The organism is Maritimimonas sp. 2205BS37-2 (genome assembly GCF_056591755.1).
In genome coordinates this window covers 1,268,770-1,326,440 of sequence record NZ_JBWQOI010000001.1, presented here as the reverse complement: position 1 = coordinate 1,326,440, position 57,671 = coordinate 1,268,770, and the positions used below count along the sequence as shown (strand labels likewise).

Here is a 57,671-nt window from a genome sequence, read left to right as displayed (position 1 = left end):
GGCGAGAATGTATTATCTACTACCAATTTTAAATTGTACTTTTTAGCTAGTTTAGCTAAACCAGGAATATCTGCTACTTCTAATAAAGGGTTGCTTACGGTTTCACAGTAGATCACTTTCGTGTTTTTATTGATGGCGGCTTCAACCTTTTCTAAATTCGTAATATCTACAAATGTGTTTTCAATATTGAATTTTGGCACAAAATTTTTAAGAAATGCATAGGTTCCCCCATATATAGTGCGAGCAGAAACAATATGATCACCTGCGTTACAAAGCTGTAATAGTACTGGAGTGATGGCTCCCATGCCAGAAGCCGATACATTTGCAGTTTCAGTACCTTCCATAGCTGCCAAAGCTTCACCTAGATACAAATTACTAGGGCTGCTATGTCTTGAGTATAAATAGCAACCTTCTGAATTGCCTTCAAATGTGTCTGACATTGATTTGGCAGCCATAAAGGTGTAGGTTGATGAGTCAGATATTGAAGGGTTTACACCTCCAAATTCTCCAAAGTATTGTAGATCTTGAATTTTGTCAGCTGGTTTAAATTTCATTGGTGTTATTTTTCTACAAATAACTTAAAATTTAGTTTTTTTGTCAATGATAGGTGTAATATTTAGATTATTTATCTATATTGTTGTGATTTTATGTAAATTGTATCTGATATTACTTACTTAATTAGAAAAAAATAGAAAATATTTCGGTTATGCAGTTTGACGAAATAGATAGAAAGCTACTTTTATTGTTACAAACGAATAGTAAAGCCACTACTAAGAAGCTGTCAATGGACTTAAGTTTATCTGTAACAGCGGTCTATGAACGAATTAAGAAGCTAGAGAAAGCTGGTGTTATAGAGAAGTATGTTGCGGTATTAAATAAAGAAAAGGTTGGTAAGGCTTTTGTTGTTTTTTGCCACTTGAAGTTGGTTCAACATAGCAATGAGTATTTAACGAAATTTGAATCAGATGTAGTGCAATTAGATGAGGTGTTGGAGTGCTATAATGTAAGTGGCGAATATGATTATATATTAAAAATAGTAGTTAAGAATATGAAGGCCTACCGTGAGTTCATGAATACTAAACTTACCAAGTTGAATCATATAGGCAGTACGCATAGTATTTTTATAATTAGCGAGCTCAAGAACAGTACAGAAATTTTAATGTAAAAAATCCGGCAGAAAGCCGGATTTAGTTTAGTTACTTTTTTACGCTTATTTTTTTGCTTTTACCCCAACAGTGATTATAATATCATCATAGATTAATTTATTTTTCAAATTGTCAAAAAATTTACCAGATCTAAATTTAATATCCCACTTTGTTCTATCTATTTTGAATTCTCCTGTTTTAAGCAATATTTCATTGCCGTTATTAGATATATCGGCTAAAAAATTTACATCATTTGTTATTCCTTTTATAGTTAGCTGTCCTTTAACAAGTGTCTTGCCATTTTTGGCTTCGCTGCCAGTTATATTGTAGCTGCCGGTAGCGTAATTTGCTACGTCAAAAAAATCTTTTGAACTTAAGTGATCTACTAATTTTTTATTGTTCTTACCGGGCTTAATATCTAATACTTTAATGGTATTCATATCTATAGTGAAGTTTCCGCCTATTAGTTCGTTACCTTCAAAGACAAAATTTCCTTTTGAAAGAGATAAAGTACCATCATGTGTTTTACCGGGTCTTGATGCTGCCCAAGTAATAGTCGATTCTTCTACAACGGCATCGAAAGTTTCTGATTCTATTGCTTTAAAAGACATAAGAATTATGCTTGCTGCTAAAAGTGGAATTATTATTTTTTTCATCTCGAATATGTTTAGTTGTTTAGATAGTTAATCAGTCGTATTTTTTTTGATTGATTACATTTTAAAATAAGAGCATAAAAAAAACATCCTAATCATTGATCAGGATGTTTTTAAATTATTAAACTTTTAAAAGTTAATTCTTTAGCTCTTGTTTAACGCTATCAAATTCAGACTGCCCTTCTTCTTTTGGCCAGCTATTATTCGACATATCTATATCTGCGGTTTCAAGATCTGGGTCAACCACAATATTTTTAATACGTTTTGCAGTAGCATAGGTTTTTTTAACTTCTTTGTCGCTTTTGTTCCATAACTGAGCTGGATACTTTTTGCGCTCTTTGGTTCCATCTTCATATGTAATGTCAACAATTAGAGGTAATACTAAGCCACCTGGTTTTTCATAGGTAACCTCATAAAAATAATTAGGAGCTTCTTTTAACTGAGCTTTTTCCTCTTCAGATAAGGATGCTAAATAGTCATTTAACATGTTAAAATCACCCACTTTCTTGGCGTTTTTATCTTTAGACGGATCACCTTCAGCGAAATAAACTAATTTATCTTTATATTCATCTAAGTTCATATTATAGCGTTTCGCTATATCTTTTGCTTTTTCTGTTGGTTGATCGGTTAAATAATAAGATTTTACAGATTTAACGCCCATGTCGTTGTAATCAGTAGTGTAGAACCATCCTCTCCAAAACCAATCAAGATCCATCGCTGAGGCATCCTCCATGGTTCTAAAGAAATCAGCAGGAGTGGGGTGTTTAAACATCCATCTTTTTGAGTATGTTCTAAAAGCGTAATCAAATAATTCTGGACCCATGATAGTTTGTCTAAGCATCCATAAACCAGCTGCTGGCTTAGTATAAGCATTAGGGCCAAAATTATATACATTATCTCCTTGAGACATAATTGGAGATAATTGATCTTGATCAAGGCTCATATAGCGAATGATATCTCTAGGAAGATTACCAGTATTAAAATTTGGATCATAGTCATATTCAGCAATCATTTCAACGAATGAATTAATTCCTTCATCCATCCAAGTCCATTGACGCTCATCAGAATTTACAATCATAGGGAAGAAATTATGACCAATTTCATGCGTAATTACCCCAATCATTCCATTTTTTACCCTGTCAGAATATGTTCCATCAGGATTTGGTCTACCATAGTTAAAGCAAATCATAGGATATTCCATTCCTTGTCGTTTTGCATGTACAGAGATCGCTTTGCTATAAGGATAATCAAAGGTCATTTTAGAATATTCTTCTAAAGTATTTGCAACAACGCGAGTTGAATGTTCTTCCCACAATGGATTTCCTTCTTTAGGATATAATGAAACGGCCATAACGTTTTTTCCATTAATATTTACAGCCATTGCATCCCAAATATACTTGCGTGATGATGCGAATGCGAAATCACGTACATTCTTAGCATTGAAATGCCAGGTTTTTGTTTTATCGGTACTACCTTTTTCAGCTTTTTCGGCTTCTTCTTGAGTTACTATAAATACAGGCTTATCATAGGTTTTTCTTGCTACATCGAAACGCTTACGTTGTTCTCTGGTCAATACATCTTTTTCATTTTGAAGTTCACCAGTTGCATCAACAACATGATCAGCAGGTACGGTTAATTTCACATCGTAATCACCGAACTCTAAAGCCCATTCACTGCGACCCCAGAATTGCATGTTTTGCCACCCTTCAACATTATCATAAACAGCTAAGCGAGGAAAGAATTGAGCAATTGTGTAATTGTTATTCCCATCAGGAAATGCTTCATAACCAGAACGCCCGCCAATTTCCACATAAGGAGGAATATTATACCACCACTTTATCTTAAAGACAAATTTCTCTCCAGATGCTAACGGCTTTGGTAAATTGATACGCATCATGGTTCTGTTAACAGTATGTGATAACGGAGACCCGTCAGCATTTTGTACATAATCTATTTTAAACCCTCCTTCAAAAGGTTTCTTTAAATTATTCTTGGTAAAAGTTATTGGGCCATTAAATGCATTGTCGCCCATACTACTTGGCCTAGCATCTGGTGTCTTTGAGTCGGGAGCTCTCATATTTTGATCTAATTGTACCCATAAATACTCTAGATTATCTTTTGAATTATTATGGTATGTAATAACTTCATCACCATAAATACGGCTCTTTTTTTCATCTAATGCAATATTCATTACATAGTCAACCTTTTGCTGGGTATATTCATGACCAGGAGCCCCAGAAGCAGTTCTTTGAGAGTTTGGAGTAGGTAACTCTTGTTTTAACTGTCTAAATTTATTGATGTTAATATGCCCTGGTTTTCTCTCTTTTTTTTCTTCTTGTTCTTGGGCAAAAGCAACAGAAGTTACGAGTAGAAAGGATAGTACTAAATAGCCTAATTTTCTCATTCTTAATATTTATTTATTAGTTGAGCGAAAATACTTATTTAAGAGGGATTTGATAAAAAACAGCTAAAATTTTAACATATCTTTATCATTTCTAATGGTGAAAATAAATGACTTCTTCTTATTATTAATGTTTAATTTGATAATATTTTGCTGGTCCTCAAATAACTCCATCAGTACTTTATTTTGAATTTCAATGGATTCAATAGTGGCAATATTTTCAATTTCTATATAGATTTTTGTTTCATCGGCATCGTATTTTTTACCCAAATATTTATAAGGCTTCAGCTCATTATTTATTGTTATTAAGAACTTGTCTTTCAGGTAGTTTGAAATAAATTGATCTGCATTTGATAGTTCTTTGTCGGTATCTAATTCTGCTTTTATTGAAAATTGTTTATCAAGTCCGTTCTGCAAATCATCCGTAAAAACACGCATAATAATTTGTAGCGACTTTGACTTTTCTGAATATTCAATCTTTGTGAAGCTAATGTAATATTTATGTGCCGCAAATGCGAATAAAGGAATCGTTAGAAATAAAAGAAAATGTTTTCTAGTTACATTCATTAGTAATTTTTAGAATTGTAAACATAAAGCATTTTGCAAATAGTATTCCAAAAAAATTAATTTTTAATTAGTTTAAGATAAGGGTCACGTTCTCGAAAGAAGATTTCTATAAGTTCTAAATGTCTATCTTCATTATAGAGAATAACAATATCATTTTTTAAACAATAATCAATAAACCCATTAATTTCTTTAGAAGGGATGCCAATGGTGTAAATGAAGAAATCGTCTTTAAAATGCAAACGTATGTTTTTTGCTGTTTTTAAATTTAAAGCATTGATTTTATCTTCTTGCAAGAGCTTTTTAAGTTTTCGATCTTTTTTCCGTTCACCAGATAGTACGTAATACAAATTATCAATTCCACCGGCTCCGCCAATTAAGGTTGTTAAAATTACTATCGGTACGCTAGCTTTTGAATGACCATCTAATCTGGCATCTAATATTGTTTTTGGTTTTTTATCGGCGTTTGGCAAGTTTAATCTTTTTGCAACGCTTATTGGTTTTATAACTACTTCTTCAAGTTGATTAATTCTTGGTTCTAACTTAATAATTACTTGAAGTTTTTGAATATCAATTTCTGAAACAATTCTTCGGTAAATTTCAAATTGTACCGCTGAGAAAATCAATGTATCATTTACCTTAATCGGAATAGCGAAGTCTCCGTATTGATTAGAAATTGTTCCTTTTTGAGTTGTTTTATTAACAATATGAATTCTATTTACCGATAAAGAATCGCTTACTATTTTACCATGCATGATTCTTCGATTACCTTGAGCTGCGGCAGCTAATGATGCCAGTAATAAAAGAAGGAATAGATTGTTTTTCATTTTAATGACTTGGTTAATTTTGACTTCTTATAAAGATGATAGTTTTACCACATCTTTCTTGCCAAACTCGTTGAGTTCCACATTTTTTTGCTCTAGTTATTCCTTTATTAATTCTAGATATTGATCTCGTTCTTGAATAAATATTTCAATTATTTCTAAAAACCTATTTTCAGTAAAAAGAATTGCAATATTATTTTTGAGACAATAGTCTATGAAATCATCTATTTTTTCTGAAGGAATATCAATAGTGTCGATAAAAAAGTCGTCTTTAAAATGTGATTTGATCTTTCGTACAACTTTAACATCTTGTTCTTTGATCTTATCTTCAAGCATTATTTTTTGAAGTTTTCTATCTCTTTTTCTTTTACCTGAAAATAAATAATAGAGATTGTCAATGCCTCCGCGTTGATTTAATAAAGCAGCAAGAACAACTACTGGCACTTTAGATTTATTATGAGCATTAATCCTATTTTCTATTCTGTTTAATGGCTTTTTATTTGCATTGGGTAGATTAATGGCTTTGGTAATATTCACCGATTTTACAATTACTTCTTCCAGTTCATTTATTAATGGATTTAATTTAAAGGCTAACTGCAGCTTTTGTAAATCAGCTTTCGAAATAATGTATTCAAAAGTTTCAAATTGTATACCCGAAAAAAGCAATGTGTCGTTAATCATGACAGGTATTGCAAAATCACCATGCTTATTTGTATAGGTGCCTTTTTGAGAAGTTTTATTTACAACATGAATCTTATTTATTGATAAGGAATCGTTTATAATTTTGCCGTGTAAAACTTTTCTGTCTTTTTGAGAAGAACATAAAAAACCTACAAAGAGAAAAAAGAAGAGAAGTAATTTTCTAATCATAGGCAATTGATTTCTTACAAATTACGCATTAACGATCACAAATAATCATTAAAATTACCCTAAACTTTTGTTAAAGGTTTACCTTTGAATTTTTCTTAAAAGTGATATGAAGAATTTAATACTTGCAAGCACTTCTACGGTTTATGGAAGCGATTATTTAGAATACTTATCAAATGAATTAAGTGAGCTCTATAATAGTGTGAAAGAAATTGTGTTTATTCCTTATGCAAGACCAAGCGGAATCACTTGGGCTGAATATACCAAGATCGTTACCAAAGCATTTTCTAAGATGCATATTTCGGTTAAAGGAATTCATGAATTTGATGATGCTGATATGGCCATTAAAAATGCAAAGGGGCTTTTTGTTGGAGGTGGAAATACCTTTGTATTGGTGAACGAATTATATAAAAGAAATTTAATTAACGTTCTTAAAAATGCCATTGAAAATGGCACTCCCTATCTAGGCACAAGTGCCGGAAGCAATATTTGCGGGGTAACAATGAAAACAACGAATGATATGCCAATCGTAAAGCCTTCAAGTTTTGAAACAATGGGGATTATTCCTTATAATATAAATGCACATTATCTAGATCCAGATCCAAATTCTAAGCATAAAGGAGAAACGAGAGAAATTAGAATCAAGGAGTTTCATTGTTACAACGATACTCCGGTAATAGGCTTGAGGGAAGGAAGCTGGTTAGAAGTTAAAAATAACGAAATTACACTACGAGGTAATTTAACGGCGAGATTCTTTAGAAAAGGCCATGATCCTATAGAGCTATCTCCAGAAACTGAATTAATGAAGTTAACGCATTGAGTCTTTCTCTATAGAAAGCATCTCTAATTCGAGCGAAATCTCTTTTGAGAACTCACTTTTTTTAACTTCATTTGAAAGAAGAGAATATAATTGAGCGACGGTATCTTTAGGGAAATCTTGATTTTTAAGTAAAGAATGCAAAACCATTGATGCTACAAATGATTTTGGATTATTTTTTATGAAATCAACGCTAAAATCGTTTTTTTCATCGTTTATAATTTTCATTTGCATATTAATTTCGGCGAGCTTTTCACTATTGTTTTCGGCCCGGGCTTTTTGAAATTGAAAAAACAATTCATTCATCTTTAAAGAAATATCCCTTGACTTCTTCTTGTAGCCATTAAGTTGCTCATTTAACATAGTGCCAATCACTCTTGCATATGTAAGATTTTTAAGATCAGAACTAATGTTTATCGTCCCTTTCTCAATAATTGGAAATATACCTTGTTTATATCCGTCAATGAAGATTCCGTAAACGGCAGGAGAATTAATAGTTCCCGAAAATGTAGCTTTTTGATTTTTTATGAATGTTGAGTCTAAACCAATTGTTAAATAACCTTCTTGTTTCCTTAAAACAACTTTTTGACCATCTTCAGTTTTGGTAATATTTAAGTTTACAACAAAATTGTTTTTATTTTGAGCAATTTCTGACCTTTTTGCACATGACAAAGCTAGTAATATCAAAAAAATATAGATTAGTTTTTTCTTCATATAAAACATTGAGTAAAAGTAATTAAATGTTTAAAAAGAAATATCTTGCTATGATCATGTTTTAATGAGCTCTAGGATTAAAAAAGGCTGCTTGTTATTAACAAAAAATGCAGTTTATTAACAAAAGTCAACCGTTTATTAAAAATATAAAGAAACTTCAGATTTCCTTAAGATTTCCAAAATACTTTCGCAGCGTTTTTCATAGACAAATTAGGTGTAATAATCAATAGAACAATTTATTATATATTTTTTCGTTTTAAGAAGAACGTCGCTAAGAAAAGAAAATCCGTTCATTTATTAATTGTATCCCCTTGATACCTATAAAGCCTTGCGTTTTATTGTTGTTGAGCGTGGTATATATTGCTAAATGATAAACTATTAATAACGAACAAATAATTATTAATTATTTATCAAGGGTTTACTATGAGTAAAAAATTATTTTCAATTGTATTTCTCCTCCTTACTATAAATATTGTATTTGCTAATACGACACCAGTTCTATCTAATTTTAGGGTTGAAGATTCTGAAAAAAGTAGAGTTTATTTTGATAGTAGCTTACCACTTTCTGGTACATCAGCTACAGCAAATGGTTTTATAATAACTGGTAAGACAGTGAGTTCTATCACATTGAGTGATGGCCAAACTACAGGGCATTATCTTACTGTGTCGTCTGCATTTGATTACTGGGATAATAATACTGTCAGGTATGAAGGAGGAAGTAACATAGGTATTCATAATTTTACGTTACAGTACATAGAGAATAACATAGTTGAGCCCAGTTCTTCAGTGATTCGTTATGCATCGGTTAATGGTTCAGGGAATCACGATGGAACTAGTGAATCAAATGCATGGACATTAAAAGAAGCACAGTCAAATTCTGCTCCTGGTATGACAATTTATGTAAAGGCCGGTGATTATGGAAATGAACAATTGTTGTTAAGTGGAAAAGGAGCCACTGCTTCGACACCTATTAAATTTATTGGTTATAAATCAACGCCTGGTGATATCACAGATTATTACTATAAGTATGGAGTAAATACTGCACTAGATGTTACAGAGATGCCAACACTTGATAATACCGTAAGAAATGGGTTACAAGGTATGGTTAGAATAAGAACCAATTATGTTATTATAAGAAATTTTCAAGCTACTGAGGGTAGATTTAATTTTATGATTAATGGCCCGAGAGAAGGAGTAATATTTGACAATTGTATTTCAAAGAACACAATTAGTACAACTTCTGGTTTTGATTTTACGTCTGTTGGTACTAGACGAGGAAGAGTTACTAATTCATTAAGTATAAATGCTGAAATGGCAGGGATTCATATTGCTGGAGACTATAATTTAGTCTCAGATTGTGAAGTATATAGTGATGAATTATCTGGTGGGCCGGCTTCTGATTATTATATTTTTGCTGATGGAGATTATAATATTTTTAGGAACTCTTATACCGAAAGAGTTGTTGAAGATACTCATGGTGGACATGGTATAGGTTTAAAAAGTGATAATCAAACAACTTTAAATAGCGTTACTTATAATTTAATTGAAAACTGTACTTCTGTAGGATCTGATGCAGGAATGGAATTAAGACATGCGGAGGTTGCCTATAATGTGGTGCGATCTTGTAAGTTTTTACAAGGAAATATATCATGGAACGCTACATATTCCGTTTCTGGGCCAGTAATTAGAGATGGTGCTCATCATAATATAATTGAAAATTGTTATATAGAGGGGGCTAAAAACGGAGTGAGATTTAGAGATAATGTAGAACAAGGTGCTCAACCTTCAGGAGAGCATAATAAAATCATAAATACAGTCTTTAATAACTGTAAGATTGGAATTTTTGCGACAAGACAGGGTGGAGGTAATGGAACCCTTAATAATAACGAGTTCATAAACTGTACATTTAATAATATGAGTGATGCATTATATAGTGATGCACTTCACTTGATGGGTAATAACACAAACCGTCTAATTAATTGTATAATCAATGGGGCGCCAAAAAGAATGGATCAAGGTAATACCAGAGGATTTCCTACAGGATTTGTTGAAATCAATAATAATTACTGGAATTTTTGGGATACAAATGGAAGCGTGCCAACACCTGGCAATATAAATATGCCATCCAGCTCCTCAAACAATGTTTCACATGACCCTGAATTTATAAATCCTTCAGGTAAAGATTTTCATTTGCAACCTACTTCGGCAATTAAAGATTTGGGTACAACAAATAATAGTGTATTATATGATGCTGATGGAATTGAAAGGTATGATGGTAAATATTCTATTGGGGCTTATGAAGATACTGCTCCCAGAGTAGGATCTGTTTCACCTACCTCTGCAACAATTTGTGAAGGTGAAAGTATTACACTAGTTGCATCTGGTGGTACTTCTTATACTTGGAATACAGGGGATACAACAGAGACTATAACGGTTAATCCTACAAATACAACAACGTACAACGTAACTATTTCTGATGGCACAAACTCAGATTCTCATGATATTGAAGTAACTGTTAATTCGGCTCCAACGGTAGATGCTGGTATCGATGAAACAATTTGTGAGGGTGAGACTGTAACCCTAACAGCATCGGGAAACGGAGATTTTCTTTGGAGCACTGGAGATACAACGGCTAGTATTACGGTAAACCCCACAAGTACTACAACTTATTCGGTTACTGCAAGTAATTCATGTAGCACAACCGCAACAGATGATGTAATAGTAACTGTAAATCCTAGCGTAACAGCTGATGCCGGTGCAGATCAAACTATTTGCGATGGTGAGAATGTTACGCTTACGGCAACAGGTACAGGTCCATTTACTTGGAATACCGGTGAAACTACAGCAAGCATTACTGTAAATCCTACAACAACAACAACATATACAGTTAGTGCAACTAATGGAAATTGCTCTGCGTCAGACGATGTAATAGTAACAGTCAACACGGTCCCAACGGTGAATGCAGGATCAGATGAGACTATTTGTGAAGGTGAAACGGTTACTTTAACTGCAACGGGAAACGGAGATTTTCTATGGAATACTGGTGAAACTACAGCTAGTATTACCGTAAGCCCGACTACCACGACAACCTATTCGGTTACTGCGAGTAATTCATGTAGTACAACTGCAACAGATGATGTGATAGTAACCGTAAATCCAGGAGTAACAGCGGATGCCGGATCTGATGTTTCAATCTGTCAAGGAGAAAGTGTTACTTTAACGGCTACCGGTACAGGTCCATTTACTTGGAATACTGGCGAAACTACAGCTAGTATTACTGTAAATCCATCAAATACAACAACGTATACGGTAAATGCATCAAACGGAAATTGTTCAGCTTCAGATGACGTAACAGTAACGGTAAATACACCTCCAACAGTAAATGCTGGTTCAGATCAGACTATTTGTGAAGGTGAAACAGTTACCTTAACTGCAACTGGAAATGGAAACTTCTTATGGAGCACAGGAGATACAACGGCTAGTATTACAGTAAATCCAACTACTACTACAACATATACGGTTACAACAAGTAATTCGTGTAGTACTACTGCAACAGATGATGTTATAGTAACCGTAAATCCTGGAGTAACGGCAGATGCTGGATCAGATGTTTCTATTTGCGAAGGAGAAAGTGTTACTTTAACAGCAACGGGTTCAGGTCCATTTACTTGGAATACAGGTGAAACTACAGCGAGTATTACTGTAAATCCGGCAAATACCACTGTTTATACGGTGAGTGCAACAAACGGAAACTGCTCGGCTTCCGATGATGTGACTGTAACTGTTACCACTTCACCAACAGTAAATGCAGGTGCCGATCAAACGATTTGTGAAGGCGATAGTATTATGCTTACTGCAACTGGTAGTGGAGATTTTCTATGGAGTACAGGTGAAACTACAGCAAGTATTACGGTAAGTCCTGCTACTACTACTACATATTCAGTTACGGCAACTTCTCAAGGATGTCAAAGTACGGCTGTAGATTATGTAGATGTGATTGTTGGAGAGAGCCCTAACTTATCTGCAACAGATAATGTAACTATTCAAGAAGGAGAAACAGTTACGCTAAATGCAACAGGGAACGGTGCTTTTAAATGGAATACTGGTGAAGATACGGCAAGTATTACTGTAAACCCTTCCGTAACTACTAATTATACAGTTACTTTAACGGCAAATGGCGGGTGTTCAGAGAAAAAGACGATAACAGTAACAGTTATTGAATCTTCAGATGGAGGTCAGATTGTTGCATATGCCGGAGAAGATATTTCTATTTGTTCTGGAGATGAAATTGTTTTAACGGCTTCGGGAGGAGATAATTACCTATGGAGTACAGGTGAAACAGAGCAAAGTATAAAAGTAAATCCTAACGAATCAACGGTTTATTCAGTTTTGGTCTCGAAAGAAGGTTATTCAGATACGGCTTATGTAAAAGTAACGGTAGATGGCTCATGTACATCATTAGAAAAGGAAATGGTGGTGTATCCAAATCCCACGGAAGGACTTGTCAATATCGATCTAGTTGGTTATGAAAAAAATACAGAAATTCAAATATATAATCTGAATGGAGTAATGGTTTATTCTTACGATTTAAAGAATGATCAATCAGTAACTCAGATTAAACATAAAATTAATCTTTCAAATTTCACTAAGGGAATATATCTTTTAAGGCTATTTAATCAAGGGAAGGCCCAAACGAAGAAGATTATTGTGATGTAAGCACATGATAATTTAGTAAACTTTTATATGAATTTAAGGAGCTTCACATGAAGCTCTTTTTTATGGTATAAAATAGTAGATTGATATGCCATTTATACAGGTTTATTTGCCGTTTATAGATGAAAAGGCATTAACGGTGTATTTTTTACAAATTGTCATGTTTTTTTTGTACATTTGCCAAAAGAGAAAACTTATTTCCCCTTATTAAATAATTGCTGTTTTTTCTTCTGCCATTAAGTTAACATATTTATTGAGAAGCCTAAGGCTGAGTATTTAATTAGGGTGTTTAAGTAAATTTTGTGTTTTGACACATATATAACATTTGTTTTGTTAAACGTTCTAGCTATGAAAATTAAAATTACCTTGGCACTTTTGTTTATGTTCTCATTGAGTGTTGTTAGTGCCCAAGATTTACACGATGATGCTAATGCCGCTTCTTTATCCAACGAAGCGAATACTACTACAGGATGGAATGGTATTGGAGTTCCGGGAGTTATGACTACGGATGCTACAGATACCCAAAATGGTGCCTTTGCCTTAAGATTAAACTTTGTAGATCTTAATAGTAGGTCTGTTGAATATCAATTCTCGGCTGTTATAGGTGAAGAATATACCATTACAATTTGGGCTAAAGAAGGTGATCAAAGTAATGATCCTGCTTTTGTTAACTGGGTAGGGATGGCGATACCGGTAACACCAATTCAAGGAACCACTTGGACACCTTATGTGTTTAATGTTACGGCAACTTCAACATTACCTAGAATACGAATTTTTGCTGGATCAGCTGCTAACGGTACAGCAGGTGATTATACGTTATTAGATGCAGTTTCTATTGTGCCAGCATCTTCAGATTCTGAGGCACCAAGTGCTGTTACTGATTTATCGTCTTCAAATACAACAATGAATACAACAGACTTGTCATGGAGTGCATCTACTGATAATGTTGGAGTGACAGATTATGAGGTATTTCAAGACGGAGTGAGCATCGGATTTACAGGAGGAGCAACGAACATGAATGTTACAGGTTTAACTGCCAATACGGGGTATGCCTTTACAGTTTTTGCTCGAGATGCTGCTGGTAATGTATCTGCCGTAAGTAATACCGAAAATGTTACAACCTTGTCAGATACACAGGCTCCAACAGCAGTGACGGACTTGGCTTCGTCAAACACAACAGACACAATAACAGATTTAACCTGGAGCGCATCTACTGATAATGTTGGTGTAACAAACTATGAAGTCTTCCAAGATGGTGTAAGTATAGGCTTAACCGGAGGAGCAACCAATATGAATGTAACTGGATTAACTGCAAGTACTAGTTACGCTTTTACGGTCTTTGCTCGAGATGCTGCAAATAATATATCAACGGTAAGTAATACCGAAAATGTGACCACTTCTGCAGAACCCGATACAGAAGCGCCTAGTGCTGTTACAGATTTGGCTTCGTCAAACACAACAGACACAACAACAGATTTGGCATGGAGCGCATCAACCGATAATGTTGGTGTAACAAACTATGAAGTTTTTCAAGATGGTGTAAGCATTGGTTTAACCGGAGGAGCAACTAATATGAATGTTACCGGATTAACTGCAAGTACTAGTTATGCTTTTACGGTTTTTGCTAGAGATGCTGCAAATAATGTATCTGCCGTAAGTAATACCGAAAATGTAACAACCCCAGATACGCAAGCTCCCAGCGCTATAACAGACTTGGCATCGTCAAATACGTCTGATACAGCTACAGATTTAACTTGGAGCGCATCTACGGATAATGTTGCTGTAACAAATTATGAAGTTTTCCAAGATGGTGTAAGTATAGGCTTAACAGGTGGAGCAACTAATATGAACGTTACCGGATTAACCGCAAGTACGAGCTATGCATTTACAGTTTTTGCTAGAGATGCTGCAGGAAATACATCGGCAGTAAGTAATACTGAAAATGTAACGACATCTGCAGGGCCAGATACAGAAGCCCCAAGTGCGGTTTCAGACCTTTCATCTTCAAATACTACTCAAACAACAACTAGCCTGTCATGGAGTGCATCAACAGACAATGTAGGTGTAACAGATTATGAAGTATTTCAAGATGCTGTTAGTATAGGCTTAACTGGTGGAGCAACCAATATGAACGTTACTGGATTAACTGCAAGTACTAGTTATGCATTTACAGTTTTTGCTAGAGATGCTGCAGGAAATATATCGGCAGTAAGTAATACTGAAAATGTAACAACTCAAGACCCAGGTAGTGTAATTGACTATACATCTGATAATGCCAATTTAACAACTGTAGATTGGACTGCAAGAGATTTGTTTGCTGATAGAAATGTTGGTATTGGAACAACCAATACTCAAGGATTTAGATTAGCTGTTGCTGGAAATGTAATAGCCGAAGAAATAAGAATTGCATTACAAGCTAACTGGCCAGATTATGTTTTTGAAGAGGATTATGACCTACCTACGCTGAAGGAGGTAGAAGAACATATAAATAAATATGGTCACTTAATTAATATACCTAGTGCGAAAGAGGTAGAAGATTCTGGAATCCAACTTGGTGATATGAACGCTAAGCTTTTGAGAAAAATAGAAGAACTTACACTTTATACCATTGAACAACAAAAGTTAATTGAACAACTTAAGAAAGAAAATTCTCAAATAAAGGAAATTTTGAACAGACTTACTATACTAGAAGAGAAGGCTAAACAAGGAAATAAATAATATTATATGTAATTACTTTTAAAGTAAAAAGCTATGAAAAATTTTTACATATTATTTTGTTTAGGTATCTTCTTAAATCAGTTGGCATTTTCACAATCCATTAGGAAGAATCATTTAGAAATGACTGTCACAGAAAAGGCTAATCTGGTAAACGGGCTTTATCAACTTCGGTTAGGTCCTGATTTATTTGATGACATGGCTGTTTTTCATGGAGATTTTGCAAACTTTGATAATACCGCTACTCCAACGGCCTTGGACATACACCTTAATCTTCCAGATGAACCAGAAAGAGATATCTTTTTACCTTGGCATAGAAGACAGATATTTGAAATAGAACAGGCTTTACAAGATATCAATCCTAATATCAGCATCCCTTATTGGGATACTTCAACCGATCAATCGATTAATTCTTCGCTTTGGGATCAAAATTTCATGGGACAATTTGATTTAGATTGGAATTTAGGCCGTGTATTTGGTAACCCTGCTTTTTTACCAACACCTGCTCATATAGTGGATGTGCAATCTGAAACAAATTTCTTGACTTACGCTAATCGATTAGAACGAGAGGAAGCACATACCGGAGGTCATAGATGGGTGCGTGGAGCTATGCAAACATCATTTTCTCCAAGAGATCCTGTTTTTTATTTACATCATGCAAACGTAGATAGGTTGTGGAATGATTGGCAAGAGGCAAATGGTACGTCTTCATACATTATAACTTCTATGTTAAGATATGATGGAACTTATGTTTTTAATGGACAGACATTACCTTTGGTGAATCCAAATGATATCTTAGAAGCAAAAGACTTGGGTGTTTTTTACGCCGAAAATCAATTAGCTCAGCTAGAAGATTATACGGTTTCCAATACGTATAATGCACAGGAAAATTTCTATTATCAATTTACAATCCAAGCGGGCAATGATTTTATAATACCAGCTGGTACCGATTGTAAGTTTGAATCGGTAAATGAAATTGTGTTGCAACCTGGTTTTGAGGTTGCAAGTGGTGGTAATTTTATTGGCACCATTGATGCACAACCTGCTAGCAGAAGCGCGTCAAAGCAACCAATAGAGATTGTTAGAAATCGAATTCCTTTTTCAGAAAGAGAACTAGAAGATATATTTATTAATCAGTCTATTGATGGTTTAGACACATCAGTATCGGTTATAAGTTCATTTCCAAACCCTTTTTCAAATAAAATTACTGTTACCCTTGATAAAAAGTTGACTAGCGGTAGGATCGTCATTTATAATATGATGGGAACTCAAGTAAAAAATGAATTGGTTACAGATAAAAAACAAATCGAGATCGTTAACTTGTTTGGTTTACCTGCCGGTGCCTATGTGCTTCAAGTTGTAGACGGTAATAATAAAGTGTTAATTGCTAGAAGATTAATTAAAATGCAATAGAAAATGAATGAGTATTTGATTACTTGTTTTTTGTCTATCATATTTTTAGGTTCACTCTTTTTCCCTCCAAAATTTTTAAACGAAACAGAAACTTGTATAAAAATAAAGAACAATACCAGTTATGATTTGAAAGACGTATCTATATTTTCAAAAAGTTTTCATTCCATAGATGCAAATGAAGAATCTAGTTTTAAAAAAATAAAGTATGTTAAATTAGAAACAAATGACGTTTTAAAGTTGAATGCTTTGAACAAGAATTTCGAAATATACGTAACATTTGAATCGAATTATAATAAGATTTCGTATATAATTGATAGTCTTAATTTCAAAAATAGATACATCTATTATAACGTAATAAAAGAATAAAATTAAAGTTTAGTTAACTCATAATATTGAAAATTAATTACTTTTAACCTATTATTGAAAAAGAAAAAATATATTACCCTCTTTATTTTACATTTCACCCAAAATATCTTGTTGTAATAAGTTTTTACCTAAGGTAAGTAATGTTTTAGCATTTTCGAACGTTATATCGTTTATGAAGTTTAACTATTATTTAAATTAATAATTAGAAAGAAACAATCTCTATGAAAAATTTCGCATTAATTGGAGTTGGTGGTTATATAGCCGTTAGGCATTTAAGAGCAATTAAGGAGACTAATAATGATCTTCTGGTTGCACTAGATAAATTCGATAGTGTTGGTATCATGGATAGCTATTATCCCGATGCTGCTTTTTTTGTTGAATTTGAACGGTTTGATAGACATATTGAGAAATTAAGACGGAAGAACATCAGTTTAGATTACATTAGCATCTGTACTCCAAATTACTTGCATGATTCTCATATAAGAATGGCTTTAAGAAGTGGGGCACATGCTATATGCGAAAAACCGTTAGTCTTAAACCCATGGAATATTGATGCTTTAGTTGATATTGAAAACCAATACAATAAAAAAGTACATACCATATTACAATTAAGACTTCATAAGAGCATAATTGAATTAAAAGAGCAAATAGAAAATGGACCAAAAGATAAAATCTATGATGTGGATTTAACATACTTAACCTCAAGAGGTAATTGGTATTTCACATCCTGGAAAGGTGATATTACAAAATCGGGTGGTATTGCAACAAATATAGGTATTCATTTTTATGACATGCTTACATACATATTTGGTGATGTAAAAAACAATGTTGTACATTTACATGAACACGATAGAGCTGCAGGTTATTTAGAGCTTGAAAAAGCAAGAGTAAGATGGTTTTTATCTATTAATTACGATGTACTGCCAGATACGGTTAAAGAAAAAGGACAAAGAACATATCGTTCTATCACAGTAGATGGTAAAGAAATAGAATTTAGCGATGGCTTTTTCGATTTACATACAAAGAGCTACGAAAATATAATTAACGGAGAAGGATTTGGATTAGAAGATGCGCGTCAATCAATTAGTATCGTGCATCAAATTCGTAATAAAGAGTTAAGTCCATTACAAGGAGATTATCACCCTATGGCTAAATTAGAAAAGTCAAAACATCCGTTTAAAAGTAGTAAAGAACAATAACCAACTAAAAAATAAACATGAAAGTAGTCATCTTGGCTGGTGGGTTTGGAACCCGATTGTCAGAAGAAACAGGTATTAGACCTAAACCAATGGTTGAAATCGGCGGTAAACCCATATTATGGCATATTTTAAAGTCGTATGCTCATTATGGTTTCAATGAATTTGTAATTCTTCTAGGTTACAAAGGGTATATGATTAAAGAATATTTCGCCAATTATTTTCTTCATAATTCAAGTGTTACAATTGATCTTAAAAATAATGAGATCAAAATGCTTAATAATCAATCTGAAGATTGGAAAGTAACACTTTTAGATACAGGTTTAAATACGATGACTGGAGGTAGAATAAAACAGGCAAAATCTGTCATTGGAGACGATAAGTTTTTGCTTACCTATGGAGATGGTGTTTCAGATGTTAATTTAAATGAATTAGTAAACTTTCATAATTCGCATAATGGTATTATTACTATGACTACTGTACAACCACAGAGTAGGTATGGTACCATTGATTTTGGAGAAGATGACCAACTCGTAAAATCATTTGAAGAAAAACCAGAAGGAGAAAGAGGTTGGATTAATGGAGGTTTCTTCATGTGTGATGCAGAAGTTTTTGATTATATAGAAAACAACTCAACAAGTGTTTTTGAAAGAGATCCCTTAGAAAAGATGTCAAAGGCGGAAAAATTATACGCCTTTAAACATACTGGTTTTTGGAGAGCTATGGATTCTTTGAAGGATAAAAATGACTTGGAGAAATTATGGAATGCAAATAACGCCGCATGGAAAACCTGGGCATAGATTCATTATTTAATCTATACAAGGATAAAAAGGTTCTTCTTACTGGCCATACCGGTTTTAAAGGATCATGGATGGCTATTTGGCTTCAAAAACTAGGAGCCCAAGTAATTGGTGTTGCACTAGACCCCAAAACTGAATTAGATAATTTTAATCTATCAAACCTTTCTTCACTAATAAAAGATATTAGGCTAGATATTAGAGACAAAGATGCTTTGATTAAGGTTTTTAAAAATGAGCAACCAGAAATTGTTTTTCATCTTGCTGCACAACCACTAGTTTTAGAAAGTTATGAAAACCCACTTGAAACCTTTGAAACAAATACCCTAGGTACAGCAAATATATTGGAGGCTATTCGATTAACAAGCTCTGTAGAAACTGCCTTAATGATTACTACAGATAAAGTGTATCATAATGAAGAATGGGTATGGCCTTATAAAGAAGAAGATAAATTAGGAGGATACGATCCATATAGTGCAAGTAAAGGAGCTTCGGAGATTGTAATTTCGTCTTATAGAAATTCATTCTTCAATCCAAAAGATTATAATAAACATAAGAAATCAATTGCTTCTGTAAGAGCTGGTAATGTAATAGGAGGAGGTGATTGGTCAGAAAATAGGATAATACCAGATTGTATCAGATCTATCGAAGAAGGTAAAGCAATTGAAGTAAGGAGCCCCAAATCTGTTAGACCTTGGCAGCATGTTCTAGAACCTATTTTTGGATACTTAATGCTTGGAGCTATGATGCATAAAGATCCTATAAGATATGCTGAAGCATGGAATTTTGGACCAGAAGCTGATAATGTAGTAACGGTTGAAAAATTAGTTTCATTATTAATTGTTAAATATGGTTCCGGACAATGGATGGATAAGTCAGATAAGAGTGCACCTCATGAAGCGAAGTTATTAGCATTAGACATTAATAAAGCAAAATATCATTTAGGCTGGACTCCAGCTTTAAACATAGAAGAGACAATTGAGTTTACAGTTAACTGGTATAAAAAATATAAAGAAGCCAATGTGTTGAATTTATGCCATCAACAAATTGATGCTTACTACAAGCTATGGAAATTAAAGAACGAAAATTAAAAGGTGTTTATGAAATTACATTAAAACCCCTCGGTGATACTAGAGGTTTTTTTATGAGAGCCTTTGATGATGCCATTTTTAGAGAAAATGGAATTGATAGAAAATGGGTACAAGAGAACCATTCTCGATCAGAGACAAAAGGAATCATTAGAGGATTACACTTTCAGATGCCACCATATTCAGAGACTAAAATGGTTCGTTGCGTTAAAGGTGCTGTTTTAGATGTATTTGTAGACCTTAGAGAAGGCTCAGATACCTTCGGCCAATGGGATAGTATTGAACTTAGTGAAGCGAATAAAAAAATGATTTTTATTCCAAGAGGTTTTGCCCATGGCTTTTGCACATTAACAGATATAAGCGAAGTATTATATAAGGTAGACAATTACTATACGCCATCGGCTGAATTAGGCCTATTATGGAGTGATAAAGAAATTAATATAGATTGGCCGATAATTAACCCTAAACTTTCAGATAAAGATTCAAAAAACTTAACATTAAGTGAATTTATCACTAAATATAATTCTATAAAATTATGAATGTAAGATTATTCAAGCCTTCTGTAGGCAAGGAAGAATTACAAAATATATCAGAAGCTTTTGATAGGTCATGGATTGGCCTTGGTCCTAACGTTAACGAGTTTGAAAAGCAATGGGCAGAATATATTGGAGTTAAGCACGCTATTGGCTTAAACTCTGCAACAGCTGCGTTGCACGTCGCACTAATGACTTTTAATTTCCAGAAAGGAAAGAAAGTTTTAGTACCGTCACTAACCTTTGCAGCCACGGCATGTGCAGTTTTGTACAATGGATTAATTCCTGTTTTTGTTGATTCAGATCCGGTAACCTTAGGGATGGATCTAGATGATATGAAGAATAAATATGATGAGGATTGTGTTGCGATTATGCCAGTTCATTATGCAGGCCATCCAGTGCCAATGGACAAATTAATGGAATTTGCTAACGAGAAAAATCTAAAGGTTATTGAAGACTGTGCCCATACTACAGGAGCAATATATAAAGGCAAGCCTTTAGGTACTTGGGGACATTTTGGTTGTTATTCATTTGAAGAAAAGAAATTAATGACTACTGGTGATGGGGGCATGATTGTTACTAATTATACTGAACTCATTAAAGATATTAAAGCCTTTAGATGGGTTGGAATTGATAAGGATAACTGGAAAACTGCACAATCTTATACAGATGCTAATAAAGATGCAATGCATTGGTTTTATGAAATCAATGTACTAGGGTATAAGTATAATATGAATGATTTATCGGCGTCTATAGGATTAGCGCAGTTAAAGAAACTTGATGGTATGAATGCTAGAAGATCGGCAATTATTAGAATGTATCTAGATGCAATACAAGAAATAGATGGAGTAGAACCTTTATTGCCTTTCGAGCCTGAAACATATGTATATCAGATGTTCGGTATTAGGTCAGACAGAAGAGATGACTTAATGATCTATTTGAAATCTAAAGGTATCGCTACGGGCTGTCATTACACACCATTAACGTTACAACCTTTATTTAAACAGTATGCTAGCGATTGTAATTATATAGAAAAAGAAGCGAATAGGTTTGTTACACTTCCTTTACATTCAGATTTAACTGATGAAGAAGTAAATTATGTTATTAAACATTTAAAAGAGTTTAATGCTTAAGTATAAAAACTATACACTAATAAAACCTAATTCAAAACAAGAAAGTCAAATCTTGAGGGTAATTAATGACCATAATGGATCTGTTTTTCAGGAGTTTGATCTAAATAAAATTGTTGAAAAAGAATTCAATACTGAGTTGTTTTATCTTGTAGATAACCCTAATGATATTGGTAATCTATCACCTGTTCATATGGAAAAAGGTAAGTTTGGCTTAAAACGGTATCATTTTAAACCACTTCATGATATACCATATGCTGGTTTTGTAAAAGATGAATTGATAGATTATAATAATTTGTCTGTAGGTTTTTTCAATTCATTAAACTATTGTGGTCTACCGACAATCGAAAACAATAAAAATATTGATTTGGCTTCTCAAAAAGGTGAAACCTGTGTTATTGATCTTAGCTTAGATGCCGAAGATATATTTAGCAATGTGATCCACTCTAAGCGGAGGAATATGATAAGAAAGGCTCAAAAATCAGGAATTTCATCAAAAGCTTTTTTTTCAAGCGAAGGTCTTGCTCATTTTTGGCCAATATTAAATGAATTACACCAAAAATTAGGATATACGCATCTTAATGAACGTTATTACAAAGCACTTATCGATCATTATGGGCCTAAAAAACAAGCGATAATTTTAGTTGCTTTCAAAGATGAAAAACCGATATCTGGCATCTTTATAATCGGCAATAAAAATTCAATGTTGTATTATAAAGGAGCCTCTACATTTAATGTTAAGAATGAAGGGCAGGGGGAGTTGTTGCAATGGGAAGCGATCCAGCTTTCAAAAGAGTTGAAAGTGAAATACTACGACTTAGGAAATCTGCAAAAAGAGATTCTACCAGCTATTTATAGATTTAAAACAGGAATTTCTAGTAATATAATAGAATACCCTATTTACACTAAAAATTCTTTAGGATATAAGATGGTAAAGAAAATAACTAAAACTTAATAATGAGATTTATTCTTTTAACAAACCCTTCTCATACCAACAATGTTTTAAAAGAGTTAATCATGTCTGGCTTAATTCCGCAATTTGTGGTTACAGATACGCCATTTTATATTAAGAAAACAGGTGTTTTAAAAACGCTGATATTAAAAGTTAAGCGATATATAAGATATCTAACTAAAAGAACCGAGTTTGAACAAAAGTTTAAACCCTATTTTTTGGCTAAAAAGTATTCAATACCTGTCTATAATTCTAATCAAGTGAATACAAGAGTGTTTGAAAAGATTATTAAAGAGCACCAAATAGATTATGCATTTACATACGGATTTAGAATTCTCAAAAATTTTATTATCGAAGCTCCAAAATTAGGATGTATTAATTTTCATCCAGCTTTTTTGCCAAATAATAGAGGCGCTTCACCAACCAATTGGGTACTTTTAAATGGTCAAAGTGCAACAGGTATAACTTTTCACTATATCAATGAGGCCATCGATGAAGGAGAGATTATTGAACAATACGAAGTTCCTGTAACAGGCTTAGAAACTACAGAACTGTTAAATAAATATTTATTCGGACTAGGTGAATTACTACTTGTTAGGCTAATAGTAGGCCTTAAAAACAATAAAAAGGTAGAATTGTTAAATAATGACCCTAAACAAGGCTCCTATGAAAAACCATTCAAAAAAGAGCATCGCCTTATTCATGATAGATTGAGTTATAATGAGCTTAGAAACCTGATTTTATCTTCTAGAGCTTATAACTCTAATGCAACCTATAAATTTAAGAACCAAGAGTTTCATGTTATTAATGTAGTTAAGACTAATAGTTGGCAGTTAGCAACTAAAATCCCTTATCTAGATAATGCGAATAACATCTATTTGGAAACATCAGATGGGCAAATAGCTTATTTGATTACCAAGAAAAAAATTGAAGTTTGAAAGATTTAAAGAAAAAATCTATAGATGGAGTTATTTGGAACCTAACAGAAAAGTTTGGTATACAGTTTATTAAACTCTTTTTAGGGATCATCTTGGCAAGAATTTTAAGTCCTGCTGATTATGGTCTTATCGGTATGATTACCATTTTTATTTCGCTCTCTTTAATATTTATTGATAGCGGATTTGGTTTAGCCTATATTCAAAAGCAAGACACAAATGAAGAAGATGCTAGTACCATATTTTATTTCAATTTATTCATAAGTACTGTTCTGTATATCATATTATGGTTTTCAGCACCATTAATTTCAAATTTTTATGAAGAACCAAAATTAGTTGATATTATAAGAGTTTTGAGCTTAGTGCTGATAATCAATTCTTTTGGAATGATTCAGATTACGAAGCTTACAAAAGAAGTCAATTTTAAGAAAAAAACCCTGCTCATAATTACTAGTACTATCATTTCAGGAGCATTAGGAATCTATGCTGCCTTAAACGGTTATGGTGTATGGAGTTTGGTTATTCAAACATTGTCAAAAGCAAGTATAGAAAGTCTAGGCCTTTGGATATTTTATAAATGGAGGCCAAAACTCTATTTTAGCACTAGTTCTTTAAAGTCATTATTGTCATTTAGCACATGGGCATTAACCACAAATCTAATGGCAACTTTTTTTGAGAATTTGTACTTTATCGTTATTGGTAAGTTCTTTCCTGCTGCCCAATTAGGTTTTTATACAAAAGCAAAGCAATTTCAAATAGTAGTAACAAGAACCCCATCGAATGCCGTTGGAACCGTTGCTTTCCCGGTATTTTCGAAAATTCAAGATGATAAAAAAGTACTTAAAGAAGCAATGAAAAAATTCATTACACATATTATATTTTTTATGGCTCCTTTGATAGCAGTTTTTATAGTTATTGCTAAACCAGCATTTTTAATTTTACTAACAGAAAAATGGTTACCAATGGTGCCTTATTTTCAACTGTTATTAATAGCAGGCATTTTGTATCCCATACAAATGGTAAATGTACAAGTGTTAACAGCACAAGGAAAAATGAAGCTGAATTTTAACTTATCCATGCTTAAAAACGCGTTTAGAGTTATTAACATAATTGTAATGTATAGATTTGGAGTTTTATATATAATCTATGGAGAGATTATACTTTCCTTTTTGGCTCTAATTATTAATACTTATTATACCAAAAAGTTTCTAAATTATGGGATGTTAGAACAACTAAAAGATATTTCAATTATTCTAATAACAGCAGTATTATTAACTGCTTCTGGTTGGTACATATCTGAATTGATTAACAATAACTATATTAAGGCTATAATTTCAGCACTTTTTGTTTTGAGTTTATATTTTACTATCATATATGTTTTTGACAAAAAATTATTTTTGAATATAAAATCTATTGTTAGTGAAAAGCTGGTAAAAAAAATATAAAATGAAATTATTATTTGGCATAGAAGTAAAGAAAAGACCTATAATTAGAGCTGTTACTAGGCCATATCATGTTTTAACATCGTTTAATAAAAAGAAGATTTTTTGCGTTGGGTTAAATAAAACAGGTACAACTTCTTTAGCAAAAGCAATGCGTGACCTTGGTTATAAAGTAGGAAATCAAAATGACGCAGAACTCTTATTTAAGTTTTGGGTAAAAAGAGATTTTAGAAAGCTAATAAGTTATTGTAAAACTGCAGTTTTCTTTCAGGATTCTCCTTTTAGTCACCCTTATACATTCATGGCCATGGACCAAGCGTTTCGTGGAAGTAAATTTATTTTAACGGTTAGAGATTCGTCAGATCAATGGTATAACTCCTTAGTTAAATATCATGGGAAATTATGGGGCAATGGTAATGTACCACCAACTGCCGAGGATTTGAAGAATGCCAATTATGTGTATAAGGGATTTCCTTATTATGCAAGGATACATGTAAATAATGTTACTGATGATGATCTTTATAATAAAGAAGCATTGGTTGACTATTATGAAACTCATAATAAAATTGTAAAAGAATACTTTCGTTTTAGAAAGGAAGATTTATTAATTTTAAACGTTGCCGAAGATGGATCATACCAAAAGCTGGCTAATTTTTTAGGTATAGAAACTGATCAAAAAAATTTCCCTTGGGAAAATAAAACAAATGAAAAGTAAAAAACCAATACTAATATCGCAACCTACTTTACCAGATCTAGATGACTTTGTAAAAAGTTTAGAAACCATTTGGGAAAGAAAATGGTTAACTAATAATGGGCAATTCCATAGAGAATTTGAGAAAAAACTTGCAAATCATTTAGGTGTAAAACATATTAGTCTTTTCTCTAATGGAACATTAGCGCTTATTACTGCGTTACAGGTTTTAAGAGTATCTGGTGAAGTAATTACAACACCTTATTCTTTTGTGGCTACCACACATGCATTACATTGGAATGGTATTAAACCTGTGTTTGTTGATGTAGATCCGGTTTATGGTAATTTAGATCCGTCAAAAATTGAAGCAGCCATTACACCAAGAACTACGGCTATATTACCGGTTCACGTTTATGGTAATCCAGTAGATGTAGAAGCGATAGATCGAATTTCTGAAATTTACGGACTTAAGGTTATTTACGATGCGGCACATGCATTCGATGTTAAAAAGAATGACCAATCTATTTTAAATTTTGGAGATCTTTCAATATTGAGTTTTCATGCAACGAAAACATTTAATACTATTGAAGGGGGCGCGATAGTATGTAACGATGAAAAAACAAAGAAAAGAATAGATTACTTAAAAAACTTTGGTTTTGCTGATGAAATAACTGTTGTGGCTCCGGGGATCAATGCGAAAATGAATGAATTGCAATCGGCATATGGTATCTTACAATTAAAGAATATTAAAGAACTTACAGTACAAAGAAAAAAAATCGCTGAATTATATAAAGAAAAACTATCAGGAATTAAAGGAGTAAGATATTTAAATGATATAGAAAATATTCAGCATAATTACTCATATTTCCCTATTTTTATAAATGAAAAAGAATATAAATTAACCCGAGATGAACTATATTATAAATTAAAAAATAACAATATCTTCAGTAGAAGGTATTTTTATCCTTTAATAAGTGATTTCCCTACTTATAGAGGTCTTCCATCTGCCAGCCCTGAAAATTTAAAAGAAGCAACAATATTAACGAATCAGGTAATTTGTTTACCAATTTATCCAAATCTAAGCAGTGAAGAAATTGATTTAATAGTTGATCTTATAAAAAATTAAGCTATGAAAATTGCTGTGATGCAACCCTATCTGTTCCCCTATTTAGGCTACTTCCAGCTTATCGAGGCAGTTGATTATTTTGGTATTGGTGATGACGTTCAATACATACAAAAAGGATGGATAAACCGAAATAGAATTTTAATGCATGGTAAAGACTGTTTGTTCTCTTTCCCTGTTAAAAAAGATTCTCACCACTCAACTATTGACCAACGTTATTTTGCTGATAATTTCAGAAAAGAAAAAGATAAATTTCTTAGAAAACTAGAATTAGCGTATAAAAAGGCACCTTGTTATCAACCAACAATTAAATTGATTAACGAGATTTTCGATTTTGAAGATTTGAATATTTCTAGATTTATTGAAAATCAGTTACGAATTCTTTGTGATTACCTAGAGATAAAGACTTCTTTTTTAAGTTCTAAAACATGGCGGATTAATAATGACCAAAATTTAAGCGTACAAGAACGTGTGATAAAGAAAATTGAAAAATTGAAACATTTAAATATTGATCACTATATTAACCCAATTGGAGGAACTTCTTTGTATGACAAAACATATTTTAAAGAGAACGGTTATGAACTTAATTTCCTGAAATCGAACCCAATAGTTTATCAGCAATTTAAAAATGAATTCATCGAAAACCTTTCAATAATTGATGTTTTGATGTTCAATACCAAAGATAGGGTCAAAGAATACCTTAATGATTTTGAGCTTATATGAAAAAAAGAATTGCGATACATAGCGTTCCAAGATCTGGTTCTTCATGGTTAGGGCAGATATTTAATAGCTCAACCCACGTGTGCTATAGATTACAACCCCTTTTTTCTTATGCATTTAAGGATGCATTAACGCTGTCAAGTAAAAGAGAAAATGTGATTGAATTTTTTGACGCTATTGCTGAAAGCGATGACGCCTTTATCAATAGCACTCAACATATTAAAGATGGTAGATACCCTCAATTTAAAAAAGAAGAAAACTGCACGCATATTGCTTATAAAGAAGTTAGGTATCATAATCTTCTTGAGCATTTAATGGAAGTCGATGACGAACTAATACTAATTGCTTTAACGCGAAACCCTAAGGCAGCTTTAAATTCTTGGTTTAATGCTCCAAAAGAATTTAAAAAAGAATTGAATTGGTCTAAAGATGAAGAGTGGTTAGATGCACCTAAAAAGAACCTAGGTAAACCAGAGGAGTTTAATGGCTTTAGAAAATGGATAGAGTGTGAAGAGATTTTCAAGAGAATTGAAAAAAAACATCCGAATAGAATCCATAGAATAAATTATGATGAACTATTAATAAATACTGAGAAGGTAGTCAAATATGTTTTTGACTTTTGTAAAATCCCTTTTGACTCTCAAACGCAAGGATTTTTGAACAAGAGTAAATCTCAAAATGATCAAGACGCCTACTCTGTTTATAAAGTTAAAAAAGTTGATAATAGTTGGGAAAAGGAATTAGACCCTAAAATAATTATGGAGATTGATGGGTTTTTAAGGCAGCACGGTTATAATAATTATATCAATTGAAGGTACCCATGCTAACTAGAGAACAATTTTTAAAGCAATATCAAAAGGTACCGGTAATAGAAAATGATAACCAAGTAAATCAGAAACCAAAAGTTTCTGTTTGTGTTACAACCTATAATCATGCAAAATATATAAACAAGTGCTTAGATGGAATTTTAAATCAAAAGACAAATTTCCAGTTTGAGATAATACTGGGAGAAGATGATTCAAATGATGGAACTAGAGAAATATGTTTAGAATATTCAAAAAAGCACTCAGATAAGATCAGACTATTTCTACACTCCAGAATCAATAATATTAAAGTTTATGGTACGCCAACTGGTAAGTTCAATTTTACTAACAATATATTAAGCGCCAGAGGAGAATATCTAACAATATGTGAGGGAGATGATTTTTGGACAGACCCAAATAAACTCCAAAAACAAGTTGATTTTTTAGATCAAAACAGCGAATATGGTATGGTGTATTCAGATATTTCAATGATTGATAAAGACAATATTAAACTTGAAAGAGATTACCATAAGAAATTGAAGTCTATGTATAAAAGTGGAGATATTTTTTGGGATTTGATGAAAGGAAACTTTATAAATACATTAACTATTTGTGCCAAAACTAAATATATTCACAATTATTTTAATGAATTTTTATTAGAGGAGTTTTCGTATGATTATCGCTTATGGTTGCATATGGCAACATTAGGCAAGATTAAATTTTTCAATGAAGATACCGCTAGTTATAGAGTTCATGATTTAGGAATCAGCAGAATTAGTAATTTTTTTGCGAAAAGAACGCCCCTGGTAAAACAATCGGCTCTAAAATACTATGTCGCTACTAACAAAAATGTTGATCAAGATATTCTTGCAAAAACCTTTGTAAATCTAATAAGAAGTAAACATTTAAGCCTAAAAGAAAAATCTCCGACTTTTTCTATCTTCATAAAGAAACCAATATACTTATTATATTGCTTAAAGTGGATAGTTAAAAAAGGAATAAAGAAATGACAGCTAGCAAGCCTAAATATCATCCTATTGACTATGTTTTTTGGTTTCTATTGATAATGTTTTCCAATCCTGGAGGAATATTAAATGTAGTTGGATTAAAGGGCTCTGAAGGATCGGTAGGTGTAAAAGATGCCATTTTTTTCTTATTATTTGGTTGCTATATGCTTAGTCGTAGTACTATTAAAAATCAGGCTTATACTAGTACAATCAAATATTTAGGTTTTTTTGCCATCTATTATTTCCTGGTGTTTGGCTTTTTTGTGCCAATTTTAAATGGTAACACGGGATATTCCTATCTTACTTTCCTTAAAAAAAGTAGGTATACAATTTATAGTTTCTTGCTCTTTGTGATGGTATATGCATTTTACATTCGAAGCGCCATTATTTTCTTTAAGACACTTATCATATCATCAATAATTATACTGTCTTTATTCTTATTATCTTATCTCACAGGTGCAAATATCATTCCGTATACAGAAAATAATAGAGGTTTCGTAGATGTAAAGCGTATATTTCTCATTAGCTATGGTGATTTCTTTTTGTTAGAGCCTATGGGATTTATCGTACTTGTATTTTTAAAGAAAAGTTTCAAGTGGAAAAAATACATACTAATGGCTTTTTTACTTACTGCAGCAACCATATTACTTACAATAACAAGAAGACACCTGTTAGGATTCTTCATTTACTTTTTCTTGACCACCATACTCTTTAATTATGTTTCAGGAAAGCCTTTGGTGCCCATAAAAAAAGTGGCCTCCATGTCGGTGTATTTAGTTATACTAGGCTTTGTTCTATCACTTAGTCTTCCAAAGCATATTGAAGCCGCTAAGATTGGTATTGAAGAGTCAATAAATGTGATTAATCAAGGAGAAACTTCAACAGGATCTAAAGATGCTCGTTTAGGCTTCGGCAAAGAATTTATGCAAAATTTAATTGTTAGTAGCCCGTATTTTGGAACTGGGTTTGATAATAAATGGAGAACCAAAGAGGGAGATGAAGAAGGGTACGAAGCTGCAGATTATCCATTTTTAGGTGCAATTGCTATGACAGGAATTTTTGGAATTTTGTGTTTTTTACCTGTTTATATAATTTTAATTAGATGCTTAGCTAATGATCTAAAATATTTACGAAGGAGTGAAATTTCTTTTTATAGTATAGAATTTCTGGCGTTAATGACCTTCATAATTTACTTTTTATATCATTTAATACAATATATTAACTGGTTTACACCTGTCTCTTTATCAGGCCGTTCTTTCTGGTATGTATATTTGGCAATGTATTTTGCCTCAAGAGAAGTGTTTTACAATTTTGAGAAAAATAAAAATGAAAGAAAAGAAAAAAGTATTAGTTCTAATACTGTCTTACAATGGGAAACCACTACTTGATGATGCCGTTTCGAGTTACCTCGCAAACGATTATGAGAATTTTGAAGTTGTAGTGATTGATAATGGCTCTAATGACGGAACTAAAGAATATGTTTCAAACAAATGGCCACAGGTTAAGGTACTAAGAACCGATATAAATTTAAAATATTCCGGAGGCTTTAATTTTGGACTAGAATATGCCTTTCAAAAACAAAATGCAGATTATGTTTTAATAACAAATAATGATGTTAAGGTTGATAAGAACATCATAAGTTCATGCATAAAAACTGCAGAATCCAATAATAATGTTGGGTTCGTCACGGGCAAGGTATATTACTTTGATTCTCCCAATACATTACAAACTTGTGGTCGTGAATGGGATGAAAAAAATTGGAGAGGAGAAGATATAGGTATTGGAGAGGAGGATAAAGGTCAATATGATAACGAAAGAGAACTTCCTTGGTGCGATGACATATTCTGGTTAGTAAGTCAAAAAGTATATAATGAAGTTGGAGGATATGACACCGAATTTGCGTTTCAAGCAGAAGATTTTGAATGGCAAGTACGCGCTAAAAAAGCTGGATATAAAATTTTTTATACACCCAATGCAAAATTATGGCATAAAGAAAGCGTTACTATAGGGAAAGTTTCAGCTTTTAAAATGTATTTTAACTTTAGAAATCCGTTGATTGCGCATATGATGCATCGTGAATATAAAGACTATAAGTACTATTATAAAGAAAAGAGAAAATACCTTTTTATTTTGTCAGTAAAGTCAATACTAAAATTAAAGCTAAAGACTTTATTGAAAAGTTGGGAAGGATTTTTATCAGCACTTAAATGGGGATTAAAAAACAAAAGAATTAAACCATTACAAATAATTAAATAATTGATATGAATATAAGTATTTTCGGATTAGGCTATGTTGGTTGTGTAAGTTTGGGTTGCCTGGCTCAAAATGGGCACAATGTTATTGGAGTAGATATTTTAAATGAAAAAGTTGATTTAATAAATAATGGAAAGCCAACAATTATTGAAAAAGACATTGATATAATTATAGAAGAGCAGCATAAGAATGGAACCATTAGTGCCACAACAAACTTTAAAGATGCGGTGATAAAAAGTGAAGTAACTATTATTTGTGTGGGAACGCCATCCTCTAAAGAAGGACATCTAAATTTAGATTATGTTTTCAACTCAGCCAGTCAAATTGGTGAAGCTCTTAAAGAGAAAGATACCTTTCATGTAGTTGCAATCCGGTCAACAGTTTTACCTGGAACGAATGAAAAAGTTGCAAAAATAATTGAAGATACTTCAGGAAAGAAGAAAAACGTGGGTTTTGCAGTTGTTTCAAATCCAGAGTTTTTAAGAGAAGGCTCTGCAGTATCAGATTATTATAACCCTCCATTAACCATTTTAGGAAGTGATAGTGAGCAAGCTATTAAAGTAATGTCAGAAATTTATGCTAAAGTGAACGGGCCAATTGAAGTTGTTGATATTAAAGTTGCTGAGATCAATAAATATATAAACAATTCATTCCATGCTTTAAAAATAGTCTTTGCCAATGAAGTAGGTAATATTTGTAAAAAACTTGATATAGATTCACATGAAGTAATGCGAGTGTTTTGTATGGATAAACAATTAAATATCTCTCCAAGTTATTTAAAACCTGGTTTTGCCTATGGAGGATCTTGCTTACCCAAAGATCTTAGAGCGTTAAAAATGCTGGCCTATGATAATTATATTGATTCGCCTGTGATAAATGCAGTTGAAAATAGTAACTTAAATCATAAACAGGTAGCTTTAAATACAATTCTTGAAACAGGGAAAAGCAATATTGGATTTTTAAGTATAAGTTTTAAATCGGGCACAGACGATTTAAGATATAGCCCTTCAGTGGAAATCATTGAACAATTATTAGGAAAAGGAAAACAGATTAAGATTTTTGACGAAAATGTAAGTCTTTCTAAACTAATAGGAGCGAATAAGAGTTATATAGAGCAAAAACTCCCTCATGTTTCCAATTTATTATGTAATACAGTTGATGAGCTAATTGGCCAATGTGATGTTGTAGTTATTCCAAATAAAATGAAAAATATTGAAGCTATAGAAATTCCAGATGATAAAGTGGTCGTTGACTTATGTAGAGTTAAAAAGTTTGAATCTCATCCGGGGTACATTGGTTTAAATTGGTAATTTTATGAAGGTTTGTTTTATATCTGATAGTTTAGTCCGTGAAAGAGAAATAATGGATGGACTTAATAAGAAGACTGATTTTTTACTCGTCTATCCTTATTATCCAAGTGAGAATGTAACAGCTAATGATGTTCATGCTTTTTGTAAAGAACATAATGTAGATTATATATTTCACGATTTTGAAAAACGACGTGCGAGTAGCTTATTGGGATTATTCAAAGATATAAGTCTTATTAAAAAAATCAAGAAATTTAATCCAGATGTTATTTATATCGAAAATTTAGGAAGTCCTTATTTAGCTCTTTTGTATAGGCTTGTTTTCGGAAATAAGAAGATCATCATTTCAATGATGGATTATAAGTTGCATCAAAGATCTAAAGGAAGTTTTAAATTTAGTGAAAGGTTTTATAAATCTGTACAATTAAATTTCTATAAATACTTTCACTTTTTTTCGTATTCTCAAGGAGAACTTTTTGACAGCGATTTTCCAAAAAAGAAAAGCTTTGTAATACGAATCTATTTGGTGGGTACAGATTTACCTAAAAAAGAGATTAACAAAGATATAAATAAGACAAATTTCTTATTTTTTGGTAGAATATTTTACTATAAAGGTGTTGATGTTCTATTGAAGGCAGTTAATATGTTGAGTGAGAAGTATACCAACTTTAAAGTTACTATTGCTGGCAGTTCAAGTGATTGGGAAGCAGAATATCAACCGCTAATTACAAATGATAAATACCTAGACCTACAAATTAGATACATTGCTAAAGAAGAATTACCAGGTCTATTTGAAGATGCCGATTTTTTTCTTGCACCTTATCGAGAAGTAACTCAAAGTGGACCACTGCTTAGAGCGTATAATTATAATTTAATACCAATTACATCTGATGAAAAAGGCTTTCTAGAATATGTTAATGACGGCGAAAACGGATTTCTTTTCAAAAATGAATCACCCGAAGACCTTATGTTAGCCATGGAAAAAGCCATTACTATTTCTGAAGATAAGAAAACAGAAATAATAAACAATATTCTTGAATTCAAAGATGAAGAATTCAATATTGAAAAAGTGGTTGAAAAATATATTCAAATGTTTAATGAGGTTATTCAATCAAACTAACTACCAATGATACGAAACTTCATTGCAAATAGTGTCTTTTTAAACAAGAAAGGTTTAAAGAAAAAACTAAAAGAATTAAGCGATACCGAATTTTTTACTGAAAAAGAAATACGGAAATATCAAGAAGAAAAATTACAAAAGATTATTCTTCATGCCTATACCAATGTGCCTTATTATCATAAACTTTTTAATGATAGAAAAATAAAGCCTGAAGATATTCGAACGATTGAAGATCTTAACAAATTGCCAGTATTAGAAAAGAAAGATATTCAAAATAATTCACCACAGTTATTAGCGACCAATATATCTCCAGATTTTAACAGAATCACCTCAGGATCAACAGGTAAACCCTTGTCTGTGGCGGTAAATAATGAAAGTAAAATAGTTGAATTAGCGTTGGTTCAAAGATTTAATAATGATATTGGTAATACTTTTGAAACCAAAAAGCTATTACTATGGGGCGGGCACGCAATGGGATTAAAAGATAAACTAAAATCATCTCTAAAGCAATGGTTGTATAATTATAAGCTAATTGACACTTATAGTATTACAAATGAGGTTTTAGATGACCTAGTTGATGATATTTCTAAAGGGAAATATAAAAACCTTCGAGGCTATACATCTGCAGTATATATTCTTGCCCAAAGAATGAAAGCGATGAATGTTAAAGCAAAACTGAACTCAGTTTCGGTTTCAGCCGAACAACTTTTTGATTACTATAGAAAAGACATTACTGATGTTTTTGGAAATGAGTTATATGATCAATATGGTTGTGGCGAAACAAATTCTATTGCCTTTGAATGCAAAGAGCATAAGGGGATGCATCAAGCATTTGAGCATTCAATACTTGAAGTGGTTGATGAAAATGATAAACCTTCAAAAACGGGTAGTATTTTAGTTACCAATCTTGATAATTATGCAATGCCGTTATTAAGATATCGAAACGGAGATTTGGCAACGCTATCTTCAAGTTCTTGTACTTGTGGGAGGCACTCACCTCTGATTGAAAAAATTGAGGGTAGGTCGTATGATTTTATTACCGGAGTAAATGGTACTATTGCACATGGAGGTTTTTTTGACGATGCACTTCTGGAATCTGGTTTTACAACAGAGTTTAATATAAAAGGGATTCGAATCATACAAGTGGCAATAGACCAAATAGATGTTGAGTATGTTACAGATGATATTGTTAGTGAAACGGCAAAAAATAGCGTAATAGATATCTATCAGAGCTTTCTCGGAAACATGAAAATAAACTTTAAAAAAGTAGCGCAAATTAATACCACTAAAACTGGTAAAAGAAAGTTTATAATCTCTTTTGATCAATACAAGAAACTCTCAGCCAAATAAAAGATGAAAGTGCTATTTGTAAGTAGATATAACTCTGTAATTGGTATTTCACCAATTATATTAAACCAAGGAGAATCGCTCAAGAAATCTATTGAGTTGCATTATTATCCAATTAAAGGTAACGGAATTAAAGCCTACATCGCTGCAATTTTTAAATTAAGAAAGTTTCTAAAATCAAATGTTTTTGATATTGTTCATGCGCATTACTCGTTAACAGCATTTGTAACAAGTCTATCAGGGGCACAGCCATTAGTAGTTTCATTAATGGGTAGTGATGTAAAAAGTAAAGGGATTTATAGATACTTCATTCGAATATTTCGATTTTTTTACTGGAAATCTATTATCGTTAAGTCTGAAGACATGAAAAATACACTTCAATTAAATAATGTGAATGTTATTCCTAATGGAGTTAATTTTAGTAAATTTAGACCCATAGATAAAATGGCTGCTATGAAAAGAATTGGATGGGATATATCCAAAAAACACTTGCTTTTTACCTCAAATCCAGATAGGCCAGAAAAGAATTTTGAATTGGCACAGAAGGCCTATGAACTATTGAATTCTGATGAGGTTGAATTACATTGGTTGGTGAATGTGCCTAACGATGAAATTCCTTATTATTTAAATGCTTCTGACGTTATATTACTACCCAGCCTTTGGGAAGGTAGCCCAAACGTTATAAAAGAAGCTATGGCCTGTAATATTCCTATAGTTTCAACTGATGTTGGTGATGTTAAAAAGAATATTGGTAAAACCGAAGGATGTTATATCTCTAAGTTTGATACTAATGATTTTTCAGATAAAATTAAAGCTGCACTAATATTTGATGGGAGAACAAATGGTAGAGAAAATATTGCGCATTTGAATGATACTGAGATAGCGAATAAATTGATTAATCTATATGCTAAAACAATAGGTTAAAATGGTTGAAAAAGAATTTACTAAAACTGGAGTTATTGTTATCGGAGGACATGTTCAGGGCCTTGGAATTACCAGAATATATGGTAAAAACCGGATTCCTATTGTAGTCATGGACGACCGCTTTATAAACCTTGCAAAACATTCTAGATATTGTAAAAAGTTTATAAAGTATAAAAAGGGCGAGTTATTAAGAACACTTTTAAAACTTGGTGAATCAAAGAAGTTTATAAATTGGTTAATCATGCCAACCAATGATGCTCATGTAGAGATTTTAAGTGATTATAAGGAAGAGCTGTCAAAATATTTTAAAATTAGTTCGGCAGATAGAGATGTTCTAGAATATTTTTTTAATAAAAGAAATACGTACAAGCTTGCTATGGAATTGGGTATACCTATACCTAAAACGTATATGCCAGATTCTGCAAAGGAATTAAGTAAATTGGAGGTTAAATATCCGATTATTATCAAACCCGCTGTTATGCATACCTTCTATTCTAATACAAAAAAGAAGGTTTTTGTTTGTGCCAATAAGGAAGAGCTAGAGGTAAATTATGCTAAAGCAATAGAGATAATCCCTAAAGAAGAGGTCATTATTCAAGATATTATACCGGGAAACAGTGAACATCAATACTCGGTGTGCTATATGTTCGATAAAGATAAACCCTTGGTAACCCTTAGTGCCAGAAGAGCAAGACAACACCCACCTGATTTTGGTAATGCTACAACCTATGCAGAAACCATTGATAACGATGAAATTGTTGGTTATGCAGAGCGAATTTTAAAAGCAGTTGGGTTTATTGGAGTTTGTGAGGTTGAGTTTAAATTCGATATTCGTGATAATTCTTTTAAGTTCCTTGAAGTGAATCCAAGAACGTGGAAGTGGCATTCTATAGCAGAAAAAAGTGATTCACCTATTTTAATGAGCCTATATAACCGTAGTTTTGATTTACCTTCAATTGTAAAAAACACACAGAATAATGCTACTTTTAGGCATTTAATTACAGATATCCCGACGATGTTAAAAATGAAAATAAAAGGAATTAACTATTCAAAAACAAAAGAAAATACAAAATATGCCGTTTGGGATAAGAATGACTTAATTCCGGCTTTTTTTGAGATTTTATATTTACCATATAACATAATTAAAAGATAAATTTATGTATAATTCATTGATACTTTATGTGCTTGTAGTAGCATTAAGCTTCTTAACTTATATTTATTTACACAAGAAAACAAGAATTAGTTTAAAGTTCTTATACTCTGATAATTTAATTGTAATTATATTATCATGCTTGGTTTTGTTTGGGTTGGGTAAACTTCTGAACAATCAATATTCTTGGATACTTTATTTACTCATACCAATTTTGGTGCTTGGATTTGCCTTTGCTCTTACTATGATAAGGTTTTGGAGAACCCCAAATAGAAAAATTAAAGCCAAAAGTAATGAGTTAGTATCTCCGGCAGACGGTAATGTATTGTATATAAAAAAGGTAGAAGCTGGGGAGATTCCAGTTTCTATTAAAAGGGGACTAGAAGCAAGATTGGATGAGATTACCCAAACTAATATATTAAAAACACCATGCTGGCTTATTGGAATAAATATGACTCCATTTGATGTGCATAAGAATTGCTCACCAATTGATGGCGAAATTGTGCTCAATAAACATATAGATGGGAAGTTTCTTTCATTAAAAGAACCAAATGCGATCATTCAAAATGAGAGAAACACCTTGGTAATTAAAAATGATGAAATGATGGTTGGTATCGTACAAACCGCTTCCAAATTAGTAAGAAGGATAGACAGCTATGTTAGCGAAAATCAAAAAATTGCTAAAGGTGATTGGTTCGGTATGATACGCTTTGGAAGTCAGGTAGATTTAATCATTCCTATTGATTGCGAGGTGAATGTAACTATAGGAGAACAAACCTATGCGAAATCAACAATAATCGCTACACTACCAAAATAGGCAAGATATTAAAGATGAAGATACTTATTGACATTGGCCATCCTGGACACGTTCATCTTTTTAGGCCTTTTGCCGAAGAAATGATAAACAAGGGGCATGAGTTGCTATTCACTTGTAGACAAAAAGAATTCGAAATTGAGCTTTTAACTGCCTCAAAGTTTAAGTATGTCTCGTTCGGAAAACATTATAAAACCAAACTTGGTAAATTATGGGGGCTCGTAAAGTTTGACTTTAAAATGTTCTTAACGGCATTAAAATTTAAACCAGATGTGTTTCTTAGCGCAGGTTCGATGTATGCGGCTCAGGTATCATTTTTATTTAGAAAACCCCATATTTTGTTTGAAGATACAGGTAATATGGAGCAAATACGCTTTTATTTACCGTTTACCGAAGTAATCTTTTCGCCAGAAAAATTAGAGCGTGAATTGGGTGTTAAACAGTTGAGATACAATTCTTTTCATGAGATTGCCTACCTCGCACCTAACTATTTTTCTCCAGATGAAAATATATTTGAATACCTAGGGCTTCAAGGGGGCGAAAAGTACGCTATTCTAAGATTTGTTTCTTGGAATGCAACGCATGATGTTGGTCAAGGTGGATTCTCAGCTGAAGAAAAGGATGAGCTTATAAGTTATTTAGCATCAAAATACAGGCTATTTATAAGCTCAGAGGCAGAATTGCCTGAAAAGTATCAGAAGTACCTATTTAAACTTTCTCCAGATAAAATTCACCATGCAATGGCCTTTGCTGAACTTGTAATAAGCGAAGGAGCTACCATGGCATCAGAAGCGGGCGTACTCGGAGTACCTGCAATATATGTGAATTCGTTAAGAGGATGTAATAATGAAGATTTAGAAGATTATGGGTTAGTTTCAAATTTTAGATCAGGCAAAGGAGTATTACAAAAGGCAAAAGAAATTCAAGCATTGCTAGATGACAATCATGATTTTTCAAAAAATAAAGAACGATTCTTAGAAAATAAAATTGATATTACAATGCTTTTAATTTGGTTTGTAGAAAATTTTCCTAAAAGCAAGGAGATTTTGGTAAATGATAAAGAATATCAAAAGAAATTTAAATTAACCTAATGGATTTCACGGTTTCTAAATATAAAGAATTACTACAGATGTTAATCTCTAAAGGATATGATTTTCAAACTTATAGAGATTTTATTTCAAATCCCAAACATAAAGTGGTTATATTAAGGCATGATGTAGATCTAATGCCCGGAAACTCTTTGGAATTTGCAAGAATCCAGAGTGATCATGGAGTAAAAGGAACTTATTATTTTAGAGCGGTTCCTCAAAGCTGGGATGAGAAAATTATCAAAGAAATTGCCGCACTTGGTCACGAAATAGGTTATCATTACGAGTGCCTTACAACCTGTAAAGGTGATATGGACAAGGCTATTAAAGACTTTGAGAATAACTTGATTGAATTAAGAAAGCTTGCTCCGGTTTCTACTATTTGTATGCATGGTAGCCCAATGTCTAAATATGATTCAAGAGATCTGTGGAAAACTTATAAATATCGAGATTTTGATATTACATCCGAGCCTTATTTTGATACAGATTTTAATAAGGTATTTTACTTAACAGACACTGGTAGAAGATGGGATGGAAATAAGGTAAGCGTAAGAGATAAAGTTGCAAGTAGTTTTAATATTTCTTTCCACTCTACGGATCAAATAGTTGCTGCAGGTAATAAAGGTCAACTCCCTGATAATATTATGTTTACATTCCACCCACAACGATGGAATGATACTTTATACCAATGGAGCAAAGAATATGTAGTACAGAATATAAAAAACGTTGTAAAGAAGGTTCTTTACGTTAAAGGAACGTAAGCTTTACAATAAGATAATATCTTGATTTTCTTTACCTTAATTTTTCAATATATTTTTGAATATTGTTTTTTTTAAATAAAAATGCATATATTTGCAATGCTATAGAAAAGAAAGTCCCCTTAAATGCCAATTTTATTACAAAAAATATTTCTTAGCTATTGTCCTTGTAAAAGGATGTAGTATAGTTATGTTTTGCGTAATCCAAATTCTTTGGATTTGAGAATTTCTTTCATAGATAAAATAAGTGTAACTCTTATTATAAGAGTTTAGGATTAAACACTATTGCTATGATAAAAGAATTTTTAAATGACACCCTAGAGCTGGATAAATTCCTTGAGAAGGATTTATTGCTCAAAAAAAATCACATTATTAAACGTAGTGATCAGATTTCAAGTAAGCAATTACTTGATGGATCAGTGATGCCTAAAAAGCTCTTTTTTAGAAAAGAAGCCAGAGGTATTAAGAATGCATCCGAATTTTCTTCTTTGGAGAGAATTAGGATCGTAGTTGATAGCTTAATTAAAGATGCTACGGTAGAAGAAATTTGTGAAAAAGAAAGAATTAAAGCAAGTGATTACTTTCAATGGAAAGCTGATTTCCTCACTGCTTTTAATCGTTATTCTGAAGAAGTTTTAATTAGAGAAAAGATTACCTTATCTAATAAAAAACTCATTTTAGAACAAGCGGGAGGTGAAGTGTATAATTTCTATAAGAAATACATTAAAGACCTTGGCTCTTCTAGAAGTTTAGTAATACCTTTCAAAGAAAGATTAACTTCATATAGTAATTTTTACTCTATTGAAAATGTTTTTATTCTGAATAGAATGAACAACTTTAGAAAAATTAATAAACATTTGGAAGAAGTAAATCAAAAACTTCCTAAAGATGGTTTATTATTGGGTTGTTTTGAGACGTTCAGAGCTAAATATGAAAAAGATAGAATCGCTAAGACACCAATTGTTAAATACTTTTATTTAGGGGCAGAATTTGCTTTTAAAAGAGTAATGCCAAAATTACCGGTATTTAAGAAACTTTATTTTTCTCTTACCAAAGGGAAAAATAGATTACTATCTAAGGCAGAGGCTCTAGGTAGATTGGTTTGTTGTGGGTTTGAAATAGTTGATGTTAAGGTTATAAACGGCATGCACTATTTCGTAGCTAAAAAGGTTAAAGAGCCTTGCTATGATATGAATCCAAGTTATGGTCCTTTGTTTAAAATGAATAGAGTAGGTAAGAATGGAAAAATTATTGGTGTATATAAATTCAGAACAATGCACCCATATTCTGAATACCTACAAGACTATGTTCTAAAGCATAACGGATATTCTGATACTGGTAAGCCAGCTGATGATTTTAGATTAGTGCCTTGGGGCAAATTTTTAAGAAGATATTGGTTGGATGAATTACCTCAATTAATAAATGTTCTTAAAGGAGATCTTAAATTAGTTGGTGTTAGACCAGTTTCTCAAAGATATTTTCAAGATATACCTTTAGATATGCAACAGTTAAGGTTAACTCAAAAGCCTGGATGCATACCACCATATGTAGCTCTAAACAGAGTTAGCTCGGTTGAGAGTGTATTACAAGCTGAAAAAGAATATCTCGAAGAGAAGATAGAGAAACCATATTATACAGACACGCGATACTTTTTTAGTGCTGTTTATAATATACTTTTCAAAAGAAAAAGAAGTGCTTAATAATAAAATGAAAGGAGATTTAATAAAAATCTCCTTTCATTTCCTTTTAAGCGGGCTATGACACACTATACCAGAAGTATAGACAAAGAGAATTATTAAAATCCCAATAATCTCACCTTTCAAAAAGAATAACTCAAATTTTAACTAAAGTTCAGTTTATAGGTAGTTTTTACTAGTTATATAATTTTTTTAAAGGTCAGAGAATTAATTGTTTGGTTCATGTAAACTATAAATCAACGAAATTATGCGAGTTTTTATTGCTAACAAATCACATAGTATATACGCTAGAACGATTTGCCAAACCATAGGAGAAGCTTCAAGATTAAGAGGTACAGGTATAGCCAAACGAACCCCTAAATATATCATTGATAAAATGATAAAAGGTAATACTATTATTGCTCTAGATGGAGAAAGGTTCGCAGGGTTTGGCTTTATAGAGAGTTGGGGCAATGGTAAATATGTTGCTAATTCAGGATTAATTGTACATCCTGATTATAGAGGTATAGGATTAGCCAAAAAAATAAAACATAAAATTTTTGAATTGTCGAGAACTAAATACCCAAACGCGAAGGTTTTTAGTATAACAACAGGATTAGCTGTGATGAAAATGAATAGTGATTTGGGGTATAAACCGGTTACTTTTTCAGAAGTAACCAAAGATCAAAAGTTTTGGGACGGTTGTAAAACATGTAAAAATTTTGATGTACTGCAACGCACTAAGCGAAAAATGTGCTTGTGTACAGCTTTAATGTATGATCCGGCAAGAGAAAAAAATAACAACACAATTGCACAAATAAAGCCTAAAGTATTTAAGAGCATTAAGAGGTTAAGTAAGGCATTTTTCTAATATGGATAGTTTTAAAGGTTAACCAAAGACCTGCCACCATTTCTTTTTAGATTTTTCAAACTGGTTCCCATAACCATATCCGTATCCATAACCACCTTTCTTTTGATCAACTCCATTTACAAGAAGTGCCAAGTTCTTGTACCTCTTTGTGTCGTATACTAGCTTCACATGCCCTAACTGTCTTTTATCAAGATAATTCGCTCTAATCACATAAACAAATGCATCAGCATAATCTTTAATGACCATAGTATCAGTTATGATACTTGATGCGGCCGTATCTACGATAATATACTCGTATTTTTTCTGCAGCTCTGTAAATAACAACCTGATTCGTTCATTAAGAAGTAATTCGGACGGGTTTGGAGGAATATCACCGGAAGAAATTAAATCTAAATTTTCGAACTTTGGAATATTGATCGTAATATCTTCTAGTTTAAGATTTTTATTTATGACAAAATTTGTTACCCCTACATTTCCTCGTATTCCTAGATATTCTTTAATCTTTGGCGCTCTTATATCCATGCCTAAAAGTAGTGTTCTCTTTCCGGCCATAGAAAGCGATGCCGCTAGATTTGAAGAAACTAATGATTTACCTTCATGAGCAATAGTAGAGGTAATGTATATGGTATTACCCTTTTCCTTTTTATCACTTAACAGAAAATTAAGGTTTGTTCTTAGTATTCTAAAGGCTTCCGCAACATTAGAATGATCATCTTTTGAAATTAAGAAACGTTTTTTCGACTCAACTTTAGGAATATCACCTAAAACGGGGATGTTTAAAATACTTTGAATGTCTTCGCGATTTTTAACCTTCGTATCGAGAAAATCACTTACATATATAAATCCGAACGGTAAAAGTAAACCTAAAAATACGCCGACCATATAGATTACCTTTTTATTAGGAGAAACCGGTGATGTACCTCCCACAGCTTTATCAATAATTTTAGCACTTGGTTCGGCAACGCCCAAAGTAACCGCAATTTCTTCTCTTTTCTGTAATAGATATAAAAATAACTGCTCTTTTATTTGTTGTTGTCTTGTAATAGTACGATAACCTCTTTCTTTTTTTGGCGCCGAGTATAATTTTGAGTTTATGCGTCTGTCTTGTTCATTTAAGGCATCTAGAGAAATCCTTTGCGTAGATTCTAAATTATCAAGGCTTTGAACAAAGTTGCTTTTTAAGCTTTCTAACTGTTCAGAAATATTAACTACGATAGGATTCTTTTCTGTTGAAGTTTTTAATAACCTCTGTTTTTCAATCATCAACTCATTGTATTGTTTTTGAAAAGAAATAGTGCTAGCATCACCAACGTCAACATCTGGAATTAACTCATTGGTCCTTTTTTGCCCAACGAGATCTTTCATAAACCCAATTTTCTCCAACTGCGTACTGGTATTTACAATTTGCTTTTCTATTTCTTGATCACTTTGAAGGTTGTATCCGGCTTCAGAAACAACATCAGATATGCGGTATCTAGTTTTAAACTGTTCAGCAGTTTGATCTATATCAGAGAGCTCTTCTTCTATAATTTTAAGTCTGCTATTAACGAAATCTGAAGAACTTTTTGTTAATTGTTCTTTTTGAATAACAGATCGCTCATTATATTTTTTTATAAGTTCGTTTAAAAAATCAATAGCCTTACTACGTACATTACTTCTAAATGATAAATCTATAATATTAGAAAAATCGTTTCTAGGCTCAACAGCAATACTGCTTGAATAAAGATTTGCCAAACCTCTAACTGGACTCACTCTAACCAATACATCTTGGCCGATCATAGATTTACTAATTTTTGAGCTAGGGGTAATAATAAAATCGCCAAGATTCTCTGTATTCACCTTTTGTCCGAAAGTACTTTTAAAGCTCTTATCCTTACCCTTATAAGAAAATTGAGTAGGAGATATAATCGTTATTAAAAACTGTGAATTAGACCTATCAATAATTGAATCAGATGAAAAGAAGTTTATTTTGAGAGGCGGATTCTTATATCTTTCTACTTCAAAAAAATTCGTTTCAGTAGATAGGTTATTATCCATGAATGAACTGATGGTATTTTTCTGCATAAAAAACCTAATGTTAAGATTTAAGGCCTTAACCACATCAGCTATCAGGTCTTTTGATTTTAAAATCTCAATTTGATCTTCAATACCATCTGCATTTTTACCTAAAACACCTAAATCTTGAAAAACAGATAATTTAGAATCTTCACTTCTATTATCATTTTTAATAAGAATTGTAGCTGAAGCTTGATATTGGGCTCTTGTAAAATTTAGCTTAAAATAGGCTAACAGCAATCCAATTAAAATACAGAGTAAGAACCATTTCCAGTACTTAAGATAATTATCTAAATGATTCTTGAAATTAAGATTACTTAATTCCGTTCTATCAAAGCTATTTTCTTCTATCATTAATCAAACTAAAATTAAATACGTTACTTTGTTATACTTACTATTAATGCTGCAACAGTTACCAGGGTGCCTATTATTCTTAGGTTTTCAGACGTTTTTGGACTAACTGTAGAAGTATTTACTTTGGTGTTATTTGGTTCTACATATATAACATCGTTTTGTACTAAATAGTACACAGGTGAGTTAAAAATGGTTTCAGAGGTTAAGCTAACACGATTATATGTGGTTTTACCGTCAATTTCTCTAATAACCAGTATATTATCTCTTTTACCGTGAATGGTTAAGTCGCCTGCCAACCCTAAAGCTTCAATTATAGTAATTCGTTCGTTAGATATGTTATAGGTTCCAGGCCTACTAACTTCTCCTAATACGGTTACTTTAAAATTCTCAATCCTTAAGTTTACAATGGGTGGTTGTGTAAAATATTCTTTTAAAAGATCTTTAATAAGATTCGTTGCTTGAGCTCTTGTTAAACCTCCCAATTTTAAAGTGCCTAATACCGGAAACTCAATATTACCATTAGGATCAACTAAATAATTTTGATGTTGTAGTTTCCCCGTTCCGTCTTTTTCCGTATAAGTTACTGATGTTAAGTTAAATGGCCTAGCCAAGTCTTGATCTAGAGATGAAACTACTATTGACAGCATATCATCTGACTTTATTACTGCATTATAGCTATTTATTGACTTACTCGAAGTAGTCACATCAACATCTTGAAAGTAGACAACTTCACCTTTACTTGCACAAGAATAAAAAATGAATAACAAAATTAAAAGGGGTGCTTTATTAATAATTTTTAGCAAAATCTTTTTCATGTTTTTTTAATTAAGTGACGTATTTGTAATACAAGGGATTTTTATATTGCACTAATATAAATAATTGAGTTTATTTCCCAATGCAATATCATATTTTTCTTAAAATAACTGAGTCTTTAAGGAGTTTTTTGGAAGGCAAATTCTTTCCTTTTAATGAGCTTCGCTTCAATTTTCTATGACTCATAGTCAAAATTCTTAGTTAATTTAAAAATATATAGTAATTAAATAAGATTTAGGTTATTAACGAAGTCATCTATCTAAATACCTAATAAGTATATTAGTAATATTTCGAGTATCACCAATTTTTCAATGATGGATTTTATCAAATGGTACGTAGTTTTTATCCGCTTAGTGCTTCACCCGTTACTATTGGTCTTCTTAATTTATTCGATGAATTTTTAACGGATCAAACTTAAGCAGCTAAAGTGCGGCCCTATTTTAAATCTATTGTGAATTAACGAATCAACGTATTCTTTAGCGTATCGATAAGTTCTAAAACACGTTTATCTTTCAAATTACTTACTCGATATACTCTAAATAAGGATCATCAATATAGCAATTATCCCTAAGATTATTCAATAAACGATTTACTATTTCTTATAAACCTTACCATTCTTCATTACAAAACTTACCTTTTCCATGGTATTGATATTCTTAGTCGGATCTTCATCAACAGCTATTATATCTGCCAATTTTCCTTTTTCAATAGAACCAATTTGATTTGTCATTTCTAACACCTTGGCGTTAGTTATTGTAGCAGATTGAATGGTTTCCATAGCTGGCATTCCCGCCTCTACCATATAACCAAACTCCTTACCATTTTCGCCATGATCAAAAACCCCTGCATCGGTACCGAAAGCAATACCTACACCTTTTTTATAAGCCTTACTAAAAGTATCTTGAATTTTAGGCCCTATTGCTAATGCTTTAGGAACAATAATTGCCGGAAAATATCCTTTAATTTTAGCTTTCGCTTCAACCGATTTTCCTGCGGTAATTGTTGGAACATAGTATGCATCGTGTTTTTTCATTAATTCCATGGTTTCCTCACTCATCAATGTACCATGTTCTATAGTTTTTACACCTCCAATAATTGCGCGTTGCATTCCTTCATCACCATGCGCATGTGCTGCTACATGCATGCCATAGTCTTTAGCTGTTTGGGTAATAGCCTTAACCTCTTCAGTTGTAAATTGCGGATTTTGGCCACTCTTAGCAACACTTAATACGCCGCCGGTAGCAGTAATCTTAATCATATCAGCGCCATTTTTATAGCGCTGGCGAACAGCTTTTTTAGCATCGTCAACACTATTCACAACGCCCTCTTTAGGCCCTGGATCACCCATTAGTTCTTTCCGTCTTCCATTTGTTGGGTCGGCATGACCACCTGTTGTCCCAATTGCCTTCTCTGCAGTAATAATTCTCGGACCGTCTACCTTTCCGGCATTTATGGCATTTCGCAAAGAAACATTAACGCCGCTGCCACCAAGATCTCGCACAGTAGTAAAGCCAGCCATTAGGGTAATTTTTGCATATTTTTGAGCATCATACGCTACATCGGCATCATTTAATACATAATCTTCTATGTAAGACTTTGGATTTAATTGTCCTTCAATATGTACATGCATATCGATTAACCCCGGCATTACAGTTTTACCTTTTAAATCAATTACCTTATCAGCGCTTGAAGCAGGCTGCAAATACCCTTTTTTTACATCTTTGATTTTATTACCCGAAACAACCACGGTCATTTCATTTTTAATTTTTCCAGTATTGGTATCAACTAATTTTCCACAGTGCAAATAAGTATCCTGAGCTGACACCGTTAAACTTAGAATAAAGCAAATAAATAAGAACAATTGTTTCATGGTATAAATTATTTTTTAGAAGTTATAAATGTATCAAAAAAAAGTGGTAGATTTCTCATCATATCTTATTTCATAGAAATGCAGTCAAAAAATATTATTGTTACTGGAGCCAGTAGAGGAATAGGTTTTGAATTGGTTAAGCAATTAACAGAAAAAGGTCATCATGTTTTGGCACTTTCTCGCAATATAGACCCGTTAAAAGAACTGCCCTGTAAAAATATAAGTGTTGATCTTGGAAACACGACTGAAATTGCCAAAGTAAATGAGTTTATAATTGACAATTGGAAACAGGTAGATGCCATTATTCACAATGCAGGTAGTTTGGTAAATAAATCGTTTTCTGAAACAACTGCGCAAGACTTTTTAGAGGTATACAAAGTGAACGTTTTTGCAGTTGCAGAATTAACACGTATGGTATTACCATACTTAAAAAAGGATAGCCATGTAGTTACCATTAGTAGTATGGGGGGTATACAAGGAAGCTTGAAATTTCCAGGATTAGCGGCTTACAGTTCCTCCAAAGGAGCTGTAATCACATTGTCAGAATTACTGGCAGAAGAATATAAAGAACAAGGAATTGCATTTAATGTGCTAGCACTAGGTGCTGTACAAACTGAAATGTTAGAAGAAGCTTTTCCAGGATATAAAGCGCCAACTACCGCAAAAAAAATGGCTACTTATATTTCCGATTTTGCCTTAACGGGACATCAATTCTATAATGGAAAAGTATTACAGGTATCAGCGAGTACTCCATAATTGGAATGAGAGAAGTTTTGCAAAAATATATTCCGGAAAATGCAATTGATAAGGTTGTTGATTTACTAGATGAGTACCCTTGCCTGCTGAAAATCGTAAATAATCGCAAAACGAAACATGGTGATTTTAGGCGTCTAAAAGATGGTAAGTTGCAAATTACAATTAATAATGATCTCAATTCATATCGATTTTTGCTGACCTTAATTCACGAAATAGCTCATTTAGTTACCTTTCAAAAATATGGACGGGTACAGCCACATGGAAAAGAGTGGAAGCATACCTTTAGATATTTAATGCTGCCTTTTATAAATCCAGAAGTGTACCCTAACAATTTACTTCCATTTTTGGCCAATTATTTTAAAAACCCTAAGGCTAGTACGGATAGTGACGTTAAACTTTCATTAGCTTTAAAACAATATGATGCCAGAAACGGAAAGAATTTTATCTTTGAACTCCCTTTAGAAAGCAAGTTTATTTACAACAAACGTGTTTATATAAAAGGAGCAAAACGTCGAACACGATATGGATGTATTGAAATAAGTTCTGGTAAAACGTATTTATTTCATCAAAATGCCGAAGTTGAATTGATGTAAAATATTTTTCGTTCCTTGAAGGGAATTCTATTAATTAAAACATACCCATAAAGGGATATATATGAAAGAAAACTATTATGCCGTAATTATGGCGGGTGGAGTTGGCTCGCGCTTTTGGCCGGTAAGTACTCAAGACTATCCGAAACAATTTCACGATATGTTAGGGACAGGAGATTCTTTATTGCAAAAGACTTTTCAAAGGCTAACAAAGTTGATACCGGGTAACAATATACTAATATCTACCAATCAACGATATAAAAAATTAGTTCTTGAACAATTACCCGAACTAACAGAGCAGCAGTTGGTGCTTGAACCTACGATGAGAAATACGGCACCTTGTATTCTATATTCAGCATTGAAAATTTATCAAGACAATCCAGATGCAGTAATGATCGTTGCTCCATCTGATCATTGGATTGAAGATGAAGATGAGTTTGTTAAAAATATTGAAACCTCATTTAAAGCATGCGCAGAACAAGATATTTTAATGACCTTAGGCATCCAGCCCTCATATGCTAACACTGGATATGGGTATATAAATTTTGAACAGACTAATTCTGAAATAAAAAAAGTAAAGAAATTTACTGAAAAACCCGATGTTGAAACAGCCACGAGGTTTTATGAGAGTGGAGAATATCTTTGGAATGCTGGTATCTTCTTATGGAGCGCCAAAAGTATTCTGAATGCATTTAAAAATTACCTACCAGAAATGTATTCGTTGTTTTGTGAAGGTAATAACGTATATAACACCGAATTTGAAGATGATTTTATCAATTCTAATTATAAGAATGCCGAGAACATATCGATCGATTATGGTGTTATGCAAAGTGCAAATAATATCTATGTGTTGCCAGTCGATTTTGGATGGAATGATTTAGGAACCTGGAGCTCACTCTATGAAAAATTACCTAAAGACACTACTAAAAATGCAGAAGTAAATGCTGAGTCTATTTTTGTTAATGCAACGGGTAATATGGTACGTACTTCGAAAGGGAAAAAAGTTGTGATTCAGGGCTTAGACGATTTCATCATTGTTGAAAAAGAAGATGTCTTACTAATTTGCCCTAAAAAAGAAGAGCAGCATATTAAAAAAATAGTAGCTAAAGTAAGAGATACTTTTGGTGACGATTTGGTATAATTTGTAATTGATCTAAAAATGAAATACCCTAAATTTTAGCGGTTAAGTTTTCTAAATAAAATGCATCTAATCCGATTAAATTTTAAAATATTAAATTTAAAAGTTTAGAAACCAGCAAAAACTATGGATGAAGATAAAAAAGTAGAGGTTGAATTAGAAGTAAAAAAAGAAGAAGTAAAGAAAGAATTTACCGGCTTCTTAGGTAGTATAAAACACTTTTTAAAAGACCTACTTGATATACGTCTTGGAACCGATAAAGAAGGTACCATACAAGAAATAAAAGACAATATCTCAATGCAAGGGCATACGGCTTGGATTTTGGTTTTTTCTATTACCATAGCTTCCATTGGTCTTAATGCAAATTCAACAGCTGTTGTAATCGGTGCCATGCTTATTTCTCCGTTAATGGGGCCTATTTTAGGTGTTGGAATGTCTATTGGAATTAATGACATTGATACACTACGAAAGTCTTTGGTGAATTTAGGTGTGATGATCGGTTTGAGTTTATTAACTTCTTTTCTTTTCTTTTTAATTCCATTATTTCAAGAAGCAACACCAGAAATATTAGCTAGAACGCGTCCAGATGTTCGTGATGTATTTATTGCGCTGGCAGGTGGTTTAGCTTTAATTGTGGCGATTAGTCGCCCTTCACCTCAAACCAATACCGTTGCAGGTGTTGCTATTGCTACTGCCTTAATGCCACCTCTATGCACCGCGGGTTATGGATTAGGAACCGGGAATTTAAAATTCTTCTTCGGAGCAATGTTCTTATTTACGATTAATACAATTTTTATAGCACTGGCCACTTTTTTGATCGTAAAGTACTTGCGATTCCCTATGGTGAAATACATTAATTCAGCCAGACGAAAAACCATTGCGCGTTTTGCATCAGTAATTGCTTTTATTATTTTTTCGGGTAGTATTTATTCATTCTACAACCTTTTTAAAGAGAATCAGTTCAAGCAATTGGCACATAATTTCATTGAAGAGCTAAAAGATGGGGGTGTGGCTATATTAGGTGAGGATAAAGAGAATGTAAATTATCTAAATAAAACAATAACGTTACCGTTACTTGGAAGCATGAGGCCACAATCTGAAATAGATGGATGGAAGATCAAGATGCAAGAAATGGGTTTAACAAATGCTGAATTGGTTATTCAACAAGGAGATGATTCTGAGATTAGGCAACAGGTACAAGATCTTCAAGATTTATATTCTCAAAATCAAAAAATCATTACCACACGAGACGAAACGATTAAAGAAAAAGATGAAAAAATTCGTTTGTTAGAGCAACAATTAGCACGTATAAGTGAAAGTAGTGTTCCGTTATATCAAGTAGGGGAAGAGGCAAGAGTTTTATTTTCTGCTTTAGAGGAATTGTCATATTCAGATAAAATAAGAACCAATTTTAAGGCTATTGATACTATTCGTGTATTTCAGTTTAATTGGTATGATTCTATACCTAGGAGAACCGTAAGAGCGCAAGAACCCCAATTAAGAAATTGGTTAAAAACACGATTAAAACTAGATACTTTGCGAGTTAGCAATTAAAAATGAAAGAACCATCTTTAAAACGTATAAATAAGTATCTAACCGAAGTTGGTTATTGTTCTAGAAGAGCAGCCGATAGACTTATTGATGAAGGCAGAGTAACCATCAATGGAAAAATTCCTGAACTAGGAACAAAAATTGCCCCTGATGACGAAGTAAGGGTAGACGGTAAACTCGTTACTGAATCAAGAGAAAAGCCTGTTTATCTAGCATTTAATAAACCCCGAGGTATTGTTTGTACAACAGATACCCGCGTTGAAAAAGATAATATTATAGACTATATTGATTACCCAAAACGGATCTTTCCAATTGGTAGACTAGATAAACCAAGTGAAGGTTTGATCTTTCTAACCAATGATGGTGATATCGTTAATAAAATACTTCGTGCAAGAAATAATCATGAGAAAGAATATATAGTCACCGTAGATAAACCAATTACCGAAGAATTTGTTGAAAGAATGCGTAATGGAGTGCCTATTCTCGATACGGTAACTCGTAAATGTTATGTTGAACAAATCGCTAAGCGTAAATTTAAGATTATTCTAACGCAGGGCTTAAATCGACAAATACGTCGCATGAGCGAATATTTAGGTTATAGAGTTACTAAACTGAAGCGGATAAGAATAATGAATATTTCGTTAGATACTCCTGTAGGCAAATGGCGTTATTTTACAAATAATGAGTTGAAAGAATTGAATAGGCTTGTGTCTGATTCTTCAAAATTACACGAATAGACTATCGTTCGCCTTCTTTTAATTGGGCCTCTCGAACTTTTTTGAATAGGTTAGAAGAATATACAAAATCAGTTAATGCCGAATTATCAGTTTTAAAAACAAGCCCGCTATGACCATCCCATTCTTTAACGCCGTCTTTTAAAAAGATGATTTTCTCTCCAATTTCCATTACCGAATTCATATCATGTGAATTTATAATGGTGGTAATATTATATTCTTTAGTAATCTCTTGAATAAGGTTGTCTATTACAATAGCTGTTTTGGGGTCAAGTCCAGAATTAGGTTCATCACAAAATAAATACTTCGGATTCATCACAATGGCTCTGGCAATTGCAACACGCTTTTGCATACCACCTGAAAGCTCAGCGGGATATTTGTTATTAGATCCTTCTAAATTAACACGTTTCAATACAAAATTAACCCGCTCTAACATTTCACTTTGCGATTGTTTCGTAAACATCTTTAAGGGAAACATTACATTATCTTCTACCGTTGAAGAATCAAATAAGGCACTACCTTGAAAGACCATGCCGATATCTTTTCTGAGATCTCTTTTATTATCTTCATTCATATCGGTATAACTCACACCATCATAGAGAATATCACCTTTTTCAGGAGTAAATAAACCAAGCATACATTTTAGGAAAACAGTTTTACCCGATCCACTCTGGCCAATTACTAAACTCGTTTTACCATTTTCAAAGGTGGCATTAATGCCTTTTAATACTGGGGTGCCACTAAATTCTTTATATATATCTCTTACTTCAATCATTTACCAAGAATCATTTGAGTTAGAAAATAGTTCAATACTATAATTACGATACTCGTCCATACTACAGCACGTGTACTTGCCTTACCAACTTCTATGGCACCTCCATTAACATAAAAGCCATGATATGCAGGTACGGTGGCAATAACGAATGCAAAAACACAAGTTTTAATTATGGAATAAGTGAAATGAAATGGAATGAATCCAAATCGAATTCCCTCAATATATTCATTTGATGTTACGAGTCCGGTAATATATCCTGCAGACCAACCACCAACAATGCCCAAAAAAATACTAATTATAATAATAAATGGATAAAAGAAAACGGTAGCTATGATCTTTGGTAATACCAAATGATTTAAAGAATTAATACCCATTACTTCTAATGCATCTATTTGCTCTGTAACACGCATGGTTCCAATACTTGATGTAATGAATGAACCTACTTTTCCGGCAAGAATAATAGAGATCAAGGTTGGCGAAAATTCTAAAAGTAAAGACTCTCTTGAGGCAAATCCAATAAGATATTTTGGTGTTAATGGATTTTCCAAATTCAACGCGGTTTGAATAACAACCACACCACCTACGAAGAACGAGATGAATGCCACAATACCTATAGAACTTATGCCTAAATCTTCAATTTCTTTAAAGATTAATTCTCTAAATACAGACCCTTTTAAAGGCCTTTTAAATACATCATTGAGCATTTTAAAATACTTACCAATATGTTCGATGTAATTCATTAACTAATAGAAAATTTGAAGGGTATTAAAATAATGTTATGTTTTTTCAAAAATAGGGTTTTATCTATAAAATGAACTACTTTTGATAAATATTAAATTAAAATTTCATGCACAAGATTGCTCTTCTTTTTTTGATCGTTTTTACCTCCATAAATTTTTATGCTCAAACAGATAAAAGCTTAATGGAACAAAGACCTAAGCTGGTTGTGGGCATTGTTGTAGATCAAATGCGTTACGATTATCTAACAAGGTTTTATGACAAATATGGAGAAGGAGGTTTTAAAAGACTAATGAATAATGGCTTTAATCTTGAAAATGCTCATTATAATTATATACCAACGTATACAGCGGTTGGGCATGCTTCAATATATACTGGAACAATACCGCAAAATCATGGTATAATTGGTAACTGGTGGTTTGATAAATATCTAAAGAAATCAATTTACTGTGTTGATGACAGTAATTATAAAACAATAGGTGAAAAGTCTGATAAAGGTGAAAAATCTCCTTATCGAATGCAAGTTACAACAGTAACCGATGAGCTTCGTCTTGGCCAAAACATGAGAGGGAAAACCATTGGAGTGGCTATTAAAGACAGATCATCAATATTACCTGCTGGTCATATTGCAAATGCAGCGTATTGGTTTGATGGAGGTAAAGAAGGAAAATGGATTACCAGTTCTTTTTATATGGATGAACTACCAGAATGGGTACAACAATTTAATGCATTAGATAAGGCAAATATGTATCTTTTTAAACCTTGGAATACACTTTATGATATTAGTACTTATACAGAGAGTATCGCTGATGATAATGAGTATGAAGAACCATTTAATGGAGAAAAGGCACCCGTTTTTCCTCATAATTTACCAAAACTTAAGAAGAAAAATGAAGGAAGTGGCCTTGTTAGAGAAACTCCTTTTGGTAATAGTTTTACCGCTGACTTTGCCAAAGCTGCCATTTTAGGCGAATCACTGGGGAAAGATGAGTATACGGATTTTCTTGCGGTCAGCTTTTCTAGCACCGATTACGTTGGTCACCGTTTTGGCGTAGATGCTATTGAAACACAAGACACCTATTTACGGTTAGATCAAGACCTGGCATCCTTTCTTAATTTTTTAGACGAACATGTAGGTAAAGACAATTATACGCTCTTCTTAACCGCAGACCATGCTGCAGTACAGGTGCCCTCATATCTCGAATCACTAAAAGCTCCGGGAGGTTATTTTAATTCCAGTGGTTTTCGAGCCTATTTAAATGCATTTACCAAAGAAAGATTTAATTCAGAAGAATTGGTAGAAAACATCTCTAACTACCAAGTTTTTTTGAATCAGTCAGAACTTAAAAATTTAAACTTGAACCCGGCTATAGTGAGTGAACAAATAGCAGATCATGCTATACACTTTGAAGGTGTTTATAAAGTGGTGACAGCGAAGACCTTACAGAACACAAATTTTGACTCTGGAATTTTAGAGCTACTCCAAAACGGATATAATCAGAAATTTTCCGGAGATGTTTTGGTTATTCCAAACCCCGCTTACATTATTAGAAAAAGAACCGGGACTACCCATGGATCGGGATATAGTTATGATACACATGTGCCGATAATTTTTTACGGTAAAGGGATAAAACAAGGGAGTTTAAAGAGATACGTACCCATTATAGACATAGCACCTACATTATCAAATTTATTAAAGATAAGTTTCCCTAATGGAGTTACGGGAGATGTTATTCATGAAGCTCTTGATCAATAAGTTTATCAGCTTTTCGCTTATGAACTATTTTTCTCTTCTTCTTCTCAGAATTGATGATTTGCAATACAAGAAGAAAGGCAAACAATAAAAGTGATAAAATTATTTTATTCGTCATCATCATCAAGATTGGTTAACAATAACTTATAACGGCACTATTTAAAGTTTAGTATAAAAAAACCTCCTATGGCTCTGGAGGTTAAATCTAATTATATAAAGTCTTTTTAAGTTTTAGAGTGTTTCTAGTAATAAATATTGCTTTTATTGTTAGTATTTGTATACGATGGCATTGATATTCATACCTGCACCAACCGAAGCTAAGATTATTACATCACCCCTTTTTACTTCATGGTTTTCTAATTGTCCTTTCACTACTAAATCAAGTAGCGTAGGTACTGTGGCAACAGAACTATTACCTAGTTTATGAATGCTCATTGGCATTACGTGTTCTGGAGTAGGGGTCTTATACAATCTAAAAAAACGTTTTATAATAGCCTCATCCATTTTTTCGTTAGCTTGATGTATAAATACTTTCTTTACATCATTAATGGAAACACCACTTTTATCTAATGCTGCTTTCATAGCTTGCGGAACATTATTCAATGCATATTCATAAATTTTTCGACCATGCATTTTAATATATCGTACTTTAGGATCAGTATCTGGGATATTGGATTTACCCATAAATAAATAATTCGCTTCTTCATAAGTGTGCGATTGAGTGGCATGACTCATAACACCAGATTTACCATTTTCGCTATATTCTATAATACATGCTCCGGCTCCGTCAGAATAAATCATAGAGTCTCTGTCATGCATATCTAAAACTCTTGACAAGGTTTCGGCACCCATAACGAGGCACTTTTTTGCCTGACCAGCTTGAATAAATGTATGTGCTTGAATCATTCCTTCTACCCAACCTGGACACCCAAAAATGATATCATAAGCGACGCAATTTGGGTTCTTTATTTTTAACAAATGTTTTACTCGGGCAGCTAAGCTTGGTAAAATGTCTGTTTGTATGGTCCCCTTCTTTATATCACCAAAATTCTGTGCTAAGATGATGTAATCTAACTCTTCAGGATCAATATTTGCGTCATCAATGGCTTTTTGAGCAGCTATGGCGGCAATATCACTGGCCTGCATATTATCGGTAACATAACGACGTTCTTCTATACCGGTGATTGCCTTAAATTTTTCAATGATGACGTTATTTTTGGTTTCAAAAGGTTCACTCTTATCACTATAAAAACGTTCATTATTAAAATCAGCATTCGTCTTAATAATCTTAGGTATGTAGCTGCCTGTACCGGTAATGACAGAATTCATTTGGGTAGTTTTTAGTTGAGCAGCGAAGCTAGTATATTTTACATGAAAGACGTGATTTTCATTTAATTACTTTGCTGAAAAATGGTAATTTTTACGAATATGATAATTTAAATAAGTGATTAATGTCAATTATTCAATTTGATTCGCATAATAGTAGCAATAGATAAAGCTCTATTTTTAGCAAGAATTGCCTTTTCTCCTATAAAATAATCATCTATAGTGGTATTAAAGTGTAAGAGCCATCTGTTAAAATGTTCTTCTTGAAAAGGGAGCGTTTGATTTAAAACCAGATGTGGTT

General features: G+C 32.6%; 50 protein-coding genes (2 of these 50 only partly in view). 36 read left to right on the top strand and 14 right to left on the bottom strand.

Features of this window, described 5'->3' with window-relative positions; genetic code table 11:
* On the bottom strand, positions 1–554 hold the 5' end (the start) of the coding sequence (locus tag AC1EUU_RS06295; protein WP_480200535.1) for an aminotransferase class V-fold PLP-dependent enzyme. The gene continues 679 nt to the left of window position 1, outside the view; the window shows 554 of its 1,233 coding nt (coding positions 1–554); its start codon is at positions 552–554; its stop codon lies off the left edge, out of view.
* Between the two features lie 152 nt (positions 555–706).
* Here AC1EUU_RS06295 and AC1EUU_RS06290 point away from each other — a divergent pair, with 152 nt between their 5' ends.
* Positions 707–1,165 carry an Lrp/AsnC family transcriptional regulator gene (locus AC1EUU_RS06290; RefSeq protein ID WP_480200534.1) on the top strand — a complete coding sequence of 153 codons (459 nt, stop codon included), beginning with the start codon at positions 707–709 and terminating at the stop codon, positions 1,163–1,165.
* A gap of 45 nt (positions 1,166–1,210) precedes the next feature.
* On the opposite strand, the gene AC1EUU_RS06285 is transcribed toward AC1EUU_RS06290, so the two are convergent.
* From AC1EUU_RS06285 to AC1EUU_RS06265, 5 genes are all read right to left on the bottom strand, one after another.
* Positions 1,211–1,801, bottom strand: coding sequence for a YceI family protein (locus tag AC1EUU_RS06285; protein ID WP_480200533.1), 591 nt, complete (start codon positions 1,799–1,801; stop codon positions 1,211–1,213).
* 133 nt (positions 1,802–1,934) lie between these two features.
* Positions 1,935–4,202: a M1 family metallopeptidase gene (locus tag AC1EUU_RS06280; RefSeq protein WP_480200532.1), complete on the bottom strand. Its 2,268-nt coding sequence runs from the start codon at positions 4,200–4,202 to the stop codon at positions 1,935–1,937.
* Between the two features lie 63 nt (positions 4,203–4,265).
* Entirely contained in the window at positions 4,266–4,766 is a 501-nt protein-coding gene (locus AC1EUU_RS06275) for a DUF6702 family protein (protein WP_480200531.1), read from the bottom strand.
* A 56-nt stretch (positions 4,767–4,822) separates the two neighbouring features.
* Positions 4,823–5,590: a carboxypeptidase-like regulatory domain-containing protein gene (locus tag AC1EUU_RS06270; protein WP_480200530.1), complete on the bottom strand. Its 768-nt coding sequence runs from the start codon at positions 5,588–5,590 to the stop codon at positions 4,823–4,825.
* Between the two features lie 96 nt (positions 5,591–5,686).
* Complete coding sequence (locus AC1EUU_RS06265; RefSeq protein ID WP_480200529.1) at positions 5,687–6,457, bottom strand: carboxypeptidase-like regulatory domain-containing protein; 771 nt, start codon at positions 6,455–6,457, stop codon at positions 5,687–5,689.
* A 106-nt stretch (positions 6,458–6,563) separates the two neighbouring features.
* On the opposite strand from AC1EUU_RS06265, the gene pepE reads away from it, so the two are divergent.
* Positions 6,564–7,274, top strand: coding sequence for a dipeptidase PepE (gene pepE / locus AC1EUU_RS06260; protein ID WP_480200528.1), 711 nt, complete (start codon positions 6,564–6,566; stop codon positions 7,272–7,274).
* Here pepE and AC1EUU_RS06255 read toward each other — a convergent pair.
* On the bottom strand, positions 7,263–7,985 hold the full coding sequence (locus tag AC1EUU_RS06255) for a DUF4369 domain-containing protein (protein WP_480200527.1): 723 nt from the start codon (positions 7,983–7,985) through the stop codon (positions 7,263–7,265). The genes pepE and AC1EUU_RS06255 overlap by 12 nt on opposite strands.
* A 423-nt stretch (positions 7,986–8,408) precedes the next feature.
* Here AC1EUU_RS06255 and AC1EUU_RS06250 point away from each other — a divergent pair, with 423 nt between their 5' ends.
* From AC1EUU_RS06250 to AC1EUU_RS06115, 28 genes are all read left to right on the top strand, one after another.
* On the top strand, positions 8,409–12,701 hold the full coding sequence (locus AC1EUU_RS06250) for a T9SS type A sorting domain-containing protein (RefSeq protein ID WP_480200526.1): 4,293 nt from the start codon (positions 8,409–8,411) through the stop codon (positions 12,699–12,701).
* A 345-nt stretch (positions 12,702–13,046) separates the two neighbouring features.
* Positions 13,047–15,416, top strand: a complete 2,370-nt coding sequence (locus AC1EUU_RS06245) for a fibronectin type III domain-containing protein (RefSeq protein WP_480200525.1) — start codon at positions 13,047–13,049, stop codon at positions 15,414–15,416.
* 33 nt (positions 15,417–15,449) lie between these two features.
* Positions 15,450–16,826, top strand: a complete 1,377-nt coding sequence (locus AC1EUU_RS06240; RefSeq protein WP_480200524.1) for a tyrosinase family protein — start codon at positions 15,450–15,452, stop codon at positions 16,824–16,826.
* Positions 16,827–17,413: 587 nt separating this feature from the next.
* Positions 17,414–18,391: a Gfo/Idh/MocA family protein gene (locus tag AC1EUU_RS06235; protein ID WP_480200523.1), complete on the top strand. Its 978-nt coding sequence runs from the start codon at positions 17,414–17,416 to the stop codon at positions 18,389–18,391.
* Positions 18,392–18,408: 17 nt separating this feature from the next.
* Positions 18,409–19,188 carry a glucose-1-phosphate cytidylyltransferase gene (rfbF, locus tag AC1EUU_RS06230; RefSeq protein WP_480200522.1) on the top strand — a complete coding sequence of 260 codons (780 nt, stop codon included), beginning with the start codon at positions 18,409–18,411 and terminating at the stop codon, positions 19,186–19,188.
* Entirely contained in the window at positions 19,170–20,276 is a 1,107-nt protein-coding gene (gene rfbG / locus AC1EUU_RS06225; protein ID WP_480200521.1) for a CDP-glucose 4,6-dehydratase, read from the top strand. Before rfbF ends, rfbG begins: the two co-directional genes overlap by 19 nt.
* The gene (gene rfbC / locus AC1EUU_RS06220) at positions 20,252–20,812 is read left to right on the top strand and encodes a dTDP-4-dehydrorhamnose 3,5-epimerase (protein WP_480200520.1); all 561 of its coding nucleotides are present in this window, start codon (positions 20,252–20,254) and stop codon (positions 20,810–20,812) included. Before rfbG ends, rfbC begins: the two co-directional genes overlap by 25 nt.
* The gene (locus AC1EUU_RS06215; protein WP_480200519.1) at positions 20,809–21,939 is read left to right on the top strand and encodes a DegT/DnrJ/EryC1/StrS family aminotransferase; all 1,131 of its coding nucleotides are present in this window, start codon (positions 20,809–20,811) and stop codon (positions 21,937–21,939) included. The genes rfbC and AC1EUU_RS06215 overlap by 4 nt, the downstream gene beginning before the upstream one ends.
* On the top strand, positions 21,932–22,891 hold the full coding sequence (locus tag AC1EUU_RS06210; protein WP_480200518.1) for a lipid II:glycine glycyltransferase FemX: 960 nt from the start codon (positions 21,932–21,934) through the stop codon (positions 22,889–22,891). The genes AC1EUU_RS06215 and AC1EUU_RS06210 overlap by 8 nt, the downstream gene beginning before the upstream one ends.
* A gap of 2 nt (positions 22,892–22,893) precedes the next feature.
* The gene (locus AC1EUU_RS06205; protein ID WP_480200517.1) at positions 22,894–23,826 is read left to right on the top strand and encodes a methionyl-tRNA formyltransferase; all 933 of its coding nucleotides are present in this window, start codon (positions 22,894–22,896) and stop codon (positions 23,824–23,826) included.
* Positions 23,823–25,268 (top strand): lipopolysaccharide biosynthesis protein, encoded by a 1,446-nt coding sequence (locus AC1EUU_RS06200; protein ID WP_480200516.1) that lies wholly within the window; start codon positions 23,823–23,825, stop codon positions 25,266–25,268. The genes AC1EUU_RS06205 and AC1EUU_RS06200 overlap by 4 nt, the downstream gene beginning before the upstream one ends.
* Before the next feature lies 1 nt (position 25,269).
* On the top strand, positions 25,270–25,980 hold the full coding sequence (locus AC1EUU_RS06195) for a sulfotransferase (protein ID WP_480200515.1): 711 nt from the start codon (positions 25,270–25,272) through the stop codon (positions 25,978–25,980).
* A complete protein-coding gene (locus tag AC1EUU_RS06190; protein WP_480200514.1) occupies positions 25,970–27,082 on the top strand; it encodes a DegT/DnrJ/EryC1/StrS family aminotransferase in 1,113 nt (370 codons plus the stop codon). Before AC1EUU_RS06195 ends, AC1EUU_RS06190 begins: the two co-directional genes overlap by 11 nt.
* Before the next feature lie 3 nt (positions 27,083–27,085).
* Positions 27,086–27,802, top strand: a complete 717-nt coding sequence (locus tag AC1EUU_RS06185) for a WbqC family protein (protein WP_480200513.1) — start codon at positions 27,086–27,088, stop codon at positions 27,800–27,802.
* The gene (locus tag AC1EUU_RS06180) at positions 27,799–28,611 is read left to right on the top strand and encodes a sulfotransferase domain-containing protein (RefSeq protein ID WP_480200512.1); all 813 of its coding nucleotides are present in this window, start codon (positions 27,799–27,801) and stop codon (positions 28,609–28,611) included. Before AC1EUU_RS06185 ends, AC1EUU_RS06180 begins: the two co-directional genes overlap by 4 nt.
* 8 nt (positions 28,612–28,619) lie before the next feature.
* Positions 28,620–29,612 (top strand): glycosyltransferase, encoded by a 993-nt coding sequence (locus AC1EUU_RS06175; protein ID WP_480200511.1) that lies wholly within the window; start codon positions 28,620–28,622, stop codon positions 29,610–29,612.
* Positions 29,609–30,997, top strand: coding sequence for an O-antigen ligase family protein (locus tag AC1EUU_RS06170; protein WP_480200510.1), 1,389 nt, complete (start codon positions 29,609–29,611; stop codon positions 30,995–30,997). Before AC1EUU_RS06175 ends, AC1EUU_RS06170 begins: the two co-directional genes overlap by 4 nt.
* Positions 30,936–31,865: a glycosyltransferase family 2 protein gene (locus AC1EUU_RS06165; RefSeq protein ID WP_480200509.1), complete on the top strand. Its 930-nt coding sequence runs from the start codon at positions 30,936–30,938 to the stop codon at positions 31,863–31,865. The genes AC1EUU_RS06170 and AC1EUU_RS06165 overlap by 62 nt, the downstream gene beginning before the upstream one ends.
* A 5-nt stretch (positions 31,866–31,870) precedes the next feature.
* On the top strand, positions 31,871–33,172 hold the full coding sequence (locus tag AC1EUU_RS06160; protein ID WP_480200508.1) for a nucleotide sugar dehydrogenase: 1,302 nt from the start codon (positions 31,871–31,873) through the stop codon (positions 33,170–33,172).
* A gap of 4 nt (positions 33,173–33,176) precedes the next feature.
* Positions 33,177–34,289 (top strand): glycosyltransferase family 4 protein, encoded by a 1,113-nt coding sequence (locus AC1EUU_RS06155; RefSeq protein WP_480200507.1) that lies wholly within the window; start codon positions 33,177–33,179, stop codon positions 34,287–34,289.
* Positions 34,290–34,295: 6 nt separating this feature from the next.
* On the top strand, positions 34,296–35,639 hold the full coding sequence (locus AC1EUU_RS06150; protein WP_480200506.1) for a phenylacetate--CoA ligase family protein: 1,344 nt from the start codon (positions 34,296–34,298) through the stop codon (positions 35,637–35,639).
* A gap of 3 nt (positions 35,640–35,642) precedes the next feature.
* The gene (locus AC1EUU_RS06145; RefSeq protein WP_480200505.1) at positions 35,643–36,560 is read left to right on the top strand and encodes a glycosyltransferase family 4 protein; all 918 of its coding nucleotides are present in this window, start codon (positions 35,643–35,645) and stop codon (positions 36,558–36,560) included.
* A gap of 1 nt (position 36,561) precedes the next feature.
* Positions 36,562–37,713 (top strand): carboxylate--amine ligase, encoded by a 1,152-nt coding sequence (locus AC1EUU_RS06140; protein WP_480200504.1) that lies wholly within the window; start codon positions 36,562–36,564, stop codon positions 37,711–37,713.
* Between the two features lie 4 nt (positions 37,714–37,717).
* Positions 37,718–38,527, top strand: coding sequence for a phosphatidylserine decarboxylase (locus AC1EUU_RS06135; protein WP_480200503.1), 810 nt, complete (start codon positions 37,718–37,720; stop codon positions 38,525–38,527).
* A gap of 14 nt (positions 38,528–38,541) precedes the next feature.
* Entirely contained in the window at positions 38,542–39,615 is a 1,074-nt protein-coding gene (locus AC1EUU_RS06130) for a DUF354 domain-containing protein (RefSeq protein ID WP_480200502.1), read from the top strand.
* A complete protein-coding gene (locus AC1EUU_RS06125) occupies positions 39,615–40,373 on the top strand; it encodes a polysaccharide deacetylase family protein (RefSeq protein WP_480200501.1) in 759 nt (252 codons plus the stop codon). Before AC1EUU_RS06130 ends, AC1EUU_RS06125 begins: the two co-directional genes overlap by 1 nt.
* A gap of 287 nt (positions 40,374–40,660) precedes the next feature.
* A complete protein-coding gene (locus AC1EUU_RS06120; RefSeq protein ID WP_480200500.1) occupies positions 40,661–42,070 on the top strand; it encodes a sugar transferase in 1,410 nt (469 codons plus the stop codon).
* Positions 42,071–42,314: 244 nt separating this feature from the next.
* Entirely contained in the window at positions 42,315–42,917 is a 603-nt protein-coding gene (locus tag AC1EUU_RS06115; RefSeq protein ID WP_480200499.1) for a GNAT family N-acetyltransferase, read from the top strand.
* A gap of 18 nt (positions 42,918–42,935) precedes the next feature.
* Here AC1EUU_RS06115 and AC1EUU_RS06110 read toward each other — a convergent pair whose 3' ends face one another.
* The 3 genes from AC1EUU_RS06110 to AC1EUU_RS06100 all read right to left on the bottom strand — a co-directional run bounded on the left by AC1EUU_RS06110 (position 42,936) and on the right by AC1EUU_RS06100 (position 48,009).
* Positions 42,936–45,326, bottom strand: a complete 2,391-nt coding sequence (locus tag AC1EUU_RS06110; RefSeq protein WP_480200498.1) for a GumC family protein — start codon at positions 45,324–45,326, stop codon at positions 42,936–42,938.
* A 23-nt stretch (positions 45,327–45,349) separates the two neighbouring features.
* The gene (locus AC1EUU_RS06105; protein ID WP_480200497.1) at positions 45,350–46,141 is read right to left on the bottom strand and encodes a polysaccharide biosynthesis/export family protein; all 792 of its coding nucleotides are present in this window, start codon (positions 46,139–46,141) and stop codon (positions 45,350–45,352) included.
* A 590-nt stretch (positions 46,142–46,731) separates the two neighbouring features.
* The gene (locus AC1EUU_RS06100) at positions 46,732–48,009 is read right to left on the bottom strand and encodes a metal-dependent hydrolase family protein (protein WP_480200496.1); all 1,278 of its coding nucleotides are present in this window, start codon (positions 48,007–48,009) and stop codon (positions 46,732–46,734) included.
* A 78-nt stretch (positions 48,010–48,087) separates the two neighbouring features.
* On the opposite strand from AC1EUU_RS06100, the gene AC1EUU_RS06095 reads away from it, so the two are divergent.
* From AC1EUU_RS06095 to rluF, 5 genes are all read left to right on the top strand, one after another.
* Positions 48,088–48,765, top strand: coding sequence for an SDR family NAD(P)-dependent oxidoreductase (locus AC1EUU_RS06095; RefSeq protein ID WP_480200495.1), 678 nt, complete (start codon positions 48,088–48,090; stop codon positions 48,763–48,765).
* Positions 48,766–48,770: 5 nt separating this feature from the next.
* A complete protein-coding gene (locus AC1EUU_RS06090) occupies positions 48,771–49,358 on the top strand; it encodes a SprT-like domain-containing protein (protein WP_480200494.1) in 588 nt (195 codons plus the stop codon).
* Positions 49,359–49,419: 61 nt separating this feature from the next.
* Positions 49,420–50,496 carry a mannose-1-phosphate guanylyltransferase gene (locus tag AC1EUU_RS06085; RefSeq protein WP_480200493.1) on the top strand — a complete coding sequence of 359 codons (1,077 nt, stop codon included), beginning with the start codon at positions 49,420–49,422 and terminating at the stop codon, positions 50,494–50,496.
* A gap of 123 nt (positions 50,497–50,619) precedes the next feature.
* Positions 50,620–52,047, top strand: coding sequence for a DUF389 domain-containing protein (locus AC1EUU_RS06080; RefSeq protein WP_480200492.1), 1,428 nt, complete (start codon positions 50,620–50,622; stop codon positions 52,045–52,047).
* Positions 52,048–52,049: 2 nt separating this feature from the next.
* Positions 52,050–52,781, top strand: coding sequence for a 23S rRNA pseudouridine(2604) synthase RluF (gene rluF, locus AC1EUU_RS06075; protein ID WP_480200491.1), 732 nt, complete (start codon positions 52,050–52,052; stop codon positions 52,779–52,781).
* Position 52,782: 1 nt separating this feature from the next.
* Here rluF and AC1EUU_RS06070 read toward each other — a convergent pair whose 3' ends face one another.
* Together AC1EUU_RS06070 and AC1EUU_RS06065 are read right to left on the bottom strand one after the other, a co-directional pair.
* Complete coding sequence (locus AC1EUU_RS06070; RefSeq protein WP_480200490.1) at positions 52,783–53,553, bottom strand: ABC transporter ATP-binding protein; 771 nt, start codon at positions 53,551–53,553, stop codon at positions 52,783–52,785.
* On the bottom strand, positions 53,550–54,293 hold the full coding sequence (locus tag AC1EUU_RS06065; RefSeq protein ID WP_480200489.1) for an MlaE family ABC transporter permease: 744 nt from the start codon (positions 54,291–54,293) through the stop codon (positions 53,550–53,552). Before AC1EUU_RS06065 ends, AC1EUU_RS06070 begins: the two co-directional genes overlap by 4 nt.
* 107 nt (positions 54,294–54,400) lie before the next feature.
* Here AC1EUU_RS06065 and pafA point away from each other — a divergent pair, with 107 nt between their 5' ends.
* Positions 54,401–56,047 (top strand): alkaline phosphatase PafA, encoded by a 1,647-nt coding sequence (gene pafA, locus AC1EUU_RS06060; RefSeq protein ID WP_480200488.1) that lies wholly within the window; start codon positions 54,401–54,403, stop codon positions 56,045–56,047.
* 264 nt (positions 56,048–56,311) lie between these two features.
* Here the strand turns inward: pafA and AC1EUU_RS06055 are convergent, their stop codons facing one another.
* The gene (locus AC1EUU_RS06055; protein WP_480200487.1) at positions 56,312–57,373 is read right to left on the bottom strand and encodes a 3-oxoacyl-ACP synthase III family protein; all 1,062 of its coding nucleotides are present in this window, start codon (positions 57,371–57,373) and stop codon (positions 56,312–56,314) included.
* Positions 57,374–57,498: 125 nt separating this feature from the next.
* On the bottom strand, positions 57,499–57,671 hold the 3' end of the coding sequence (locus tag AC1EUU_RS06050; RefSeq protein WP_480200486.1) for a group III truncated hemoglobin. The gene runs 202 nt beyond the window's last position; the window shows 173 of its 375 coding nt (coding positions 203–375); its start codon lies beyond the right edge, outside the window; its stop codon occupies positions 57,499–57,501.

Excerpts from the sequence above, each read along its gene's own strand:
- AC1EUU_RS06065 (WP_480200489.1), bottom strand. The coding sequence starts at position 54,293 with ATGAATTACATCGAACATATTGGTAAGTATTTTAAAATGCTCAATGAT.
- AC1EUU_RS06235 (WP_480200523.1), top strand. The coding sequence starts at position 17,414 with ATGAAAAATTTCGCATTAATTGGAGTTGGTGGTTATATAGCCGTTAGG.
- AC1EUU_RS06095 (WP_480200495.1), top strand. The coding sequence starts at position 48,088 with ATGCAGTCAAAAAATATTATTGTTACTGGAGCCAGTAGAGGAATAGGT.
- AC1EUU_RS06100 (WP_480200496.1), bottom strand. The coding sequence starts at position 48,009 with ATGAAACAATTGTTCTTATTTATTTGCTTTATTCTAAGTTTAACGGTG.
- AC1EUU_RS06290 (WP_480200534.1), top strand. The coding sequence starts at position 707 with ATGCAGTTTGACGAAATAGATAGAAAGCTACTTTTATTGTTACAAACG.
- rfbG (WP_480200521.1), top strand. The coding sequence starts at position 19,170 with ATGGAAAACCTGGGCATAGATTCATTATTTAATCTATACAAGGATAAA.
- rfbF (WP_480200522.1), top strand. The coding sequence starts at position 18,409 with ATGAAAGTAGTCATCTTGGCTGGTGGGTTTGGAACCCGATTGTCAGAA.
- AC1EUU_RS06105 (WP_480200497.1), bottom strand. The coding sequence starts at position 46,141 with ATGAAAAAGATTTTGCTAAAAATTATTAATAAAGCACCCCTTTTAATT.
- AC1EUU_RS06215 (WP_480200519.1), top strand. The coding sequence starts at position 20,809 with ATGAATGTAAGATTATTCAAGCCTTCTGTAGGCAAGGAAGAATTACAA.
- AC1EUU_RS06275 (WP_480200531.1), bottom strand. The coding sequence starts at position 4,766 with ATGAATGTAACTAGAAAACATTTTCTTTTATTTCTAACGATTCCTTTA.
- AC1EUU_RS06270 (WP_480200530.1), bottom strand. The coding sequence starts at position 5,590 with ATGAAAAACAATCTATTCCTTCTTTTATTACTGGCATCATTAGCTGCC.
- AC1EUU_RS06150 (WP_480200506.1), top strand. The coding sequence starts at position 34,296 with ATGATACGAAACTTCATTGCAAATAGTGTCTTTTTAAACAAGAAAGGT.
- AC1EUU_RS06240 (WP_480200524.1), top strand. The coding sequence starts at position 15,450 with ATGAAAAATTTTTACATATTATTTTGTTTAGGTATCTTCTTAAATCAG.
- AC1EUU_RS06175 (WP_480200511.1), top strand. The coding sequence starts at position 28,620 with ATGCTAACTAGAGAACAATTTTTAAAGCAATATCAAAAGGTACCGGTA.
- AC1EUU_RS06280 (WP_480200532.1), bottom strand. The coding sequence starts at position 4,202 with ATGAGAAAATTAGGCTATTTAGTACTATCCTTTCTACTCGTAACTTCT.
- AC1EUU_RS06170 (WP_480200510.1), top strand. The coding sequence starts at position 29,609 with ATGACAGCTAGCAAGCCTAAATATCATCCTATTGACTATGTTTTTTGG.
- rluF (WP_480200491.1), top strand. The coding sequence starts at position 52,050 with ATGAAAGAACCATCTTTAAAACGTATAAATAAGTATCTAACCGAAGTT.
- AC1EUU_RS06255 (WP_480200527.1), bottom strand. The coding sequence starts at position 7,985 with ATGAAGAAAAAACTAATCTATATTTTTTTGATATTACTAGCTTTGTCA.
- AC1EUU_RS06210 (WP_480200518.1), top strand. The coding sequence starts at position 21,932 with ATGCTTAAGTATAAAAACTATACACTAATAAAACCTAATTCAAAACAA.
- AC1EUU_RS06190 (WP_480200514.1), top strand. The coding sequence starts at position 25,970 with ATGAAAAGTAAAAAACCAATACTAATATCGCAACCTACTTTACCAGAT.
- AC1EUU_RS06160 (WP_480200508.1), top strand. The coding sequence starts at position 31,871 with ATGAATATAAGTATTTTCGGATTAGGCTATGTTGGTTGTGTAAGTTTG.
- AC1EUU_RS06145 (WP_480200505.1), top strand. The coding sequence starts at position 35,643 with ATGAAAGTGCTATTTGTAAGTAGATATAACTCTGTAATTGGTATTTCA.
- AC1EUU_RS06110 (WP_480200498.1), bottom strand. The coding sequence starts at position 45,326 with ATGATAGAAGAAAATAGCTTTGATAGAACGGAATTAAGTAATCTTAAT.
- pafA (WP_480200488.1), top strand. The coding sequence starts at position 54,401 with ATGCACAAGATTGCTCTTCTTTTTTTGATCGTTTTTACCTCCATAAAT.
- AC1EUU_RS06085 (WP_480200493.1), top strand. The coding sequence starts at position 49,420 with ATGAAAGAAAACTATTATGCCGTAATTATGGCGGGTGGAGTTGGCTCG.
- rfbC (WP_480200520.1), top strand. The coding sequence starts at position 20,252 with ATGGAAATTAAAGAACGAAAATTAAAAGGTGTTTATGAAATTACATTA.
- AC1EUU_RS06185 (WP_480200513.1), top strand. The coding sequence starts at position 27,086 with ATGAAAATTGCTGTGATGCAACCCTATCTGTTCCCCTATTTAGGCTAC.
- AC1EUU_RS06115 (WP_480200499.1), top strand. The coding sequence starts at position 42,315 with ATGCGAGTTTTTATTGCTAACAAATCACATAGTATATACGCTAGAACG.
- AC1EUU_RS06155 (WP_480200507.1), top strand. The coding sequence starts at position 33,177 with ATGAAGGTTTGTTTTATATCTGATAGTTTAGTCCGTGAAAGAGAAATA.
- AC1EUU_RS06130 (WP_480200502.1), top strand. The coding sequence starts at position 38,542 with ATGAAGATACTTATTGACATTGGCCATCCTGGACACGTTCATCTTTTT.
- AC1EUU_RS06080 (WP_480200492.1), top strand. The coding sequence starts at position 50,620 with ATGGATGAAGATAAAAAAGTAGAGGTTGAATTAGAAGTAAAAAAAGAA.
- AC1EUU_RS06165 (WP_480200509.1), top strand. The coding sequence starts at position 30,936 with ATGAAAGAAAAGAAAAAAGTATTAGTTCTAATACTGTCTTACAATGGG.
- AC1EUU_RS06120 (WP_480200500.1), top strand. The coding sequence starts at position 40,661 with ATGATAAAAGAATTTTTAAATGACACCCTAGAGCTGGATAAATTCCTT.
- AC1EUU_RS06245 (WP_480200525.1), top strand. The coding sequence starts at position 13,047 with ATGAAAATTAAAATTACCTTGGCACTTTTGTTTATGTTCTCATTGAGT.
- AC1EUU_RS06195 (WP_480200515.1), top strand. The coding sequence starts at position 25,270 with ATGAAATTATTATTTGGCATAGAAGTAAAGAAAAGACCTATAATTAGA.
- AC1EUU_RS06265 (WP_480200529.1), bottom strand. The coding sequence starts at position 6,457 with ATGATTAGAAAATTACTTCTCTTCTTTTTTCTCTTTGTAGGTTTTTTA.
- AC1EUU_RS06125 (WP_480200501.1), top strand. The coding sequence starts at position 39,615 with ATGGATTTCACGGTTTCTAAATATAAAGAATTACTACAGATGTTAATC.
- AC1EUU_RS06090 (WP_480200494.1), top strand. The coding sequence starts at position 48,771 with ATGAGAGAAGTTTTGCAAAAATATATTCCGGAAAATGCAATTGATAAG.
- AC1EUU_RS06205 (WP_480200517.1), top strand. The coding sequence starts at position 22,894 with ATGAGATTTATTCTTTTAACAAACCCTTCTCATACCAACAATGTTTTA.
- AC1EUU_RS06135 (WP_480200503.1), top strand. The coding sequence starts at position 37,718 with ATGTATAATTCATTGATACTTTATGTGCTTGTAGTAGCATTAAGCTTC.
- AC1EUU_RS06070 (WP_480200490.1), bottom strand. The coding sequence starts at position 53,553 with ATGATTGAAGTAAGAGATATATATAAAGAATTTAGTGGCACCCCAGTA.
- AC1EUU_RS06140 (WP_480200504.1), top strand. The coding sequence starts at position 36,562 with ATGGTTGAAAAAGAATTTACTAAAACTGGAGTTATTGTTATCGGAGGA.
- AC1EUU_RS06055 (WP_480200487.1), bottom strand. The coding sequence starts at position 57,373 with ATGAATTCTGTCATTACCGGTACAGGCAGCTACATACCTAAGATTATT.
- AC1EUU_RS06250 (WP_480200526.1), top strand. The coding sequence starts at position 8,409 with ATGAGTAAAAAATTATTTTCAATTGTATTTCTCCTCCTTACTATAAAT.
- AC1EUU_RS06180 (WP_480200512.1), top strand. The coding sequence starts at position 27,799 with ATGAAAAAAAGAATTGCGATACATAGCGTTCCAAGATCTGGTTCTTCA.
- AC1EUU_RS06285 (WP_480200533.1), bottom strand. The coding sequence starts at position 1,801 with ATGAAAAAAATAATAATTCCACTTTTAGCAGCAAGCATAATTCTTATG.
- pepE (WP_480200528.1), top strand. The coding sequence starts at position 6,564 with ATGAAGAATTTAATACTTGCAAGCACTTCTACGGTTTATGGAAGCGAT.